The following is a 57,671-nucleotide window of genomic DNA, read 5'->3' on the forward strand; positions in this document are numbered from 1 at the left end:
TCGCGCGCGGTGGCCGCCATGGCCCCGGCGACCCGGCGGTCCCGCACGCCGGCCACCGCGGCGCCCGGGCCGTCCGCCCCGCCGTCCGGCTCGCGCACCACGATCTCGTGCGGGATCAGCACGATCGCCGTGGTTCCGCCGTACGGGGAGGGGCGCAGTGTGACGGTGATGCCGTGCCGGTGGGCGAGCCGGGCGACGACGAACATGCCGAGCCGCAGGTCGTCGGCGAGCGCCACCACGTCGAACTGCGGAGCCACCGCCAACTGGGCGTTGAAGGACGCGTAGTCCTCCTCCGACAGGCCGAGCCCGCGGTCCTCGATCTCGACCGCCAGACCCTTGGCCACCAGCGCCGCCCGCACCCCGACCGGGTTGGGCGCGGGGGAGTAGGAGGTCGCGTTGTCGATCAGCTCGGCCAGCAGGTGGATCACGTCGGCCACCGCGGGCGGGGCGAGGGCCACCTCCTCGTCGGCGTGCAGCTCCACCCGCTGGTACTCGGCGACCTCGCCGACGGCGCTGCGCAGGATGTCCACCAGCGACACGGGCTCGCGCCAGGTGCGCCGGGGCTGCTCACCGCTGATGATGACGAGGTTCTCCTCGTAGCGCCGCAACTGGCTGGCCGTGGAGTCCAGCTCGTACAGGCCCTTGAGGATCTCGGGGTCCGTGTGCTCGCGCTCCAGGGCGTCCAGCTTGCCGAGCTGCATGTTGACGAGGTTCTGGCTCTGCCGCGCGATGCCCAGGATGACCTTCTGGAAGCCGCGCCGGGTGTCGGCGAGTTCGACGGCGGTGTGCACGGCGGTGCGCTGGGCGGTGTTGAACGCCTGGGCGACCTGGCCGAGTTCGTCCTGCCCGTAGTCCAGCGGCGGGGTCGCCGACTCCACGTCGACCGTCTCGCCCCGCTCCAGCCGGGCCACCACGTCGGGCAGCCGCTCCTCGGCCAGGCTCAGGGTGGCCAGCCGCAGCCCGCGCAGCCGCCGGGAGAGCGAGCGGGTGATGCGCCAGGACATGACGATGCAGAGCACCAGCGCGATCAGCCCGCCCGCGCTGAGCACGCCGGCCTTGATCAGCAGGCCCCGGGCCTCCTCGGCGCTGCGGTCGAGGAGACCGTCCGTCTGCTGCCGCACGAGCTGGCCGTACTGGGTGGAGATCGACTCGAAGGCGGCGTTCCAGCGCTGCCGCGCGTCCGGCAGGTCGATCCGCTCGCCCCCGCCCGCCGAACGGGCCTCGAGCACCTGGTCCTCGACGTCCTGCAAGGACTTCCACTCGGAGCTGGCGAGGATGCGCTCGGTCTGCGTCTTCGCGCTCCCGGTCAACGAGGGAACGATCTGGTCCTGCACCAGCCAGCGGCGGGTGTGCACCAGTTGGGCGAAGTTCGTCCACTGCTCCTGGTTCATCCGGTCGGACGGCCAGGCCAGGGTGAGCCGGGCGTCCTCCTGGGAGGTCAGCTCGGCGGCGTGCTCCAGGGCGACCAGCGGACCCGCCCGGGACGTGAGATCCCCGTCGTCGACCTGGGAGAGTTCCTGGAAGGCGTGGATCTGCTCGTCGACGATCGAGGTGTACTGGTCGAGCGCCTGCTCGGGGGTGATGTCGCTGGGGTCGTCCACCTGGTTGCGGTAGTACTCCAGGCTGCCCACCGAACCGAGCACCGAGTACAGCCGGTCCGAGATCCGGTCGGGAGCGTTCTGGATCGCGTCCGACTGGCCCACGAGCTGGGCGACCGCCTCGTCCGTCTTCCTGCGCTGCGCGTCCAGTTCCGCCCGGTCGCCGTCCGGCTCGGCCAGCCAGGCGGCCGACAGGCTGCGCTCCTTCTGCAGGGCGAGGGCGGCCTCGGTGCCCATGGCGCCGGTGTCCCGGCTCAGCTCCGTCTGCGCGCGCAGCCGCAGCCCCTCCGAGAACATCTGGATCGTCGTGACGCCCCACACGGCCGCGAGGGTGACGCCGGGCACCAGGGCCAGGAGGATGAGGGACAGGCGTATGGAGCCGAGGCGGCGCCGGGCGCCCTTCCGCCGGGCCTTCCGCGTCTCCCGAGTCTTCCGTGTCTTGCGTGCAGACATCGTCGTCCTAGGCGATCAGTGGGGGAGAGGGGCGGAGGCGGGCGGACGCCGTCGGCCGCGGGACCCGGTCACCGGGTGCCGCCCGCGGCGAACTTCGCGACCGAGTCGGCGTTGGTCCGGGTCACGAACGCGGGGCCGGTCAGCACGGGGGCCACCCCGCCGCCGCTGACGTTGCCGTTGGTGCGGTACAGCCACAGCGCGTCCACCGCGAGGTAGCCCTGCAGGTACGGCTGCTGGTCCACCGCGAACTGGACGTCCCCGCGCTTGACCGCGGCGACCAGGTCGTTGTCGAGGTCGAAGGTGGCGACGTGGGCGGAGCTGCCCGCCTCGTCGACCGACTCGACGGCGGTGAGGGCGAACGCCGCGCCGTTCATGACGACTTCGTCGATGTCGGGGTCCTGCCGCAGCCGCGCCGTGACGGCGGCGCCGACCGCCTTCATGTCGGTGCCCTCGACGTAGAGCATCTCGGTCTCGCCCCGGAAGGTCTTCTTCACACCGGCGCAGCGGGCCTCCAGGGCGACGTTGCCGCGCTCGTGGATGACGCACATGGCGTGCTTGGCCTTGAGGTCGTTCAGCTTGTCGCCGACGGCCCGGCCCGCGACGCTCTCGTCCTGCCCGAAGTACTCCAGGAGCCCGGTGGCACGCCAGGCGTCGATACCGGAGTTGAGGCCGACCACGGGAATCCCGGCGGCCTTGGCCTCGGCGACCGCCGCCTTCATCGCCTGCGGCTTGGCCAGGGTCACGGCGATGCCGTCGGCCTTGTCGCGGACGGCGTCCCGCACCAGGTCGGCCTGGTCGGCGGTGTCGGCGTCCCCGGCGTAGGTCAGGTCGACGCCGTCCTTGGCGGCCGCCGCCTCGGCGCCCTTGCGCACCCGGTCCCAGAAGGCGTCGCCCTCACCGCCGTGGGTGACCATGACGAGCTTCATCCGGTCGCCGCCGGACCCGCCCGCGGCGTCCGCCGCCGAGCCGTCCTCGTCCCCGCCGAGGGCGGAGCAGCCGGCCACCAGCAGACAGACGGCCGCGGCGAGGGCCGCGGTGCGCAGGGGTCCGGGGGAGTGGATGGGCGGGGGAACTGTACTCATGGGGGCGGGGGCACCTCGCTGTGCGGCCGAGCAGGAGGAACGGAGCGAGCGGGCCCGGAGCCGCGGGTCAGTGCGCCAACCGGGTGAAACTCGCCTGGCCGGAGCAAACCGTGTGTGACCGCTGGTAGTCAAGTGACCAGCGAACTGCTGCGAGTTGTCGGTGCCGCATCGTGATGAACGGGACGGCGAAAGCGGGCCGAAGCGGAATGCCGGGCGGTATGCCCGACGGCGTGCGCGGCGGTGTGCGCGACGGGCACGCGCCGTGCAGGGGTCCACCGGGGTTGATCTGATGGACAGTTAGTCCGTGAGTTATCGTGTACGGGGGGTAAAGACAGGCGACACGGTCTGTTGAGTTCCAGCCCGGGAGAGTCCAGCCGATGGCGAGGCAGCTACGCGCCGAGCAGACCCGCGCGACGATCGTCGGTGCGGCGGCCGACCTGTTCGACCGGCACGGCTACGAGTCGACCAGCCTGAGCGAGATCGTCGCCCACGCCGGGGTCACCAAGGGCGCTCTGTACTTCCACTTCGCGGCGAAGGAAGACCTCGCGCACGCCATCATGGAGATACAGTCCCGCACCTCCCGCCGGCTGGCGAGCGACCTGGACGGGCGGGGCTACTCCTCGCTGGAGGCGCTGATGCGCCTCACGTTCGGCATGGCCCGGCTCTGCGAGGAGGGGCCGGTGCTGCGGGCCGGGCTGCGGCTCGCCACCGCCGGGGTACCGGTACGGCCGCCGTTGCCGCACCCCTTCACCGAGTGGCGGGAGATCGCCACGTCCCGGCTGCTGAACGCCGTACGTCAGTCCGACGTGCACCCGGACATCGACGTCGACTCCGTCGCCCACACCCTCGTCTGCTCCATCGTCGGCACCCGCGTCGTCAGCGGCACCCTCGAACCGGCCGGGCGCCAGCCCCGTCGCCTCGCCGAGATGTGGTACATCCTGATCCGCGGCATGGTCCCGGTGACCCGGCGCGCCCGCTACCTCACCCTCGCGGCCCGCCTGGAACGGGAGACGGCCACGGCCTGACCGGTACGGTGACGAGCATGCCCGACACCCCGTTCGTGCCCGCCCCCGTCATCGTCGCCGACGAGCCCGGCTCCTTCCCGCACGGCGTGCTGGCCGAGCGGCACCCCGCCATCGTGCGGCAGGTGCGGGACGCCTTCCCCCTCGATCCCGAACGGCGCCACGCGCTCGACGCGCTGCTCGCCGGCTGCGCCGACGGCGTGGTCGAGCCGCTGCCCGCCGACGCCGACCCCACCGGCCGGGACCGGGACCGCTGGGCGCGGTGGGGCATGGACGCGTACGCCGGCCGCTCCTGGTACGACGTGCCCTGGCTGTGGGCCGAGAGCCACTTCTACCGCCGGCTCCTCGACGCCGTCGGCTACTTCGGCCCCGGCGCCTGGCAGGGCGTCGACCCCTTCCGGCCCGCCAAGCTCGCCGAACTCGACGCGCCGGAGACGGACGAGGAACTGGCCGCGCTGGACGGCCTCGACCGCCTGCCCGCCGACGAACGGACCCGGGCCCTGCTGCACGGCTCGCTGTGGGGCAACCGCGCCGACCTCGGCTTCCGCCTCTCCGACCGGGGCCCGGACGACCGGGGCGAGGCGGAGGCCCTCGTCGCCGACGACAGCGACACCCTCTGGTCCCTGCTCCCGGCCCCCGGGACGGGCGCCCCGGACCGGGAACCGGCCACGCTGTGCCTCGTCGCCGACAACGCCGGCCGCGAACTCGTCCCCGACCTGCTCCTCGTCTCGCACCTCCTGGCCGAGGGCCGCGTCGACCGGGCCGTCCTGCACGTCAAGCCGTACCCGTACTACGTCTCCGACGCCACGCCCACCGACGTGCTCGACGCCCTGCGGCGGCTCGTGACGGCGGGCGGTGCCGCGGCGGCCCACGGCGAGCGCCTCTGGAGCGCCCTGAGCGACGGCCGCGTCACCGTCCGCGCCCACCCCTTCTCCTGCGCCCCGCTGCCGTACGCGGACATGCCCGACGACCTGCGCGGGGACTTCGCCGCGGCCACCGTCACCGTCCTCAAGGGCGACCTCAACTACCGGCGTCTGGTGGGCGACCGGTGGTGGCCGCCGACCACCTCCTTCGCGGACGTCACCGCGTACTTCCCCGGCCCCGTCGCCGCGCTGCGCACCCTCAAGTCCGACGTCGTCACCGGCCTCGACGCGAGGACCGAGGCCGCGCTGGAGGCGAGCGGCGAGCGGCGCTGGCGGACGAGCGGAACGCACGCGCTGATCCAGGTCGGATGCTGAGGGAGTGCCGAGGGAGTGCCCAGGGAGCGCTGAGGGAGGACCGCGGGCGAAGTTCCCGTATTCCGGGCTGATTCACGCGATGGTGTGATCATGTGCGGCCCGGCGGATGCGTCCGGAGGGGCCTGGGTAGTGCCCGGCCATGACGCGACAGCCCTTCCAACTCCCGCACTTCTACCTGCCGCATCCCGCGCGGCTCAACCCGCATCTCGACGAGGCCCGCGCCCACTCGACGACGTGGGCGCGCGAGATGGGCATGCTGGAGGGCTCCGGGGTCTGGGAGCAGTCCGACCTCGACGCCCACGACTACGGCCTGCTCTGCGCCTACACCCACCCCGACTGCGACGGGCCGGCGCTCTCCCTCATCACCGACTGGTACGTGTGGGTCTTCTTCTTCGACGACCACTTCCTGGAGAAGTTCAAACGCAGCCAGGACCGCCTGGCCGGCAAGGCCCACCTGGACCGGCTCCCCTTGTTCATGCCGCTCGACGACGCCACCGAGATGCCCGAGCCGGAGAACCCGGTGGAGGCCGGCCTCGCCGACCTGTGGACCCGCACGGTGCCCGCGATGTCGGCCGGCTGGCGCCGCCGCTTCGCCGTCGCCACCGAGCACCTGCTCAACGAGTCCATGTGGGAGCTGTCCAACATCAACGAGGGGCGCGTCGCCAACCCCGTCGAGTACATCGAGATGCGCCGCAAGGTCGGCGGCGCCCCCTGGTCCGCCGGGCTAGTGGAGTACGCGACCGCCGAGGTGCCCGCCGCCGTCGCCGGGACCAGGCCGCTGCGGGTGCTCATGGAGACGTTCTCCGACGCCGTGCACCTGCGCAACGACCTCTTCTCCTACCAGCGGGAGGTCGAGGACGAGGGTGAGCTGAGCAACGGGGTGCTGGTCCTGGAGACCTTCTTCGGCTGCACCACCCAGGAGGCCGCCGAGCTGGTCAACGACGTCCTCACCTCACGGCTGCACCAGTTCGAGCACACCGCGTTCACCGAGGTGCCCGCCGTCGCCCTGGAGAACGGCCTGACCCCGCCGGAGGCCGCCGCCGTCGCGGCGTACACGAAGGGCCTCCAGGACTGGCAGTCCGGCGGTCACGAATGGCACATGCGCTCCAGCCGCTACATGAACAAGGGCGAGCGTCCCCTGGCCGGCTGGCAGTCCCTGACCGGGCCCGGCACCTCCGCCGCGGACGTCGGCGCGCTGCTCGCCGCGGCGGTCGCCCAGCGGGCCCGCCCCTACACCAACGTGCCCTTCCAGAAGGTCGGCCCGTCCGTCATCCCCGACATCCGCATGCCCTACCCGCTGGCGCTGAGCCCCGCCCTGGAGGGCGCCCGGCGCCACCTGTCCGAGTGGTGCGCGCGGATGGGCATCCTCAGCGAGGGGGTCTGGGACGAGGACAAGCTCGCGAGCTGCGACCTCCCCCTGTGCGCGGCCGGCCTCGACCCGGACGCCACCCAGGACCAGTTGGACCTCGCCTCCGGCTGGCTGGCCTTCGGCACCTACGGCGACGACTACTACCCGCTCGTGTACGGCCACCGCCGGGACCTCGCCGCCGCCCGGCTGACCACCGCCCGCCTGTCGGCCTGCATGCCGCTCGACGGCGAGCCCGTCCCGCCGCCCGTCAACGCCATGGAACGCTCCCTGATCGACCTGTGGGTGCGCACCACGGCCGGGATGACACCGCAGGAGCGGCGCCCGCTGAGGGCGGCCGTCGACACGATGACCGAGGCCTGGGTGTGGGAGCTGTCCAACCAGATCCAGAACCGCGTCCCCGACCCGGTGGACTACCTGGAGATGCGGCGCGCCACCTTCGGCTCCGACCTCACCCTGGGCCTGTGCCGCGCCGGACACGGCCCGGCGGTGCCGCCCGAGGTCTACCGCAGCGGTCCGGTCCGCTCCCTGGAGAACGCGGCGATCGACTACGCGTGCCTGCTCAACGACGTCTTCTCGTACCAGAAGGAGATCGAGTACGAGGGCGAGATCCACAACGCCGTCCTCGTCGTGCAGAACTTCTTCGGCGTCGACTACCCGGCCGCCCTGGGCGTCGTGCAGGACCTGATGAACCAGCGCATGCGCCAGTTCGAGCACGTCGTCGCGCACGAACTCCCCGTCGTCTACGACGACTTCCAGCTGTCCGAGGAGGCGCGGACCATCATGCACGGCTATGTCACCGACCTGCAGAACTGGATGGCGGGGATCCTCAACTGGCACCGGAACGTCCCGCGCTACAAGGCCGAGTACCTGGCGAGCCGCACCCACGGCTTCCTCCCGGACCGGATCCCGGCCGCGCCCGTGCCCGCGCCGGTCGCCGTGCCGAGGAGCAGTCCCGCCCTGACGCCCTGACCGACGTTCAGTCTCACTCTTTCGTGGCTCGTCACGCGCCGGTGCGCCGGGTAGAGCACCTGCCGGAGGCGATCCATGGAACAGACAGCGTTGCGTCCCAAGCCGATGCCCGGCCGGGACCCGGGGCCCGGCACCGAGCCCGACACCGCCCGGCGTCCGCACCCCGGGCGCCGGCGCCGCCGGCGGCTCACCACCCTGCTGCTCGGCGTGCTCGCCGCGGCGGTCCTGGTCCTGGCGGGCGTGGGACTCGGCACGGTGGGCGCCACGGTGATCGGCATGAGCAAGCTGGCCGAGATGCAGCAGCAGGCCGGGGCGGCGGGAGCGGGAGAGGGCGCCGGGTCGGCGACGGGCACCCGGGCCGCCCCGGCGCACCCGTCGGCCGATTCCCCGGCCGGTCCGTCCCCCTCACCGGTGACGCCGGCCGGCGCGACCCTCGGTGTGGAGGCCGTGGACGACGAGAAGCCCGGGGCCCGGGTCGTCGGCGTCCACGTGCCGGGGCCCGGGTACGCGGCGGGCCTGGTGCGGGGCGACGTCCTGCTGGCGTTCGGCAGGACCCGCGTCGACTCGGCCGCCGACCTCGCGCGCGCAGTGGCCCGCGCCCGCCCCGGCAAGGAGGTCACGCTCACCGTGCGCCACCGGAGCGGCGGCTACCAGCAGCTGACGGCCGTACCGGGCGTCGTCACATGACGCCCTCGGCACCTGACACCGCCGGCACGCGACCGTGCCGTCACGGGACCGTGCCGTCACGCGACCGTACGGAAGTGGCTCGTGAGCCGTCCGGCGTCGTCCAGCACGTGGAAGGCGAGACCGACCGGCGCGTCCCGGTCCGCGATCTCCGCGCCCTCCCAGGGCAGCCGCAGCGTCCACGTCACCCCGGGGCCCACCACCAGCGGCCGCCCGGCGAACACGGTGGCGGCGGGTGTGTGGGCGTGACCGGTGATCAGCCCGGCGATCCGGGGCCTTCGCTCCAGCAGCGCGGCGAGGCGCTCGGGGTGGCGCAGCCGGTAGGAGTCGGGCAGGGGGTGGTGCAGGGCCGTGGGCGGGTGGTGGAGGGCGAGCAGGGCCGGCCGGTCGCCGTCGAGTCCGTCGAGCGACGCCTCGATCCAGTCGTACGTCTCCTCGTCCAGCTCTCCCTCGTCGCTGCCCGGGATGCTGGAGTCGCACATCAGGACCGCGCCGCCGTTGAAGACGTGCAGGGCGTTGACCGGGCCGTCGGCGGCCGGCCGGCCGAGCAGGGCCTTGCGGTAGGGCGCGCGGCTGTCGTGGTTGCCCGGACAGGTGAGCACGGGGAACGGCGCGGAGCCGTCGCGCAGTCCCAGGACGCGGGCGGCCTCCTCGTACTCCGCCTCCGTGCCGTGGTCCGCGATGTCCCCGGTGACCAGGAGCGCGTCCACCCGCCCCGGCAGCCGCCACAGCCGGTCGCGCACCCGCTCGGCGCGCTCGGTCGCCCGCGGGCTCCCGTCCAGGTGCAGATCGCTGATGTGCGCGAGTACGAGCACGGTGTCGGCCTCCTCCGGACGTCCGGACCGCGGACGTCCCCGTAGCTAATGCTTGGAAGGCATCCAATCATTAGTTGCCGGGATCGCTCCATGCCAATCGGCTCGCGTCGCCCCCGCCCGGGGGGCAGGATGCTGCCCGTGGTCCCTTCACCCTCGCGCCCTGGGAGGCCCGGATGACCGGCAGCAGGCCCGCTGCTTCCTTCACCGCCGACGACTACCGGACCCGGATGGAGCGCGCCGTGCGGGCGGCAGCCGACGCCGGGCTGGCCGGGCTGCTGGTGGCCCCGGGCCCCGACCTGGTGTGGCTCACCGGTTACGCGCCCACGGCGGACACCGAACGGCTCACCCTGCTGGTCCTCGCCCCGGGACGTGATCCCGTGCTCGTCGTCCCGGCCCTGGAGGCCCCCGACGCCGCGAAGGCGGCCGGCGCGCCCGCCCTGACGCTGCGGGACTGGACCGACGGCAAGGACCCCTACGCGGCCACCGCCGCCCTCCTCGACGGATCCGGACGCCTCGGCATCAGCGACAACGCCTGGGCCATGCACCTGCTGGCGCTCCAGCGCACCCTGCCCGGCACCTCCTACGCCTCCCTCACCGAGGCGCTGCCCATGCTCCGGGCCGTCAAGGACGCGGCGGAGCTGGAACTGCTGGCGGCGGCGGGCGCGGCCGCGGACGCCGCCTTCGAGGAGATCCGGCAGGTCCGCTTCGGCGGGCGCCGGGAGTCCGAGGTCGCCGCCGACCTGGCCGAGTCGCTGCGCCGCTCCGGGCACTCCCAGGTCGACTTCACCATCGTGGCCTCGGGCCCCAACGGCGCCAACCCGCACCACGAGGTCGGCGACCGCGTCATCGAGGACGGCGACATGGTCGTCCTCGACTTCGGCGGCCTCAAGGACGGCTACGGCTCGGACACCTCCCGCACCGTCCACGTGGGCGAACCCACCGACGAGGAGCGCCGGGTGCACGACCTGGTCCGCGAGGCGCAGGAGGCCGGCTTCCGGGCGGTGCGGCCCGGCGCCGCCTGCCAGGACGTCGACCGGGCCGCCCGCGCGGTCATCGCCGACGCCGGGTACGGCGAGTACTTCATCCACCGCACCGGGCACGGCATCGGCGTCACCACGCACGAACCGCCGTACATGATCGAGGGCGAGGAGCAGCCCCTGGTGCCCGGCATGTGCTTCTCCGTCGAGCCCGGTGTCTATCTGCCCGGCCGGTTCGGGGTACGCATCGAGGACATCGTCACCGTCACCGCGGACGGCGGCCGGCGGCTCAACGACACCACGCGGGAGATGGTCGTCGTCGAGTGACCGGTGACGGACGGACCCCGAACGCCCCGGCAGACCCGGAGGACGACGGCGCGACATGACCCAGGCACCGACACCCACCGCGGACACCGTCCGCCGACTGGTCCGCTCCCTGCTGGGCGGCAGCACGGAACCCGACGTCCGGCCGGTCGCCGAGGGCGCCGAACCCGACACGTGGTGGGTCGGCGCCCGGCACGTCCTGCGGCTCGCCCCGGACCGGGAGACCGCGGTGCGCGGACGCCGCGAACTGCGCCTGCGCGAGCTGGTGCGGCCGTACGTCCCGGTCGCGCTGCCGACGAGCGTGGCACACGGCGAGTGGGCCCCCGGCCTCACCTACACGCTGGACGCCAAGGTGGCCGGCGGGTCGGGTGAGGACCACGACGTGTCCGCCCTCGGCGAGGCGGACCTCGCGGCGGTGCTCACCGGCCTGCGCGAGGTGCCGGTCCGGCAGGCCGAGACGCTCGGTGTGCCGCGGGTGGCCCCGCGCGTCCTGGAGACCCTGCGGCAGTCCGCCGAGCGTGCCGCCCGCGTCCTCGCCGAGGCCGACGAGTTCGACGCCGCGCGGCCCGAGCGGCTCACCCGGGAGGCGACGGCCCAGCTCGGCGTCCAGCCGGGCGCTGCGGTCCTGGTGCACCACGGGCTGACCGGCGGACACCTGGTGGTCAGCGCCGACGGGCGGGTGCGCGGCGTCCTCGGCTGGAGCGACGCGGTCCTCGGCGACCCGGCCGAGGACATCGCCGGGCTCGCCCTCTCCGTGGGCTCACCGGCCGCCGTCCGCGCCGCCACCCTCGCCGGATACGGCGCCCGGCCCTGTCTGCGCGGCCTGTGGCTGGCCCGCTGCGACGCGGTCGTGGACCTCGCGGAGGCACTCGCCGACCGGTCCGGCGCGCCGCCGCCCCTGCCCCTGCTCAGGACCCGACTGCGACGCGCCTGGGAACCGATCCTCCTGGAACGCGTGACGGAACTGCGCGACGACGACCCGGACGAGCCCGCCTGAGCGGGCGCCGGGCGGCCGCGTGGAGGGTGCGCGCGGGCTTTGCCCGGGAGCCCTCCTCAGTCCTGCGCCAGCACCACGCTCGACTCGCCCGGTACCCGCAGTATTCCGTTCGCGCCCGGGCCCTCGACCGGTTCCCAGGCGGCGAGCACGCGCGCGGGGCGGTTGCCCAGGGGGATCGCCGCCGGTTCCGCGCCCAGGTTGACGGCCACCCGGATGTCACCGCGCCGGAAGGCCAGCCAGCGCCCCGTGCCGTCGTACGCCACCCTGGTGTCGGCGAGGTCCGGATCGGTCAGGTCCGGCTGCTCGGCGCGCAGGGCGATCAGCCGCCGGTACCAGTCCAGTACGCGCGCGTGCGGCTCGCGTTCCGGCTCCGTCCAGTCGAGGCAGGAGCGCTCGCGCGTCGCCGGGTCCTGCGGGTCGGGCACGTCCTCCTCCCGCCAGCCGTGCGCGGCGAACTCCCGCCGCCTGCCGCGCCGTACGGCCTCCGCGAGCTGCGGGTCGGTGTGGTCGGTGAAGAACTGCCACGGCGTGCCGGCCGCCCACTCCTCGCCCATGAACAGCATCGGCGTGAACGGCGCGGTCAGCGTCAGGGTCGCCGCGCAGGCGGCGAGCCCGGGGGAGACCAGGGACGCCAGGCGGTCTCCCTGGGCGCGGTTGCCGACCTGGTCGTGGGTCTGGCTGTAGCCGGTCAGCCGGTGCGCGGCGACCCGGCCGCGGTCCAGCGCACGGCCGTGCGAGCGGCCCCGGAAGCTGGAGTAGGTGCCGTCGTGGAAGTACCCCCGGGTCAGCGTCTTGGCGAGCGCCGCCAGCGGATCGCGCGCGAAGTCGGCGTAGTAGCCCTGCGACTCCCCGGTCAGCGCGGCGTGCAGCGCGTGGTGGAAGTCGTCGTTCCACTGCGCGTGCACGCCGAGACCGCCCTCCGCGCGCGGGGTGATGATCCGGGGGTCGTTCAGGTCGGACTCGGCGATCAGGAAGAGCGGCCGGTCCAGATCGGCCGCGAGGTCGTCCACGGCGGCCGACAACTGCTCCAGGAAGTGGCACGCGCGCGTGTCGGCCAGGGCGTGCACCGCGTCCAGGCGCAGCCCGTCGAGCCGGTAGTCCCGCAGCCACGCCAGCGCGCTGTCCACCAGAAAGGCCCGCACCTCGTCCGAACCGGGCGCGTCCAGGTTCACGGCGATGCCCCAGGGCGTGTGGTGGGTGTCGGTGAAGTACGGGCCGAAGGCGGGCAGGTAGTTGCCGGACGGGCCCAGGTGGTTGTGCACCACGTCCAGGACCACGCCGAGGCCGAGCGCGTGCGCCCGGTCGACGAACCGTTGCAGCGACTCGGGCCCGCCGTACGGCTCGTGCACCGCCCACAGCGAGACCCCCTCGTACCCCCAGCCGTGCCGCCCGGGGAAGGGGCACAGCGGCATCAACTCGACGTGGGTGACGCCCAGTCGCACCAGGTGTTCGAGGCGTGCGGCGGCGGCGTCGAGGGTGCCCTCGGGTGTGTACGTCCCCACGTGCAGCTCGTACAGGACCCCGCCGGGCAGCGGACGCCCCGTCCACGGGGCGCGCCACGCGTACCGGCCGTGGTCGACGACCGCGCTCAGCCCGTCGGGACCGTCCGGCTGGCGGCGCGAGCGCGGGTCCGGCAGCACCGGCCCGTCGTCCACCGCGAAGCCGTAGCGCGAACCGTCCCGCGCCTCCGCCTCACCGCACCACCACCCCCGCCGCTCCGGATCGCGCTCCAGCGCGCGCGTGGCGCCGTCGCACTGCAACGTCACTCGGCCGGCCTGCGGTGCCCACACCTCGAACTGCACGGACGGTTCCCCTTCGTCTGCTCACCGTGATGCGACCCGTCCATGGTCCTCCACCTCGGATCATTCCGCTGGGGATTGACCCGGACGCGCGGCCGAGATCGTTTCCCCGCCGGACGTGGACCGGTGAGCGCCCCCGCGGACGCCGCCCGCCCAGGCGTCGCGCGGCGCCGCCGTCTCCCCGCGGTACGCCCTGGCCGACGAACCGTCTGCTGGACACCCCGGCGCCGCTGACCCACAATCAGCTGCGTGACGTCGTCCTTCGAGTTCCCCGTGTACCCCGCGCGGTTGTCCGACGCGGAGCGCGACAAGGCGCTGAACGTCCTCCGGGACGGCGTCGCCATGGGGCGCCTGTCGCACGACACGTTCATCCGCCGGATGGAGCTGGCGCTCGTCGCCCGCCGTCTGGAGGAGCTGGCCGCGCTCACCGCCGACCTGCCCACCGAGAGCCGGCTGTCGCGGCTGGTTTTCGGCACCGTCGAGGCGGTGTCCGGGTTCGGCGTACGGCTCGGCCGGGCGTGGCGGGCCGAGCGGCTGCCCAAGCTGCTGCTGCCCCATCCCGGCGCCGGTCATCCCCTGGGCATAGGGCGCGACCCCGCCAGCGGGCTGCGGCTGAGCCACGAGACGGTCTCCCGGGTGCACGCGGAACTCAGCCTCCAGGGCGGCATGTGGGTGCTGCGTGACCTGGGCTCCACCAACGGCACCACGGTCAACGGGCGGCGGGTGATCGGCGCGGCCGTCGTCCGCGAGGGCGACCAGATCGGCTTCGGCGGGATGGCTTTCCGGCTGGCGGCGAACTGACGCGACCGGCCTCCTGCCCGGGCGCGGGGCCCGGGCGGTCCGACGCGGACCGGACGGATCCATGGCCCGCGCTTCACGCGGCGTCGCGGTCGGTTCCGTGGCGCAAACCCTTTGCTTTTCGCGGTGTTGACGTACCCCACAACTCGTGCCTGACTGTGTGTACACCGCGCACACCAGGTGAACCGACGCCCCGCTTCGTGGAGGTGTGCCCTGCCGCCCCTCCTGCGCTACCCGACCGCGGACGAGCTGGAGGCCCGGGCCGCCGCACTCGTAGCCCGGCATCCCCGGCACGCCAGGCTGCGCCGCGTCGGCACCTCCCGCGCGGGCAGCCCGCTGCTGCTGCTCTCCGTCGGCCACGGCGACCGCCACGTCCTCGTCGTCGCCGGACCGCACGCGAACGAGCCCGTGGGCGGCGCCACCGCCCTGCGGCTGGCCGAGCGGGCCGTCGCCGACCCCCGGCTCACCGAGGGCGCCGACGCCACCTGGAACCTGCTGCTGTGCGTCGACCCCGACGGGCTGCGCCGCAACGAGGGCTGGCTCACCGGCCCCTACACCCTGGGCCGCTACGCCCGGAACTTCTTCCGGCCCGGCTTCCTGGAGCAGCCCGAGTGGCTGCCCGACGGCCCGGACCGCGCCACGCTGCCCGAGACCCGCACCCTGCTCGCACTCCAGGACGAACTGCGGCCCTTCCTGCAGTGCTCCCTGCACGGCGTGGACGTCGGCGGCGGCTTCGTCGAGCTGACCCACGACCTGCCGGGCCTCGCCCAGCGCATCGCCCACACCGCGGCCCGGCTCGGCATACCCCGCGAACTCGGCGCCTACGACACCCTGTACTGGCCCGATCTGGGACCCGCCGTCTACCGCATCCCGCCGCCCCGCCGCGGCGACCTCACCGCGGCCATCACCGAGGCGGCCGTCGACTCGACGTGGTGCCACCCGCGGCGCCACGGCACCGTCACCGCGGTCGTCGAGGCGCCCATGTGGGCCGTGGCGGGCGTGGCGGACGCCTCACCCCCGGCCGACCGCGACGGGGTGCTGCGCGCCGTGAGCCGTACCCTGCGTCACGACACCCGGCGCCTGCACCGGGTCCTCGCCCGGCTCAGGCCCCATCTCGCCGATGTGCCGGAGGCGGCGCACCTGCTCGCACCGATCGACGACTACCTCCTGGTCTGCCCCCGGCTCGCCGACGCGTGGGACCCGGACACCGACGACGGGACGGGCCGCTCCCTGCCGCCGATGAACACCTCCCACCTGGTCGCGCTGCGGCTGGCCGGACGGCGCCTGTCGCTGCGGACCGCGGGACTGCTGCACCAGCTGGTCACCCGCACCGGGGGCGATCCGGCGGGCGTCCTGGCCGAGCTGGACCGGCTCGTCGACGAGGGCTGCGCCGACTACCGCGACGGCTGCGCGGCGCACTGGATACCGGTGGGGCGGCAGGTGGAGTACCAGACCCGGGTGGTTCTCGCGGCGTTCGAACTGGCCGGGCGGCGGGTCGGTGCCGGCTCCCGCTCGGGTGAGCCCGGCCTGGGTTCCGAGGCCGCGGTCCCGATGCACCGCGACTGACGCGCTCACCCCCGGTGTTCCCTCCGCCCTACGCGGTCTCCGCCGTCTCCACCCGCTCCAGCAGCGCCACCGGCGTGTCCGCGAAAAGATCCTCCACGCGCGCGTGCCCTGTGAATTCCCGTCCGGGCGCCAGCGTGTCGGTCCACCTGCCGGGCGGCAGCGGCAGCGTCGTGCCGCGCCAGCCTCCCGTCTCCGCCAGCCGCAGCGACAGCCGGGTCACGGCCGTCAGGGCCCGGCCGGAGCGGACGAACGCCACGCAGTGGGCCGCCGCCGGGCCCTCGGCGGCGAGCGGCTCGTACGTTCCCGCGTCGCCGAAGGTGCCGGGCCGCCGCGCCCGCAGCGCCAGCGCCGCCCGGGTCACCGCCGCCTTCTCCCCGGCGCCTCCGGCCCAGCCCTCGTCCCCGGCGGCGGGGAAGTCCACCGCGCGGCGGTTGTCCGGGTCCACCAGTGCCAGGTACTCGTGCTCGGTGCCCTGGTAGAGGTCCGGTACGCCCGGCATCGTCAGATGCACCAGGGCCGTGCCGAGGACGTTGGCCCGGACGTGCGGCGCGAGCGCGTCGCGGAGGGCGGCCACCCGTCCGCCCGGCGCGCCGCACGGCCCCGCCGCCACGAACCGCGCCACCGCTTCCTCGTACGCGGGCTCCTGCTCCGTCCAGCTGGTGTGCGTCCCCGCCTCGCGCACGTGCTTGAGCAGCGCCTCCCGCACGCGCTCCCCGTCCGCCGGGCCCAGACCGAACACCGTCTGCCAGGCCGCCCACGCCAGCTGCCCGTCCGGCGTGCCCTCGCCCGTGCCGGTGAGGTCCGCGACCTCCGTCAGCACGTCCGCCCACCGCGCGGGGCATTGGGTGAGCACCGCCAGCGCGGCGCGCACGTCGGCGCTGCGCTTGGTGTCGTGGGTCGAGACGACCGTGCCCGTGGCGGGCCAGTCGCGCTGCACGCGCGCGCAGTAGGCGTGGAACTCCGCCGGCGACACGGCCGGACGGCCGGGGTCGCCGCCCACCTCGGTCGCCGACAGCAGCGGCACGTAGCGGTAGAACGCCGTGTCCTCGACGGACTTGGCGCGCAGCGCCGACGCGGTCTGCGCGAACCGCGTCCGGAACTCCACGTGCTCGGGCCCGTCCCCGTACCGCCCCAGCACCAGGTCCCGGACGACGTCCACCGCGCCGGCCTCCTCGGGCACCGCGAAGGCGAGCCGGGCCTCGGCCGCAGCCTCCTCGGTGACGACCGTCGCCGCGTCCACCGAGGTGTACGGCCGGTACACCTCCAGCCGCACCAGCAGCTCCCGCAGCGCCGTCCGCAGCGCCCAGGGCGCCCGGTCGCGCAGCGCCGGGTCGGGCGCGGCCGCGCACAGGCGGTGCGCCACCCGGGTCAGCCGGTCCAGCTCGGTGGCCAGCTCGTGCGTGAGCACCCGGTACGCCGCGCGCCGCACCGTCGCCGCCCAGTCCCCGCCCAGGTCCGCCCGCGGGGCCGCGAACCGGCGGTACCGGTCGAGCAGTTGCCGGTACCCGGCGGGGTCCGTGAACAGCCCGTCGACGTGCCGCAGGGCGTCGTAGCCGGTCGTGCCGGCGACGGGCCAGGCGGCGGGCAGCCGCTCCCCGTCCGCGAGGATCTTCTCCACCACCGTCCACCGGCCGCCGCTCGCCCGGTGCAGCCGTTCCAGGTACGCGTCGGGGTCGGCGAGGCCGTCGGGATGGTCGACGCGCAGTCCGTCGACCACGCCCTCGTGCAGCAGCCGCAGGATCGTGCCGTGGGTGGCCTCGAACACCTCCGGGTCCTCCACCCGCACGCCGATCAGCTCCGAGATGCTGAAGAAGCGCCGGTAGTTCAGCTCGGTGCGGGCCAGCCGCCACCACACCGGGCGGTACCACTGCGCGTCCAGGAGCCGCGGCAGCGGCAGGTCCGCGGTGCCGTCCCGCAGCGGCAAGGCGTGCTCGTGGTAGCGCAGCACGTCGCCGTCGACCCGGAGGTCGGCCAGCACCTCGCCGAGCGGTGCGCCCAGCACCGGCAGCAGCAGCCGGCCGTCCTGCGCCTGCCAGTCGATGTCGAACCAGCGCGCGTAGGGCGACCGGGGCCCCTCGCGCAGTACCTCCCACAGGGCCCGGTTGTGGCGCGGCGACATCGCCATGTGGTTGGGCACGATGTCCACCACCAGGCCCAGACCGTGCTCCCGCGCGGTGCGCGACAGCGCCCGCAGCCCGTCCTCGCCGCCCAGTTCGGCGCGCACGCGCGCGTGGTCGACGACGTCGTAGCCGTGCGGCGAGCCCGGGACCGCCTCCAGGACGGGGGACAGGTGCAGGTGCGACACGCCGAGCGAGGCCAGGTACGGCACGGCCGCCGCCGCGGCCTTGAAGGGGAAGGACGGCTGCAGCTGGAGCCGGTAGGTGGCCGACGGAATGGAGGAGGGGGTGCTGGGGGAGGGGGAGGAGGGAGGGACGGCGGAGGCGGGAGAGGCCGGGGACGGCACCGGGTCGGGTCGCTCAGGTGTCATGGAAACCTACGTACCCGCCCCGCCGCCTTTCCTGTCACCGACCCCCTGCACGGGTGCAGGGCAGCCGCCTATACCGGCCGCTGCAACACCGTCAGGCTCCGGTCCACCAGGGTCAGCCGGTCCCCGGCCTGCACCTTCGGGCCCGTGTCCGCGGGCACGCCCGCCGCCAGGGCGGTGTCGACGACCACCTCCCACTGCCGGCCGTGGTCGACCGGCACCACGAAGTCCAGCGGCTTCGGCGCCGCGTTGAACATCAGCAGGAAGGAGTCGTCGGCGATGCGCTCCCCGCGCGGGTCCGGCTCGGAGATCGCGTTGCCGTTCAGGAACACCGTGAGCGCGGACGCCCGCGCCGAGTTCCAGTCCCGCTGGGTCATCTCCGCACCCTCCGGGGTGAACCAGGCGATGTCCGACAGCTCGTCGTGGGTGCCCTGCACCGGGCGCCCGTGGAAGAAGCGGCGCCGGCGCAGGACCGGGTGGTCCTTGCGCAGCCACACCATCGCGCGGGTGAACCGCAGCAGGTCGGGGTCGTCCTCGGGCCACGCCACCCACGCCAGCTCGTTGTCCTGGCAGTAGGCGTTGTTGTTGCCCCGCTGGGTGCGGGCGAACTCGTCCCCGTGGCTGATCATCGGGACGCCCTGGGAGAGCAGCAGGGTGGCGATGAAGTTGCGCATCTGCCGCGCCCGCAGCTCCAGCACCGCCGGGTCGTCGGTGTCGCCCTCGACACCGCAGTTCCAGGAGCGGTTGTGACTCTCGCCGTCCCGGTTGTCCTCGCCGTTGGCCTCGTTGTGCTTGTCGTTGTAGGACACCATGTCGTGCAGGGTGAAGCCGTCGTGGCAGGTCACGAAGTTGATCGAGGCCAGCGGGCGCCGCCCGTCGTCCTGGTAGAGGTCGGAGGAACCCGTCAGCCGGGACGCGAACTCCGCCAGCGTGCGCGGCTCGCCGCGCCACAGGTCCCGCACCGTGTCCCGGTACTTGCCGTTCCACTCGGTCCACAGCGGCGGGAAGTTGCCCACCTGGTAGCCGCCCTCACCGACGTCCCACGGCTCGGCGATCAGCTTCACCTGCGAGACCACCGGGTCCTGCTGCACCAGGTCGAAGAACGACGACAGCCGGTCCACCTCGTGGAACTGCCGGGCCAGGGTGGCCGCGAGGTCGAAGCGGAACCCGTCGACATGCATCTCGGTGACCCAGTAGCGCAGCGAGTCCATGATCATCTGGAGCACGTGCGGGGACCGCATGAGCAGCGAGTTCCCGGTCCCCGTGGTGTCCATGTAGTAGCGGGGATCGTCGGCCAGCCGGTAGTACGAGGGGTTGTCCAGCCCCTTGAAGGACAGCGTCGGACCCAGGTGGTTGCCCTCGGCCGTGTGGTTGTAGACCACGTCCAGGATCACCTCGATCCCGGCCTCGTGCAGCGCCTTGACCGCCGACTTGAACTCCAGCACCTGCTGGCCGCGGTCGCCCCAGGAGGCGTACGCGTTGTGCGGGGCGAAGAAGCCGACCGTGTTGTAGCCCCAGTAGTTGTTGAGGCCCATGTCCACCAGCCGGTGGTCGTTGACGAACTGGTGGACCGGCATCAGCTCCAGCGCGGTCACCCCGAGATCCGTGAGGTGCTCGATCAGCGCCGGGTGCGCGAGGGCCGCGTAGGTGCCGCGCAGTTCCTCCGGGAGGCCCGGGTGCCGCATGGTCAGGCCCTTGACGTGGGCCTCGTAGATCACCGTGTGGTGGTACTCCGTGCGGGGGCGCCGGTCGTCGCCCCAGTCGAAGTACGGGTTGACCACGACCGACGTCATCGTGTGCGGGGCCGAGTCGAGGTCGTTGCGCCGTTCGGGTTCGCCGAAGTGGTAGCCGTACACCTCCTCGCCCCACTGGACCGCCCCGCTGATCGCACGCGCGTACGGATCGAGGAGCAGCTTGGCGCTGTTGCAGCGCAGCCCGCGCTCCGGGGCGTACGGGCCGTGCACGCGGTATCCGTACCGCTGCCCCGGCATCACCCCCGGTACGAAGGCGTGCCGCACGAAGGCATCGCTCTCCCGCAGTTCGACCGCCGTCTCCGAGCCGTCGTCGTGCAGCAGACACAGCTCTACTCGCTCGGCGGCCTCCGTGAAGACCGCGAAGTTGGTGCCGGCGCCGTCGTACGTGGCACCCAGTGGATACGCCTCTCCAGGCCAGACCTGCATGAACACGACTCTTTCAGGTGTGGGGCGCCGGTGCGGACGCCTTGGCTCCGAGTCCCCGGAAGTCTCCCCGAAAGTGAGGCGACCACCTAGCACGTACGTCCTCCTACCCACCCATGGGACGTTCCCCCCGCATGATTCCCAGGAACGGTTGCGAAGCCACCGTTCCGGTACCCGCCCACGTCACCGGTATGAATCCCCTCACTCCTCGGTGTGAGTATGGGAGGAACACGCCTGCGGATCAAGGAGGTTGGCGAAACCGGCCCGTCCATCGGGCTGCACCGCGGACCGCTCCCGGAGTACCCTTCCTTGATCGTTGGGACGGGGTGTCCCCGGCAGTGTCCGGGGGAGCGGAAGGCGGTACTCGGGTGGGCTCGGGAGGGCTGGAGCTGCCTCCTGGTGACGACGGTCACCAGGGGAACTCCACGGACGTCCCGCCCGGTGCGGTGTCCCTGGCGCGGCCCATGAACGCGGGCGCGATCGGTCCGGAGCTGGACTGGGACGCCGCGGCCTGGCACGAGGTGCGCACGCGTGCGCAGCGGGCGGGCCGGGCCTACATCTGGCTGAATCTCGTCGAGCAGCGGCTGCGCGCCGTCGTCGCCGCCGTCCTGCGGCCGGTCTACGAACCGGTCCACGGCGACGACTGGGTGGTCGCCGCCGCCGGACCCGCGGGCCAGGAGTGGGTGCAGCGCGCCGTCGCGGTACGGGAGGTCAGCCGCCGCAAGGGCTATCTGCTCGACCCGGCCGACGACAACGTCCTCAGCTTCCTCACCCTGCCCCAGCTGCGCGAGCTGATGGTGCAGCACTGGCCCTGCTTCGAGCCCTACGTGGACGAGCGCCGCGACGTCGAACTCGCCCTGGACGAGCTGGAGGTCACCCGCAACGTCGTCTCCCGCAACCGGGCCCTGTCCGAGGCGGTCCTGAACCAGGCCGAACGGGCCTCCGCACGGCTGCTCGAAGTGCTCGGCGCGGGCAGCGACGTGCCGTCCGCGCGCCGGCTCCCGGTGGACGCCGTGGAGGACCTGGTCGGGGACCGCTACGCCGACGTGGTCGCCGTGCACTCGGACCGGGTGCGGCTGCTGCGCCAGTTCCCCGCCGAGGACCTGTTCGGCAGCGCCCGCCGCGTGGACGCCCTCGGTATCGGCCTCAACCTGCTGGTGCAGAACTTCTCCGGCCGCCGCCTGCTGCGGATGGCCGAGGCGGGCGGCCGGGTGCGGCTGCTCTTCCTGAACCCGGCCTCCAGCGCCATCAAGCGCCGCGAGCGCGAACTGGGCATCAAGCGGGGCGAGCTGAGCCGCGCCGTGGAGATGAACATCCTGCACATGCGCCGCGTGCGGGCCCGGCTGCGGGACCCGGGCGCCTTCGAGATCCAGGTCTTCGACGAGACGCCCCGCTTCACGGCCTACCTCGTCGACGGGGACGGCGCCGACGGCGTCGCGGTCGTCCAGTCCTACCTGCGCCGCACGCGGGGCATGGAGGCACCGGTCCTCGTCCTGCGCAACGGGCGCAACGGCGGAAAGGTCGTGAAGTCGGACCGGCTGGAAGAAGGCGGACTCTTCCCCACCTACCGTGAGGAGTTCGAGCTGATGTGGGCGGATTCGCGCCCGGTGTCGTGAACATCGCCACCCCGGGGCCGGAGCGGGGATAAGCGGAATGCGATCCTCTGATTGTCAGTGGCCCGTGGGAAGGTGGAGACCACTGGGGGAAAGCACCACCAAGAAGGGGGACCGCCCATGGGCTGGCACCGGGAGCTGCTGATCGGCTTCGACCTGGAGACGACGGGCACCGATCCGCACGAGGCGCGCATCGTCACGGGGGCCGTGATCGAGGTCAGGGACTCCGAGCCGCTCGGCCGGCGGGAGTGGCTGGCCGACCCCGGAGTGGAGATCCCGGCGGACGCGGTCGCGGTGCACGGCATCAGCAACGAACGCGCGGCCAACGAGGGCCGCCCCGCCGACCGGGTCGCGGACGCCATCGCCGACGTCCTCGCGGACCACTGGAAGGCCGGCGTCCCGGTCGTCGCCTACAACGCGGCCTTCGACCTCACCCTGCTCTCCGCCGAGCTGCGGCGCCACGGACTGCCGTCCCTGCGCGAGCGCCTGGGCGGCCTGGACCCCGCCCCGGTCATCGACCCGTACACCATCGACCGCTCCGTCGACCGCTACCGCCGGGGCAAGCGCAATCTGGAGGCGGTCTGCCGGGAGTACGGCGTCCCGCTCGACGCCGCCCACGACGCCGCGGCCGACGCCCTCGCCGCCGCCCGGCTGGCCTGTGCGATAGCCGGCCGCCACCCCAAGGTCGCGGCCCTCGGCCCGGCGGACCTGCACCGCCGCCAGATCGAGTGGTACGCCGAGTGGGCGGCGGACTTCCAGGGCTTCCTGCGCCGCAAGGGCGATGCCACGGCCGTCGTCGACGGGGCCTGGCCGCTGCGCGAGTTGGCCGGGGAACCGGCCGACGGGCGGGTCTGACCCGGACCCGTCGAACGGCCGGCGGGCCGGACGGCGAGCGTCAGAAGGGGTACCAGCGCACCTCGGGGTCGCCGTCCCGCAGCGACGCCACCCTGCGTTCGAACTCGGCCAGTGCCTTGGGATTGCTCGGCGCGTGCTGGGCCACCCAGGCGCAGCTGGCGGTCTCCCGGGCCCCGCGCAGCACCGCGCAGCCGTCCCACTCGCGCACGTCCCAGCCGTAGGTCGCGGTGAAGGCGTCGTACGCCTCGGCGGGCAGCCCGTAGCGGTCCCGGCTCAGCGCCATCACCACGAGGTCGTGCTCGCGCAGGTCGGCGGAGAAGGTCTCCAGGTCGATCAGGACCGGTCCGTCCGGACCGACGTGCACGTTGCGGGGCAGCGCGTCCCCGTGGATGGGGCCCGGCGTCAGGTGCGGGGTCAGCGCGGCGGCGGCCGCGGCGAAGCCGTCCCGGCGCGCCCGCAGAAACGCGGCGTCCTCGGGATCGATCACGTCGCCCGCGAGGCGCAGCCAGCGTTCCACACCGCCCAGCAGCTCGCGGGGCGGCAGCTCGAAGGAGGAGGGGAGAGGCAGTTCGTGGACGAGCCGGAGCAGCGCCGCCACGTCCCGGGGCTCGGTGGGCCGCACCGGTTCGGGCAGCCGGCGCCACACGGTCACCGGGTGCCCGTCGACGGACAGCGCCGTCGGCTCGGCCGCCCGCACCGCCGGCACGCCCGCCTCCTCCAGCCAGAGCGCGACGGCCAGTTCCCGGCGCGCCCGCCCGAGGAGTTCGGCGTCGCGGCCGACCTTGACCGCCAGGCCCCCGGCGGCGAACACCGCGTTCTCGCCGAGCGCCAGCAGCCGCGCCGCCGACGCCGGGCCGGGCAGCACACCCGCCGCGGCCAGCACCTCCCGCGCCCGTGCCTCGTCCATCGTCCCGCGCCTCCGTGTCGTACAGGTTCCCGCCGTCCGTCGGCCAGTGTCCCATTCGCACAGGTGGGAGCATGTCCCGGGCCCTTGACGGGACGCGGTCACTTCACGACCATGACCAGGCCCGTCCGAGCCGCGCAAAGGGGTTGATTACGTGACATCGGTGACCGAGCCGAGAAGGCCGGCGCGCCGTGCGCCCGTCCGGGACGCCCCACGGGGCGCGCCGGACCACGGCGCCTGGTTCCTGGTACTGCCCGCGCTGATCCCCATCCTGGTCCTCAGCGTGGGGCCGCTGCTCTACGGCATCCTGCTGGCGTTCACCGACGCCCAGTCCGGCCGCACGGAGCCCACCCGGTGGATCGGCATCCTGAACTTCCAGGACCTGCTGCACGACACGCTGTTCTGGGAGTCGTTCCGGATCGGCCTGGTGTGGGCCGCCGGGGTGACCGTGCCGCAGTTCCTGCTCGCCCTCGGTCTCGCCCTGCTGCTCAACCAGAACCTCCGGATGCGCTGGCTGGCCCGGGCGCTGGCGATCATCCCCTGGGCGATGCCCGAGGTCGTCGTCGGCATCATGTGGCGGCTGGTCTACAACACGGACGCGGGCATCCTCAACGAGACCCTGCGCGACCTCGGTCTCGGCGGCGGCCACGACTGGCTCAGCGGCCTCGGCACCGCCCTGCCCGCCGTCATCGTCGTCGGCGTCTGGGCCGGCATGCCGCAGACCACGGTCGCCCTGCTCGCCGGACTGCAGAACACCCCGCGCGAGCTGCACGAGGCGGCCGCGGTGGACGGCGCGGGAGCCTGGCGCCGCTTCCGCACGGTCACCTGGCCCGCCCTCAGGCCCGTCGCGCTCGCCATCACCGCGCTCAACCTGATCTGGAACTTCAACTCCTTCGCCCTGGTCTACGTGCTGACCAACGGCGGCCCCGGCGGACGCACCCGGCTGCCCATGCTCTTCGCCTACGAAGAGGCCTTCCGCTACGGCCAGTTCGGCTACGCGGCGGCGATGGGCTGCGTCATGGTCGCCGTGATCTCGATCCTGCTGGCCGTCTTCCTCGCCGGCCGGCTCCGCGGCGCAGCCCAGGGAGGTGACGAGGCGTGAGGACCTCGACCGCGGCCCGCACGGGCCAGTACGCCGCACTGCTCGGCTACCTGGTCTTCCTGGCCTTCCCGTTCCTCTGGCTGATCTCCATCGCGTTCAAGCCGCCGCGCGAGCTGGCCAGCCTGCACCCCACCTGGATCCCGAAGGACCCCACCCTCGACAACTTCCGGCAGGCATTCGACGAGCAGCCGCTGCTGCACGCCGGGCTCAACTCCCTGCTCGCCGCGCTCGGCGCCGCCGTGGTCGCGGTGCTGATCGCGACGCCGATGGCGTACGTCATGGCCCGCCGCCGCGGCCGGCTCACCAAGGCGGCCACCGGATGGGTCGTGGTCAGCCAGGCCTTCCCCTTCGTCCTGCTGATCATCCCGCTGTTCCTGGTCCTGAAGAACCTCGGCCTGATCAACTCCGTTCCCGGCCTGGTGATGGTGTACGTCGTGTGGTCGCTGCCGTTCGCGCTGTGGATGCTCGCCGGCTACGTCCGCGCCGTGCCGCGCGAGCTGGAGGAGGCGGCCGCGGTCGACGGCGCGGGGCGGCTGCGGACCCTGGTCTCGGTGACCGCGCCGCTGCTCGCGCCGGGGATCGTGGCGACGGCCCTGTTCGCGTTCATCACCGCGTGGAACGAGTTCTTCTTCGCGCTGGTCCTGCTGAAGACACCGGAGAAACAGACCCTGCCCGTGATCCTCACCCACTTCATCGGCGCCGAGGGCGTCGCCGACCTCGGACCGCTCGCCGCGGCCGCCTTCCTCGCGACCCTGCCCTCGCTGGTGGTCTTCGCGCTCATCCAGCGGCGGATCACGGGCGGCATGCTCGCCGGGGCGGTGAAGAGCTGATGCGGGCGCGTACGAGGACCGTGACCCTGTTCCTGTCCGTGATCCTGCTGCTCGCGGGCTGCTCGGACGGCGGCGACGGGACGGACGACGGCCGGATCACCCTGCGCTTCCAGTCCCTGGCCTGGCAGGACGAGTCGGTGCAGGCCAACAAGGAACTGGTGCGGGAGTGGAACGCCGCCCACCCGGACGTGCGCGTCGAGTACGTCCAGGGCAGCTGGGACAGCGTCCACGACCAGTTGCTCACCTCCTTCGAGGGCGGCGAGGCGCCCGACATCATCCACGACGCCTCCGACGACCTCGCCGACTTCGCCTACGGCGGCTACCTCGCCGACCTCACCGAACTGCTGCCCACCCGGCTGAAGTCGGACATACCGCGGCACAGCTGGGAGACGGTCACCTTCGGCGACGGCGTCTACGGCGTGCCCTTCCTCCAGGAGCCGCGGGTGCTGATCGCCAACACGACCCTGCTCAGGAAGTCCGGCGTCCGGATTCCCACGCCCGAACACCCCTGGACCTGGACGGAGTTCCGGCAGGTGACGAAGGAGCTGAGCGGCGACGGCACGTACGGGGTGGCCTGGCCGCTGAAGGAGCCCGTCTCCGCCACGCTCAACCTCTCCCTGTCCACCGGCGGCAAGCTGTTCCACCGGGGCGCCGACGGCAGGGTGACCGTCCGTTTCGAGGACGGCGACCAGGTGGTCCCCCGCACCGTCCACGACCAGGTCGGCACCGACCGCAGCGCCTCGCCCACCACCCTGGGCAGCGGCGGCTCCGACACCCTGCCCGGCTTCTTCGCGGGCACGTACGCGATGGTGCCGCTCGGCTTCTCCTACCGCCAGCAGATCGAGCAGCAGGCACCCGAGGGCTTCGACTGGCAGGTGCTGCCCGCCCCGGCCGGTGCCGACGGGCTCGCCCAGGGGGTCAGCCCGCAGACCCTGTCCATCGCCGAGGACAGCCCGCACAAGGAGGAAGCCGCCGCGTTCGTCGACTTCCTCCTCCAGCCGGACAACATGGTGCGCCTCGCACTCGGCGACTGGATGCTGCCCACCGGCGAGCAGGCCCTGAAGGATCCCGCCCTGCACACGGCCGAACACGGCTGGGCCACCGGCACCGCGCTCGCCGCCCGGCTGCGCTCGGCGCCCGCGCAGTCCGTGCGGGGCTACGCCGAGTGGAAGGACAAGGTGGCGACGCCGGCGTTCCAGGAGTACTACAGCGGGGCGATCGGCATGGACGAACTGCGCCACCGACTGGAGGAGGACGGCAACCTCGTACTCGCCCGCTACCAGCGCTGACGGCCGCCCGCGCGAAAACCCGTTGCCCGGCGGGCCCGCGCCCGCCTAACGTCCCCTCCGTGGCAGCTTTCAACGCGATCTTCGACTCCGGTCTCGGCCGGGGCTGCACGTACTCCATCAGGATGCGTCGTGGCCCCGGAGCCCTGACCGGCCCGGGGTCCTCCCGCCGCTGACGCACTCGACGCGTCCGGCACGCCCGACGCGCGCGCGGCGGGGCTGAGCCTCCGCATTCCCTTCTGCCTTCGTCTTCCGGTCAGGGCCTTCGGCTGCCCTTTTCCCCTCCTGTCACGGAAGACAAGGACCGCAGGCCATGGCCCGCCCCACCCAGCGTGCCCGCACGCTCTCGCAGCACTTCCTCGCCGACCGCGCCACCGCCGAGCGCGTGGCGCGCCTCGCCGCCCCCGACCGGGGGCGCCCGCCCCTCCTGCTCGAAGTGGGCGCGGGCAACGGCGCCCTCACCGCGCCGCTCGCCCGCCGCAGCCGCGAGCTGCGCGCCTACGAGATCGACCCCCGGCTCCTCCCCGGGCTCCGCGCCCGTTTCGCGCGCAGCCCCCACGTCCACGTCGTCGCCGGTGACTTCCTCACCGCCCGGCCCCCGCGCACCCCGTTCGCCGTCGCCGGGAACGTGCCCTTCTCGCGCACCGCCGACATCGTCGACTGGTGCCTGTCCGCGCCCGGCCTCACCGACGCCACCCTCATCACCCAGCTCGAGTACGCCCGCAAACGCACCGGTGACTACGGCCGCTGGACCCTGCTCACGGTCCTGACCTGGCCGCGCCACGAGTGGCGGCTGGTGGGCCGGGTGGGCCGCCGCCTCTTCCGGCCGGCGCCGCGCGTCGACGCCGGCATCCTCCGGATCGAACGCCGCCCCACTCCGCTGCTCACCGGCGCCGCCGCCCGCCGCGACTGGGCGGACCTGGTCGAGCTGGGCTTCTCGGGCGTCGGCGGCTCGCTGCACGCCTCCCTGCGCCGCGCCCACCCCCGGCGCCGGGTGGACGCGGCGTTCCGGGCCGCGCGGCTCGCTCCCGGTGTCCTCGTCGGCGAGGTCGCGCCCGACCGGTGGCTGCGGCTGCACGAGGAGCTGACGGCATGAAGTGAAATCATTTGCACGAGACGTCTCGTCTCGCATACGGTCGGGGCATGACCAGTCGCCCCGCGCACATCGCCATGTTCTCCATCGCCCTGCACGGCCACGTGAACCCCAGCCTGGAGGTGATCCGCGAGCTCGTCGCGCGAGGGCACCGGGTGACCTACGCGATCCCGCCGCTCCTCGCGGACAAGGTCGCCGAGGCGGGCGCCGAACCCAAGCTCTGGAACAGCACGCTGCCCGGCCCCGACGCCGACCCGGAGGCGTGGGGGAGCACCCTGCTGGACAACGTGGAGCCCTTCCTCGCCGACGCGATCCAGTCGCTCCCGCAGCTCGCCGAGGCGTACGAGGGGGACGAGCCGGACCTGGTCCTGCACGACATCGCCTCCTACGCCGCCCGCGTCCTGGGCCGCCGCTGGGACGTGCCCGTGATCTCCCTGTCACCCTGCATGGTCGCCTGGGAGGGGTACGAGCAGGAGGTCGGCGAGCCGATGTGGGAGGAGCCGCTGAAGACCGAGCGCGGACAGGCGTACTACGCCCGCTTCCACGCCTGGCTGGAGGAGAACGGGATCACCGACCACCCCGACCCGTTCATCGGCCGCCCCGACCGCTCCCTGGTGCTGATCCCCAAGGCGCTCCAGCCCCACGCCGACCGGGTGGACGAGACGACGTACACCTTCGTCGGCGCCTGCCAGGGGGACCGCACCACCGAGGGCGACTGGACCCGTCCCGAGGGCGCCGAGAAGGTCGTCCTCGTCTCCCTCGGGTCCGCCTTCACCAAGCAGCCCGCGTTCTACCGGGAGTGCGTCCGGGCCTTCGGCGAGCTGCCCGGCTGGCACACCGTGCTCCAGGTGGGCCGGCACGTCGACCCGGCCGAGCTGGGCGACGTACCGGACACCGTGGACGTACGCACGTGGGTACCGCAGTTGGCGATCCTCCAGCAGGCCGACCTGTTCGTCACGCACGCGGGCGCGGGCGGCAGCCAGGAGGGCCTGGCGACCGCCACGCCGATGATCGCCGTACCGCAGGCCGCGGACCAGTTCGGCAACGCCGACATGCTCCAGGGCCTCGGCGTCGCCCGCACGCTGCCGACCGAGGAGGCCACCGCCGAGGCGCTGCGCACCGCCGCCCTCGCCCTGGTCGACGACCCGGAGGTGGCGGCGCGCCTGAAGGAGATCCAGGCGCGGATGGCCCAGGAGGGCGGCACCCGGCGGGCCGCCGACCTCATCGAGGCCGCACTGGCCGCCGCGCGGGACTGATGCCCCACCGCACACCGCACACCGCAGGGCCTGCCGGTTCCGGGGGAACCGGCAGGCCCTGCGGGCCGTGGTGGCGCGCCGGTCAGACCCCGACCGGCTCACCCCGCTCCCCGCGCTCGCCCTCGCCGTCCCGCACCGGCGCCGCGATCGCCTCGGGCGACTCGTCGTGGGTCAGGTCCGGCAGCCGGTGCAGCCACTTCGGCAGGTACCAGTTGCGCTCACCGAGCAGGGACATCACGGCCGGCAGCAGCACGCCCCGGATGATCGTCGCGTCGATCAGCACCGCCGCCGCCAGGCCCACGCCCATCTGCTTCATCGACTGCATGGACAGCGTGCCGAAGATGGCGAACACCGCGACCATGATGACGGCGGCGCTGGTGACGACCCCCGCCGTGGTGACCACGCCGTGCTGGATCGCGTCCCGGGTGGAGCGACCGCGCAGCCGCGCCTCGCGGATCCGGGAGACCACGAACACGTGGTAGTCCATCGACAGGCCGAACAGGATCACGAAGAGGAACAGCGGCAGCCACGTGATGATGGCGCCCACGCCCTCGGCGCCGACCAGCGAGGCACCCCAGCCGTGCTGGAAGACGGCGACCAGGATGCCGTACGCCGCCCCCACCGACAGCAGGTTGAGCACGATCGAGGTGACGGCGATGGTCAGCGAGCGGAAGGACAGCAGCATCAGCAGGAAGGCGAAGACCACGACGAAGGCGAAGACCGGCAGGACCGATCCGACGAGCTGGTCGTTGAAGTCCTTGCTGCCGGCCACCTGCCCGGTGATCGGGGCCTCCACGCCGTCCACCTCGCCCAGCGTCGCGGGCCGCACGTCGTCCCGCAGCTTGTCCAGGCTCTCGCCCGCCTTGTCCTGGTCCGAGCCGCCGACCAGCGGGACGTACACCAGCGCGACGTTCTGCCCGTCGTGCACGGTGATGTCCACCGGCCCGCGCGAGGCACCCGAACTGATCGCCCGCTCCCGGAAGTCGGCGAGCGCGGCCCGCACCTCGGGCGCGTTGATGTCGTCGGCCCTCACGACCACCTCGGCCGGGTCGGAACCGCCGGGGAAGGCCTCGTTGACCCGGTTGTAGGTCTGCACGATGGGCAGCGAGTCGCCGAACTCCTGGTCCAGCGTGAGGTTCTGCGTCTTCATGCCGAGGGCGGGCGCGGCCACGGCCAGCAGCGCGCCGACGGCGACCCCGGCGGCCAGCAGCGGCTTGGCCAGGACGCGCTTCAGCACGGCCGTCCAGAACCGGCTGCCCTCACCCGTGCCACCGCCCGGCCGGCGCCGGCGCAGGAACGGGAGGCGGCCCTTCTCCACCCGCTCGCCCAGCAGGGACAGCAGCGCCGGCAGCACCGTCACCGAGCCGACCATGGCGACCGCGACCACCATCAGCGAGGCCAGCCCCATCGCCTCGAACTCGGCGATGCCGGTGAACAGCATGCCCGCCATCGCCACGCACACCGTGACACCGGAGACCACGATCGCCCGGCCACTGGTGGCGGCGGCGATCCTGAGCGCCGTCTGCGCGTCCCGTCCGGCGGCGCGCTCCTCGCGCTCCCGGCGCAGGTAGAACAGGCAGTAGTCGACGCCGACGGCCAGACCGACCAGCAGCATCACGGAGTTCGCGGTCTCGCTCATCGGCTGGAAGTGGCTGACCAGGCTCATCAGACCCATCGTCGCGATGATCGCGGTGATCGCCAGGGCCACCGGGACCAGCGCCGCCACCAGCGCGCCGAACGCGACCAGCAGGATGCCGAGGGCCACCGGCACCGCCGAGTACTCGGCCTTCTGGAAGTCGTCGCCGAACGCGTCGTCGAACGTCTTCATCATGCTGGCGCCGCCGATCTCCTCGATCCGCAGCGACTCGTGCTCCTTCTGGACCCCCTCGACCGCCTCCAGCACTGGCTCGACCCGCTCGCCCGCGGTGTCCGCGTCGCCGCGCATGTCGAACTGCACCAGCGCGCTGCGGCCGTCCTTCGAGATCGTCTTCGCGTCGTACGGCGAGGTGACGCCCGTGACCTTCCCGGTCCCCTCCACCGCCGCGACGACCGCGCCGACCGCGTCCCGGAACTCGGCGTCCGTGGCCTTCAGACCGCCGGACTTCGCCTGGATCAGGACCGTCTCACCGGCCGGCTCGTCGATCCCCGCGTCCTCGACGATCTTGGCGGCGGTGTGCGTCTCGCCGCCCATCTGGTCGCTGTCCTTGACGTCGACCCGGCCGGCCGCCGAACCGAGCCCCATCGCCAGGACGACGAACAGCACCCAGATCCCGACGGCGGCCCAACGGTGCCGGGCACTCCAGCCGCCCGCCCGGGCGGCTATGCCCCGCACCCGTGTCTCTCGGTTCCGCATGACCGGCCTGCCCCCTCGTGAGCGGTGCCGGCCCCCTGCCGCCACCTTGCGTTTCGAAGGTATGGCCCGCGTAAGGCCGTCGCGTCGTGCTCCTCGGTGACGTGCGACGGCCCCGCTCTCATCCCTCCGTATCGCCGCACTCACCGCTGAGGAGGACACCGGTCCCTTACATCTACCGGGGACACCGGGCGGCGGGGCCCTACTGAAAAGTTGTTGATTAAGTCACAGGTGCGTGTAGCGGTTGAACCCCGCGCACCGCATCGGCGAGAGTGGCGCGCACGTCCGCCCGGCGCGGACCCGGCCGTCGTGCCCACCCCCACGGGGCGCGACGGCCGTTCTATGGTGTGCGGATGACGACGATGTACGCGGCGCTGCTGCGCGGGATCAACGTGGGCGGCAGCCGGAAGGTCCCGATGGCCGACCTGCGCGCGCTGCTGACCTCCCTCGGCCACGACGCCGTACGCACCCATCTGCAGAGCGGGCAGGCCGTCTTCGCCTCGGCCCATGGCGACGAGGACTCCCTGGCCGCGGAGTTGGCGGAGGCGATCGGGAAGCGGTTCGGCTTCCCGGTGGACGTGATCGTGCGCGACCACGCCTACCTCAGGGGGATCGTCGAGGCGTGCCCATTTCCGGCCGCCGAGCTGGAGGGCAGGCAGTTGCACGTCACCTACTTCTCCGCGCCGGTCCACGAGGCCCGTTTCGCGGCGATCGACGCACCGGCCTTCCGTCCCGAGGAGTTCCGCCTCGGCGACCGCGCCCTGTACCTTTACGCGCCGGACGGCCTGGGCCGCTCCAAGCTCGCCGAGGCCCTCGCCAAGCCCCGGGTCAACAAGGGTGTGATCGCCACCAGCCGCAACTGGAACACGGTCACCAAGCTGGTGGAGCTGACGGGTTCCTGACGGGCCCTCGCCCTCGGATCCTTCGGACCAGACCCAGACCCAGACCCAGACCCGGACCCGGACCCGGACCCGGATCCCGCGGGCCCCTCAGGCCCCGACCGCCAGCGCCACCGGCACCCGCGCCGCCTCGTACCGCTCCAGCAGGACCCGCGCCACCTCCGGCGCGGGGCCCAGCACGTCCGCCAGTACGTCCGCCCCGGCCGCGCCCCGCGCGATACGGTCCGGCAGGAACCCGGGCGCCAGGACGTACGGGGCGACGGCGACCCGCGCACAGCCCAGCTCGCGCAGCCGCCGTACCGCGTCCTCGGTGCGCGGAAGGGATGCGGAGGCGAACGCAGGCCGCACGGCGCACCAACCGGTGTGCCGCCACTCCCGCGCGATTTCAGCGATCACTGCGATCGCCTCCGGGTCGGAGGACCCCGCCGAGGCCAGCACGACCCCGGTCGAGGACTTGTCGGCGGGCGTCAGGCCCGCCTCGTACAGGCGCCGCTCCAGCGCCGACAGCAGCAGCGGCGAGGGACCGAGCACCTCGGCCTGCCGGATCCGCAGCCGCGGCGGTGCCGCCGCCAGGACCGCGGGGATGTCCGCCTTGGCGTGGAAGGCGCGGGTCAGCAGCAGCGGGAGGGCCACCACGTCCCGCACGCCCTCCGTCTCCAGGGACTCCAGCACCCCCTGCACCGAGGGGACGTTGAAGTCCAGGAAACCGGTCTCCACCCGCACGTCCGGGCGCAGCGCCCTGACCCGGCGGACCAGGGCGTGCACGGTCGCGGCGTGCCGCGGGTCGCGGCTGCCGTGGGCGACGACCAGGAGTACGGGGCGGACCGGCGCGGACATGGCGTACCTCAGCCCTTCACCAGCAGACCGCGGCTGCGCAGCACCCAGCGCTCCAGCGGGCTGAAGATCAGCAGGTCGATGGCGATGCCGACGATCAGGATGAGCAGGATGGCCTCGAAGACCATCGCCATGTCGCTGGCGTTGCGGCCGTTCTCCAGCAACTGCCCGAGGCCCACCCCGAGGTCGGGGAAGGAGGCGATGATCTCGGCGGCCATCAGCGAGCGCCAGGAGAACGCCCAGCCCTGCTTGAGTCCCGCGACATAGCCGGGCAGCGCGGCCGGCAGCACGATGTGCCAGGTGCCCTTCAGCCCCGTCGCGCCCAGCGTGCGGCCCGCGCGCAGGAAGATCGGGGAGACCTGGTCGACGCCGGACACCAGGCCGTTGGCGATGGAGGGCACCGCGCCCAGCAGGATGACGGCGTACATCATCGAGTTGTTCAGGCCCAGCCAGATCACGGCCGGCGGCACCCAGGCCACCGACGGCAGCGACTGGAGGCCGGACAGGATCGGGCCGATCGCCGCGCGCACGAACTTCACCCGTGCCACCAGCAGCCCCAGCGGGGTGCCGATGACCAGCGCGAAGCAGAAGCCGAGCAGGCCGCGCGAGACGCTGGTCCAGATGTAGCCGAGCAGTTCGCCCTGGAGCCAGGCCTGGTGGACCACGTCCCACACGTCGGACGGGGCGGGCAGCTTGGTCGGGTCGTCGACGATCTCGAAGGAGACCAGTGCCTGCCACACCGCGAGGACCAGCAGCACCGCGACGGTGGGCGGCAGGATCTTCTCGACGAAGGTCTGCCGCAGCGGTGTGCGGCCCTGCTGCACCGACTCCAGTGCGTCCAGGCCCGCCTCCAGACCGGCGAGATCGCCGCCGTCCTTCGCGGCCTGGTCCCCGGCGGGACGCGTCGTGTCAGTGCTGGCCATGTCGGCGGATCTCCCCACGCAGTTCTTCGGTGATCTCGACGGACAGCTCCGCCACGGCGGTGTCCTCGATACGGCGCGGCTGCGGGATGCCGACCGTCCACTGGCGCGCCACGCGCCCGGGGCGGGAGGACAGCAGCACCACCCGCTCGGCCAGCCGTACGGCCTCGCGGACGTTGTGCGTCACGAACAGGACGGACAGCTTCGTCTCGCGCCAGATGCGGGTCAGCTCGTCGTGCAGCACGTCCCGCGTGATGGCGTCCAGCGCCGCGAACGGCTCGTCCATCAGCAGCAGCTTGCTCTCCTGGGCGAGCGCCCGGGCCATCGCGACCCGCTGGCGCATACCGCCCGACAGCTCGTGCACCCGCTTGCCGTACGCGCCCTTCAGACGGACGAGTTCGAGCAGTTCCTCCGCCTTGTCGCGGCGCTCGGTCTTGGGCACGCCCCGCAGCCTGAGGGCGAGTTCGATGTTCTTGCCCGCGGTCAGCCACGGGAACAGGGCGTGCTCCTGGAACATCAGGGCCGGCCGTCCGTCCGTGCTGATGCCGCCCGCGCTGGGCTTGTCCAGGCCCGCCACCAGGTTCAGCAGCGTGGACTTGCCGCAGCCGGAGGCGCCCAGAAGGGTGACGAACTCGCCGGGCGCGACATCGAGGGTGATGTCGTCCAGGACGAGCTGCTGCCCGGCGGGGCCCGCGAAGGACTTCGAGACGTGCTCGATCCGGGCGGCGTACGCGGCCGGCTCGGTGCCGTCGGCGGCCTTGGCGAGGGTCGTGGTCGTGGCCATGGTCGTCACCTCCTGGGTGGTCGGATCCGGGCTTTACTCGACGCCGAGACCGGCGTCGTCGACCGCGGGCCTGCCCTTGGCCTTGAGGACCTTGTTGAGCAGCGTGAGGTCGTAGATGCCGTTCAGGTCGGGCTCGTCCAGCAGACCGGCCTTCACGGCGTGCTCCGCCTGGGCGTCCAGGGTGGAGGCCAGCGGGTCGTCGGTGAGCTTGATCGACTCCCAGGCCGGGTCCAGCACGTCGGCGGGCAGCGCCTTGCCGGAGTCCTTCTTCAGCTGGGCGTTCGCCGCGGTCTTCGCCTCGTCCGGGTGGGCGGTGATCCACTCGTTGGTGTCGACCGACGCCTTGAGCACCGCCTCCACGGCCTTCGGGTGCTCCTTGAGGAACTTCTGCGACACGATGATGTTCGTGATCACGAACTTCTTGCCGGGCCACAGCGTCGACTCGTCCAGGAGCACCTTGCCGCCCTCGGCCACCAGCTTGGAGGCGGTGGGCTCGGGCACCCAGGCGCCGTCCAGGGAACCGGACCTGTAGGCGTCCGGGGTGACCTTGTTGTCGCTGCGGACGACCGTCACGTCGCCCTTGCCGCTCTGGGCGTCGACCTTCCAGCCCTGCTCGGCGATCCAGTTGAGGAACGCCACGTCCTGCGTGTTGCCCAGCTGCGGGGTGGCGATGCGCTTGCCCTTGACGTCCTTCAGGGACTTGATCTTGTCCGGGTTCACCACCAGCTTCACGCCGCCCGAGGCCGAACCGCCGATGATGCGCAGGTTCTTGCCGTCGGACTTGGCGTAGCCGTTGACCGCCGGGGACGGGCCGATCCAGCCGATGTCGACGGAGCCGGAGTTCAGCGCCTCGATCTCGGACGGCCCCGCGTTGAAGACCGCGTACTTGGCCTCGGTGGCGCCCAGCGCCTTCTGGAAGAAGCCCTTCTGGTTGGCGACCAGGGGCGTGGCGTGCGTGATGTTGCCGAAGTACCCGATCCGGACGGAGTCGAGACCGTCGATCTTCTCGGCACCCTCGGCGACCTTGGCGGTGTCGTCGTCCTCCGCCTGCGAGCCGTAGCCGCAGGCGGCCAGGGTGAGCAGGGGAAGGGCGGCTATGACCGCCAGCGTGCGGCGCAGGGCGGAGGTGGCAGGCACGGGAGGTGTTCCTCTCGTTGGTCCGGCACGCACGCCTGTCGGTTGGTCCGAGATGTCAGGTCGTGGCCGGGAGGTCGGCAGGTCTTCGGCTGTGGGGGGCGAGGGCGCGCGAGCGGTGCGCGTACGTCACCGCGCACATCGCGCGACCCCGCCCTGCCCGCTGCCGAGGGTGCCGCTGCCGACGCGGCCGCCCTCCTTGGCGAACGTGGAGTAGAAGTCGGGGGAACCCATGGTCAGAAGTCCCACCCGTCGTCGTCGGCCGGGTCCTTGACGGGCTCCGGCGCGGCGAAGGACTCCCCGGCCATGCCGGCCGTGAGCGTGGTGCCGTCGCTGGGGTCGATCAGGATGAACGAGCCGGTGCGCCGCGAGTCGGCGTAGGAGTCGGCGGGCAGCGGCTCGGCGGTGCGGATCTTCACGCGGCCGATGTCGTTGGCGACGAGCTGCCCGGGGTGCGGGTGCAGGGACAGGTCGTCCAGGGTGAGCCGGGCCGGGATGTCCTTGACGATCGCCTTGACGGTGCGGGTGCCGTGCTTGAGCAGCACCCGGTGGCCCACGGTGAGCGGCGCGTCGGCGACGTGGCAGACGGTGGCCTCGACGTCCTGGCTGGTGGCCGGGGCGTCCTCGCGGGGCACGATCAGGTCGCCGCGGGAGACGTCGATGTCGTCCTCCAGCAGGAGCGTCACCGACTGCGGCGTCCAGGCGGCCTCGACCGGCTCGCCGAGCAGATCGATGCCGGACACCTTCGAGGTGCGGCCGGAGGGCAGCACGGTGACCTCGTCGCCGACGCGGAAGGTCCCGGCGGCGATCTGGCCCGCGTAGCCGCGGTAGTCGGGGTGCTCGGCGGTCCGCGGCCGGATCACGTACTGCACGGGCAGCCGGGCGTGGCAGTGCGCCAGGTCGTGGCTGACCGGCACGGTCTCCAGGTGCTCCAGCACCGTCGGGCCGCCGTACCAGTCCATGACCGCGGAGGCCTCCACCACGTTGTCGCCCGCCAGGGCCGAGATGGGGATCGCGGTCACCTCCGGGACACCCAGCTCGGTGGCGTACGCCGTGAACTCCTCGGCGATCTCCGCGAACACGGACTCCCGGTAGTCGACCAGGTCCATCTTGTTGACGGCGAGGACGACGTGCGGGACGCGCAGCAGGGCGGCGATCGCGGCGTGCCGGCGGGTCTGCTCGACCACGCCGTTGCGGGCGTCGACGAGGACCACCGTCAGCTCGGCCGTGGAGGCGCCGGTGACCATGTTCCGCGTGTACTGCACGTGCCCGGGGGTGTCGGCCAGGATGAACCGGCGGCGCGGGGTGGCGAAGTAGCGGTAGGCCACGTCGATGGTGATGCCCTGCTCGCGCTCGGCCCTGAGGCCGTCGGTGAGCAGCGCGAGGTCCGGGGCGTCCTGGCCGCGGCTCGCGGAGGCGCGCTCGACGGCCTCCAGCTGGTCGGTGAGGACCGACTTGGAGTCGTGCAGGAGCCGGCCGACCAGCGTGGACTTGCCGTCGTCGACCGAGCCGGCGGTGGCGAACCGCAGCAGGGTGGTCTCCGACAGCTGCCAGACCGCCAGCGCCTCGGCGGACTCGGCCGGCTGGGCGGGCTCGATGGGTTCGGTGGTGCTGGTCATGGTTAGAAGTACCCCTCGCGCTTGCGGTCTTCCATCGCGGCCTCGGACATCTTGTCGTCGGCACGCGTGGCGCCGCGCTCGGTGAGGCGGGAGACGGCGATCTCGGCGATCACCTTCTCGATGACGTCGGCGTCCGAGTCGACGGCTCCGGTGCAGGACATGTCGCCGACGGTGCGGTAGCGGACCTTGCGCTTCTCGACCGTCTCGCCGTCCTTCGGGCCGCCCCACTCGCCCGCGGTCAGCCACATGCCGCCGCGGCCGAAGACCTCGCGCTCGTGGGCGTAGTAGATGGCCGGCAGCTCGATGCCCTCGCGGGCGATGTACTGCCACACGTCCAGCTCGGTCCAGTTGGACAGCGGGAAGACGCGGACGTGCTCGCCGGGAGCGTGCCGGCCGTTGTACAGGTTCCACAGCTCGGGGCGCTGGCGGCGCGGGTCCCACTGGGAGAACTCGTCGCGCAGCGAGAACACCCGCTCCTTGGCGCGGGCCTTCTCCTCGTCCCGGCGCCCGCCGCCGAAGACGGCGTCGAACTTCTCCGCCTGGATCTTCTCGGTCAGCGGCAGCGTCTGCAACGGGTTGCGGGTGCCGTCCGGCCGCTCCTTGAGCACGCCCCGGTCGATGTAGTCCTGCACGGAGGCCACGTGCAGGCGCAGCCCGTGCTCGGCGACCGTGCGGTCGCGGTACTCCAGGACCTCGGGGAAGTTGTGCCCGGTGTCCACGTGCAGCAGGGAGAACGGCACCGCCGCCGGGGCGAACGCCTTCAGCGCCAGGTGCAGCATCAGGATCGAGTCCTTGCCGCCGGAGAAGAGGATCACCGGCCGCTCGAACTCGCCCGCCACCTCGCGGAAGATGTGCACCGCCTCGGACTCGAGGGCGTCCAGGTGGGAGAGGGCGTACGGGCTGCCCGCACCCTCCTCCACCGCGGCCGCGGACGTCACGGACGTCGTCATGCCAGTCCCCTTTCGGTGAGCAGGGCGTGGACCGCCGCGGCGGACTCCTGAACGGTCTGGTCCTGCGACTCGACGCGCAGGTCGGGCTTGACGGGCTCCTCGTACGGGTCGTCCACCCCGGTGAGCCCCGTCAGCTCACCCGCGGCCTGCTTGGCGTACAGGCCCTTCACGTCGCGCACCGAGCACACCTCGACGGGCGTGGCCACGTGCACCTCGACGTACGCGGTGCCGTTCGCCTCGTGACGCTCGCGCACCGCGTCCCGGCTGTCCGCGTACGGCGCGATCACCGGGACCAGCGCCGTGACGCCGTTGCGGGCGAGCAGTTCGGCGACGAAGCCGATGCGCTGCACGTTGGTGTGCCGGTCCGCCCGGTCGAAGCCGAGGCCCGCCGAGAGGAACTCGCGGATCTCGTCGCCGTCGAGCAGCTCGACGCGCCGGCCCCCCTCACGCAGGCGGTCGGCCAGCGCGCGGGCGATGGTGGTCTTGCCGGCGCTGGGCAGCCCCGTGAGCCAGACGGTGGCTCCGGTCGTCACGTGGTTCTCCCTGGATGTCGATGGTCCGGTGGTCGTCGGTCCGGTGGTGGTCGTCATGTCAGCCGTGCAGTCCGCACTCGGTCTTGGAGCGGCCCGCCCAGCGTCCGGCGCGGGCGCCCTCGCCCTCCAGCACACGACGGGTGCAGGGCGCGCAGCCCACGGAGGCATAGCCGTCCGTCAGCAGCGGGTTGGTGAGGACGCCGTGCTCGGTGACGTACGTTTGCACGTCTTCCTGTGACCACTTGGCGATGGGCGAGATCTTCACCTTGCCCCGCTTCTCGTCCCAGCCGACGACCGGTGTGTTCGCCCGGGTCTCCGACTCGTCGCGGCGCAGCCCGGTCGCCCAGGCCTGGTAGCCCTTGAGGCCCTCCTCCAGCGGCTTCACCTTGCGCAGCGCGCAGCACAGGTCGGGGTCGCGGTCGTGCAGCCGCGGTCCGTACTCGGCGTCCTGCTCGGCGACGGTCTGGCGCGGGGTGAGCGTGATGACGTTCACGTCCATCACCGCCTCGACCGCGTCGCGGGTGCCGATGGTCTCCGGGAAGTGGTAGCCGGTGTCGAGGAACACCACGTCCACGCCGGGCAGGGCGCGGGAGGCGAGATGGGCGACGACCGCGTCCTCCATGGACGAGGTCACGCAGAACCGGCCGCCGAAGGTCCCGGCCGCCCACTGGAGGATCTCCAGCGCGGTGGCGTCCTCCAGTTCACGGCCCGCCCGCTCGGCGAGCGCCTTGAGTTCCGCGGTCGTACGTTCTTCCTGAACCGCCGTCATATCGGTTCCCCTCCCGTGGAGTTGGGCTGAAGACCCCGGGCGAGCAGCCCGAGGAACCTCAACTGGAATGCGCGGTTGCACGCCCCGCATTCCCAGGCGCCGTGGCCCTGCTCACCCGGACGCAGGTCCTCGTCGCCGCAGTAGGGGCAGTAGAAGGGCGCGGCGCGCTCGCTCACGACAGGGCCTCCTCGGAGGCCCGGGCCGCCCAGGCGGCGAAGCGCTCGCCGTCCTCGCGCTCGGCCTGGAAGCGCTTGAGGACGCGCTCCACGTAGTCCGGCAGCTCCTGGGCGGTGACCTTCAGGCCGCGCACCTTGCGCCCGAAGCCGGCCTCCAGGCCGAGGGCGCCGCCCAGGTGCACCTGGTAGCCCTCGACCTGCTCGCCGTGCTCGTCGAGCATGAGCTGGCCCTTGAGGCCGATGTCCGCGGTCTGGATGCGGGCGCAGGCGTTCGGGCAGCCGTTGAGGTTGATGGTGAGGGGCTCGTCGAAGTCCGGGAGGCGGCGCTCCAGCTCGTCGATGAGCGAGGCGCCGCGCGCCTTGGTCTCGACGATGGCGAGCTTGCAGAACTCGATGCCGGTGCAGGCCATGGTGCCCCGCCGGAAGGTGGAGGGCCTGGCGGTGAGGTCCAGCGCCTCCAGGGACTCGACCAGCGAGTCGACCTGCGCCTCCTCGACGTCGAGGACGATCATCTTCTGCTCGACCGTGGTGCGCACCCGGCCCGAGCCGTGCGCCTCGGCCAGGTCGGCGACCTTGGTCAGGATCGTGCCGTCGACGCGGCCCACGCGCGGGGCGAAGCCGACGTAGTAGCGGCCGTCCTTCTGCCGGTGCACGCCGATGTGGTCGCGCCAGCGGCTGGTGGGCTCGGCGGGCGCGGGGCCGTCGGTCAGCTTCCGCTTCAGGTACTCGTCCTCAAGGACCTGGCGGAACTTCTCCGCGCCCCAGTCGGCGACCAGGAACTTCAGGCGGGCGCGGTTGCGCAGCCGCCGGTAGCCGTAGTCGCGGAAGATGGAGATGACGCCCTCGTAGACGTCGGGCACGTCGTCGATCGGCACCCAGGCGTTCAGCCGCACGCCCAGCTTGGGGTTGGTGGACAGGCCGCCGCCGACCCACAGGTCGAAGCCCGGTCCGTGCTCGGGGTGCTCGACGCCGACGAAGGCCACGTCGTTGATCTCGTGCACCACGTCGAGGACCGGCGACCCGGAGATCGCGGTCTTGAACTTGCGGGGGAGGTTCGAGTACGCCGGATTGTTCAGGACCCGGCGCTTCATCTCCTCCAGCGCCGGCGTGCCGTCGATGATCTCGTCCTCGGCGATGCCCGCCACCGGGGAGCCGATCATCACGCGGGGCGTGTCGCCGCAGGCGGTCACCGTGGACAGGCCGACGCTCTCCAGGCGGTTCCAGATCTCCGGGACGTCCTCGATGCGGATCCAGTGGTACTGGACGTTCTGCCGGTCGGTGATGTCGGCCGTGCCGCGCGCGAACTCCTGCGAGATCTCACCGACGACGCGCAGCTGAGCGGTGGTCAGCGCGCCGCCGTCGATGCGGACGCGGAGCATGAAGTAGCGGTCGTCCAGCTCCTCCGGCTCCAGGATCGCCGTCTTGCCGCCGTCGATGCCCTGGCGACGCTGGGTGTACAGCCCCCACCAGCGCATACGGCCGCGCAGATCACCGGGGTCGATCGAGTCGAAGCCGCGCTTGGAGTAGATCGTCTCAATACGTGTCCGAACGTTGAGACCGTCGTCGTCCTTCTTGGTCTGCTCGTTGCCGTTGAGCGGGGTGAAGTGTCCGGCCGCCCACTGGCCCTCGCCGCGGTGACGGCTCACCTTGCGGCGCGGGGTCGCGGCAGCGGGCTTCGGCGGGGTGGCGGCCATGGTTGACACACGTCCTTTTAAGCAGGCGGAAAGCGGCTCTGACCTGCGCGCATGGCGCATGGCCTACGTAGGGCATACGTGAGACACGCGTGCGCGTCATTGCGCGGGAGCGAGGGGGAACGCGGGGAATCCGGAGGTGCTGGAGGGTGCTCTCAGCGGCCCGGACAGATGGCGCTGGACATGCGGCCGAGGTCGACGTGCCGCCGACTCACCAAGGCAATCCCAGTTCCAGGCATGACGGAAGCGTGGCACGGCGATCTGTGACTGGTCCAGCTTAATCCAAAATGTGGACACCCTTGTCTCGTACAGCGAGACAAGGGTGTCCTTGGTCACACGTGCGGTGACCCGGCCGGTCAGTCGGCCGAAAACAGACGTGTCGGCACAGGTCAGACGGGGAAAGCCCCCGGCCACGGCCCCGGTGTGGCCACGTCCGCCTCCTCCTCCACCTTGGTGTCGAAGAGACGGAAGCCGCGACGCTGGTAGTTGTCCATGGCGAACTCGCCGTCCTTGCTGCAGGTGTGCAGCCACACCCGCTTGGTGGTGGCCAGCCCCGGCCAGCGCTCCGCCAGGTCCCAGGCGCGGGCGGTGCCGTACGAGAGGAGGTGGCCGCCGATCCGCCGGCCGCGGAAGGCCGGGATCAGGCCGAAGTACTCGATCTCCACGACCCCGTCGTCGCCGGGCGTCAGCTCCACGTATCCGGCGGGCGTACCGCGGTCGTGGGCGACCCAGGTCTCCACGCCCGGCCGCTCCAGGTGCTCCCGCCACCGTGCGTGGCTCCAGCCGAGCCGGTCCGTCCAGCGGATGTCGCCGCCGACCGAGGCGTACAGGAAGCGGCTGAACTCGGGGGAGGGCACCTCGGCGCGGACGATCCGGACGTCCCCCTCCGGCGCGGCGGCCGGCAGCAGATCGGTGGGCGCCGTCTGCTCCAGGGACCACGTGGTCACGGCGATGTTGGTCATGCCGGTCAGGGAATCATCCGCTCCGCGGATCTGTCGATCCCCGCCGGTGCGGCCGGCCGGGGCGGTCAGTCGAGCGCGTCCTCGATCGACGCCAGCGGCAGCGCGAACAGCATGCGGCCCGACTGGGACCAGACCTCGCCGGTCCGCGCCCAGTACGACATCGAACCCGCCCGGCCGCTCCAGCACTGCTGCGACCGGTCCGCCCCGCACTCGGCGGCCTGGGCACCCTCGGTGTCCTGGCGCCACAGGGTCCCGCGTCCGTCCTGTCCGCCGGCCGCGCGCCCCACGTACCACTCGGAGCGGGTCGCGCCGGGCGGCCGGTGCGACAGCACGCCCCCGACCTCGGCCGCCCCGGTCCGGTACGCCTCGACCGCGTTCACCCGGCCGGAGGAGTCGGTGATGGGCAGCCCGGTGCGGTCGGGGTCCGTGGCCGTGCGCAGCGCGTAGCGCCACAGCCGGGTGGGCCGGTCGCCGTCCGCGGCCACGTGCTCGGTGGCCACCAGGCTGTCGGGGGCCGTGCCGCGGTCCAGGGAGATCGCGCCGGGGCGGGCCGCGGTGTCGGTGTCGGGGAGCCGGTACGAGGCGATGGCGGGCAGCACGTACCGGTGGCCGCCCGCCGCCCAGCCGCCGGGCACGCGCCCCACGGCGTCCGCCGCGGTGGTGGCGCGCTGGACCCGCTCCACGTCGTACACGTACAGCGCGTCGCGGTCCCCGGCGGCGGTGGTGACCAGCAGCTTGTCCTGGTACCAGACCATGCCGGTGACGGGGGAGGCGAGCCCGCGGTAGTCGTGGCCGCCGTCGACCGGGACGGCGAGCAGCGCCGAGGTGTAGCCGAGCCGGCCGGGGTCGTCGGCGTCGACGAACGAGACCCGGGCGAGGCCCCCCTGGGGGGTGCCGTCGTCGCGGGACCAGGCGGAGAGGATGACGCGGTGGGTGCCCCAGCGGCCGTCCTCGTCGGCGTCCCCGGAGGTGGTGACCGCGCCGGGGCGCCAGCCGTCGGTGTCCGCCTCGTCCCAGCAGTAGGCGCGGGTGGCGGCGGGGGAGACCGGCAGTGCCTCGCGCTCCCCGGCCGTGCACTCGGCGGTGTCGCGCAGGGTGTGGTCGGCGGATTCGAGGACGGTGTCGACGCCCACCGGGTCGCCCATCGCGGCGGAGAGCCGGTCGAGCCAGGTCGTCGGCACCCGGTGCTCGGTCAGGCGCAGCGCGTCGGTCTCGGCGGCGGAGGTGAGGGGCTTGAGGGCGCCGGGGTCGTCGGCGACCGTGGCCTGCGAGGCGCTGATCAGTGTGGCGGCACCGGTCAGCGCGAGGGCCGCACCGGTCAGGGCCGCGCGCAGCGCCCTGCCCCGTCTGCGCCGGCGGTGTCTGCCGCGCTGCTTCATAGAACCTCCACGGACCCCGGACCAACTGCGCTCCACGGTGGTCGCGTTGACCGAGGAGCGGATGGGGCGGTCCACCAAGGATGCTACGGCAGCCGGACCCCCGGCGGACGCAGACGATGCAAATATGCGAAAACAACCCGCCTTTACGGCCATCCGGGCCGGGCGCGTCCCCGGCCCGCCACGGGCGGCGGGCGCCGTGGGGGTGCGGGCGGACACCCGTTGCGCGGCGCACGGCAGACGGCCGTGGAGTCGACGGCGAGGGGAGCGGCGGCCCGGAGGCCCGGCCCCACCAGCGCCTCGACCACCGCACCCGGTGGGCCTCGCCGCCCGTCCCCGCCCGCCGTCGCGGGCATGTCCCCGCCGGCCGTCGCGGCCGCCGGTCGTCCGGGCGCGGCCGCCGTCACGGCACGCCCCTCGACGCCCGGCCCTCCGCCACCGTCGGTGCCGTGGAGTGGGGGAGGAGGTCGCGGGGGTCGGCCGGGAGGAGGAGTTCGATCTCCGCGTCCTCGCAGAAACGATACGGCCGGTGTTCCAGGTAGGCCCCGAGATACCTCCGCACCCGCGACATCTCGGCCCGTACCGTCACCGTGCGGGCCCGGTCGCCGAACATGTCCTCGGCCAGCGCGGCGGCACTGCGGCCACCCCGGTGCACCGCCAGCAGGTACAGCAACTCCGCGTGCCGCGGACTCAGTTCCCGCGCCCAGTCCTCCGCGCCGCCCAGCACCCGGACCGACCAGCGGCGCGGCTGCCCGAGGTCCAGCACGATCCGGGTGGCACCCTGCGGCACCGGCCCGGCCGCGGCCCGCACCAGCCACCCCTCGGCCAGCGGCTCCACCGTGCACGCCCCGAACGGCGGCAGCCACCGCGCCCCCGCCTCCGGCGACTTGGGCAGCACCACCCGCTCCACGTACGGCATCCCCGTCACCGCCGCCGTCCAGCCGTCCCGGTCCGCCACCAGCGCCCGCCCGCCGAGCCGGGCCAGCACCGGCGCCGCCACCGCCCGCAACCGCTCCAGCGACCGCGTGTGCAGCTCTCGCAGCCGGGCCTCGGCCAGCTTGGCCACCGAGTCCACCCACGCCAGCGTCGCCGGGTGCATCGTCTCCAGCGGCCCGCTCACGTCGACCACGCCGAGCAGCCGCCCGCTGCGCGGGTCGGTGATCGGCGCCCCGGCACAGGTCCAGGTCGCCTGGGACCGCACGAAGTGCTCGGAGGCGAAGACCTGTACGGGCCGCCGGGTGACCGCCGGTGTCCCCACGCCGTTGGTGCCGACCACCTCCTCCCGCCAGTCCGCCCCGAGTTCGAAGCCGAGCCCGTCGGCCCGGCGCAGCACCCGCGCGCTGCCCTCCCGCCACAGCACCCGGCCGTCCTCGTCCGCGATCACCATGATGTGGTGGGCCACGTCCGCGACCGACAGCAACGCCTCCCGCAGCACCGGCAGCACATGCCGCAGCTCGGAGGCCTCGCGCCGCCGGCGGATCTCCTCCGGGGCCAGCAGCCCGGAGCGGAAGTCGTGCTCCGGGTCGACGCCGCTGCGCAGCATCCGGTCCCAGGACTGCTCGATCACCGGCCGCGGCGCCACCGGGGCCCGCTCGCCCGAGAGTCTCGCGGACCGGACCTCACTGAGCATCCGGGCCGCACGCGCCGTGTCGGCGGCGGCGAACTGCGTCACGTCCATGGGCGAGAGCGCCACGGGACCTCGTCCTTCCGGAAGGCGGATATTCGTCTCATAGTGACCGGTTGCCCGCGCCCGGCGGGCACAGTCCGCGCACAGTCGACCGCAAGTTGCAACCCCCTGCAACCCTGGTGGACGGCCTCGCGGGTGTCCAAACTTGAACCACGCCGTCCCGAGCGGCGTACGCGGCCTGAACGGGCCCGTGTGGCGGGGGTGGTGCCGTGTCGGCGCAGCACCACCCCCGCGCCGCGCGGCCGGAATCAGACCACGGGCCGCGCCCGCTCCACCACCGCCGCCAGATCCAGCGTCGGCGGCAGCGTGCCGAAGGCCGCGCCCCCGTCGCCGCCCAGCCGCGAGGCGCAGAACGCGTCGGCGACCTCCGGCGGCGCGTACCGCACCAGCAGCGCGCCCTGCAGCACCAGCGCCAGCCGCTCCGCCAGCAGCCGGGCCCGCCCCTCGGCGGCCGCCAGGTCGGCCAGGTCCGTCAGCAGGTCCCGGATCGCCGCGTCCAGCCGGTGATCGGCCCCGCGCGCCGCGCCCACCTCCGTCAGATAGGCGTCCAGCGCCGCCGGTTCGCGCCCCAGTGCCCGCAGCACGTCCAGCGCCTGCACGTTCCCGGCGCCCTCCCAGACCGAGTTCAGCGGCGACTCGCGCACCAGCCGGGGCAGCCCGGACTCCTCGACGTACCCGTTGCCGCCCAGGCACTCGGCCGCCTCCACCGCCACCGGCGCACAACGCTTGGTCACCCAGTACTTGGCCGCCGGCACCGCGAGGCGCAGCAGCGCCCGCTCCCGCTCGTCGCCCTCGCCCGCCGCGTCACAGGCCGCCGCCAGCCGCAGTCCGAGCGTCGTGGCCGCCTCCGACTCGAGCGCCAGGTCCGCGAGGACGTTGCGCATCAGCGGCTTGTCGACCAGCTTCCCGCCGAACGCCTCCCGGTACGCGCAGTGGTGCACCGCCTGTGCCACCGCCTGCCGCATCAGGCCCGCCGAGCCCAGCACGCAGTCCAGCCGGGTCGCCGCCACCATGTCGAGGACGGTGGCCACCCCGCGCCCCTCCGCGCCGACCCGGCGCGCCCAGGTCCCGGCGAACTCGACCTCGGCGGAGGCGTTGGACCGGTTGCCCAGCTTGTCCTTCAGCCGCTGGATCAGGAACACGTTGCGGGTGCCGTCCGCCAGCACGCGCGGCACCAGGAAGCAGGTCAGCCCCCCGGGGGCCCGCGCCAGCACCAGGAAGCCGTCCGACATCGGCGCCGAGCAGAACCACTTGTGCCCGGTCAGCTCGTACGCCCCGTCCTCGGCCAGCGGCCGAGCCGACGTGGTGTTCGCCCGTACGTCGCTGCCGCCCTGCTTCTCCGTCATGCCCATCCCGAACAGCACCCCGGCCTTCAGGTGGGCCGGCCGCAGCTCCCGGTCGTAGACCCGGGAGGTCAGCCGGGGCTCCCACTCGGCGGCCAGCTCCGGGTCGGCGCGCAGGGCCGGCACCGCCGCGTGGGTCATCGACAGCGGACAGCAGTTGCCCGCCTCCACCTGGGTCCACATCAGGAACGCCGCCGCGCGCCGCACGTGCCCGCCCGGCCGCGACCAGGCGTCGGTCAGGCCCGCCGAGACGCCCTTGCCGAGCAGCCGGTGCCAGGCCGGGTGGAAGTCGACCTCGTCGACGCGGTGGCCGTAGCGGTCGTGGGTGCGCAGGACCGGCGGGTGGCCGTTGGCCTGTGCGCCCCACTCCTGGGTCTGGAGGGACCCGCAGCTCCGGCCGAGCCCCGACAGCTCGGCGAGCGCCTCCTGGGACGGCCCCGCCGTCAGATGCCGCTCGACCGCCTCCGTCAGGACCCGGTCGGAGGTGAAGACGTCGTAGCCGGTCAGCGGCGGCGCCTGATTCGTCACGGTGTGGGTACTGCCTGCCATGACCGTGAACCTACCCTGCCGCGGGGGCCCGGCGGGCCGGGACGGGAGCGGCGGGCGTCCGCGGATGAGTGGCACCCCCGGCGCCGGATACCTTTAGGGCGTGCAGCCAGCAAGTGACTCCCCCGAACGGCCCTCGGGCCGGCTCCACCGTGCCCGGGTTCTGTACCGGAACGTCTCCAAACGCAGGACCGCCTGGCTGCTGCTCAAGGACACGGTCAACTCGTGCATGGAGTACCGCATCCTCGGCCTGGCCGCCGAGGCCGCGTTCTTCACCCTGCTCTCGGTGCCGCCCCTGCTGCTGAGCCTGCTCGGACTGCTCGGCTACGTCGACTCCTGGATCGGCGCCGACACCACCGAGAGCCTGCGCGACAACATCCTGGACGCCTCCCGCGCGGTGCTCTCCGAGAAGGGCGTCAAGCAGATCACCGAGCCGATCCTGGACGACGTGATGAAGGGCGGCCGGCCCGACGTCATCTCCATCGGCTTCCTGTTCGCCCTGTGGTCGGGCTCCCGCGCGGTGAACGTCTTCATCGACACCATCACCGTGATGTACGGCCTCGACGGCGTCCGGGGCATCGTCAGGACCCGCCTGATGGCCTTCCTGCTGTTCATCGTGGCCCTGCTGATCGGATCGATCGCGCTGCCGCTGATGGTGGCGGGACCGGACGCCGTGGTGCGGATCGTGCCCTGGTCGACGACGGTCGTCCAGGTGCTGTACTGGCCGGTCGTGATCATCCTGTCGGTGGCCTTCCTGACCACGCTGTACCACGTGTCGGTGCCCGTGCGCTCCCCGTGGATCGAGGACGTCCCCGGCGCGCTGGTCGCGCTCGCCATGTGGGTGCTGGGCAGCTTCCTGCTGCGCATCTACCTCACCAGCACCGTCGAGGGGCCGACCATCTACGGCTCGCTCGCCGCGCCCGTCGCCGTGCTGCTGTGGATCGGTGTGTCCGCGTTCGCGGTGCTCGTCGGGGCCGCGGTCAACGCGGCCATCGACCGGGTGTGGCCGGCCGCCGCGACCGCCGCGGCCCGCGAGGCCAACGAGCGGCTGCGCCAGGCCCAGGTCGCCGAGTACGTGGCCCGCACCGCCGCGAACGGCGAGGGCGACCCCGACATGCCCTCCGAGTTCCCCGAGCGCTGGTCCCGCTTCCTGCCCCCCGAGGACGTCACGGCCCGCCTGCGCACCCACCCGAAGAGCCCGCCCCCCGCCAACCACCACGACGAAGGCCACGGCCACGACAAGCCGGAGGCCTCCTAGGGCGCCGCCCCGGGCCGGGTTCGGCGGGCGGTCAGCTCGTGGTGGGCCCGGGCCGCCGCGCCCAGCGGCACGGCGTCGCTCCCCAGGGCCGCCCGGAGCAGTTTGACGGGATGGCCGCTGATCGGCGGTTCGGCGGCGAGCGGCCCCTGGATCAGTGGTTCGAGCAGCGTCCAGGCGCCGCTGACGCCACCCCCGATCACGACCGTGCCGATGTCGACGAGGCCGGCGGTCATCACGATCGCGCGAGCGACCCCCGCGCCCGCCGCCGCGTACACGGCGCGCGCGTCGGCGTCCCCGTCCCGGGCCGCCTCCGCCACCTCGCGGGCGGACAGCTCCCGCCCGGTGCGCTCGCCGTAGCGGGCCCGCAGCGAACGGGCCGAGGCCAGCGTCTCCAGGTGGCCGCGGCCGCCGCAGGTGCACGGCAGGTCGCCGAAGCCGGGAATGTGGCCGATCTCGCCGGCCGCGCCGTGGGCGCCGGTGCGCAGTGCTCCCCCCGTCCACAACGCCCCGCCGACGCCGGTGCCCAGGGTCATGCCCAGCACGTCCTCCTCGCCCGCCGCGGCACCGCAGGCGATCTCGCCGCGCACGAACGCGTTGACGTCGTTGTCGAGGAAGGCCGGGACGCCCAGCGCGCTGCTCAGAGCGGCGGTCACGGGGAAGCCGGCCCAGTCGGTGAACGAGTCGCTCGCCACCAGGACGTGACCGGAGGCGGCGTCGACCACTCCGGCGGCGCCCACCCCGACGGCGGCCAGCCGGCCGGGTGTGCGGGCCCGTACGACGGCGAGCGCGTCGAGTGTCGCGGCGATCATCGCCCGGCCGCCGGAACGGGCCGGGGTGACCGTGTCCGCGCGGTCGAGCACCCTCAGTTCCCCGTCGCAGAGCACCACCTGGGTGGTGGTGCCGCCGATGTCCACCCCGGCGAAGACCGGGGCGTCGGGACCGCTCATCCCTGCTCCTCCGTCCGCCCGGCGGCGAGGGTCGCCAGTCGCTGTGCCCGGCGGCCGCGCTGGACGACCGGGTCGGGCACGGGTACCGCCGCCAGCAGGCGCCGGGTGTAGTCGGTCTCCGGGTGCAGCAGGGTGGCCGACGTGAGCCCCTGCTCCTCGGTCCGCCCCGCCCGCATCACGACCACCCGGCGCGCGAACTGCTGCACGACGGCCAGGTCGTGGGAGACGAAGAGGCAGGCGAAGCCCAGCTCCTCCTGGAGTTCGCCGATCACTTCCAGGACCGCCTGCTGCACGCTCACGTCCAGGGCACTGGTGGGTTCGTCCGCCACCAGCAGGCGCGGTTCGAGGACCAGGGCGCGGGCCAGGCTCACGCGCTGGCGCTGGCCGCCGGACAGTTCGCGCGGCGTGCGCCGGGCGACCTCCCGCGGCAGCCGCACCCGGTCGAGGACGGCGGCGACCAGGGACTCCCGCTCCCTGCCGGACAGTCCTCCGCGGTGGATCCGCAGCGGTTCCGCGACACACTCGCCGACCGTCATCCGGGCGTCGAGCGAGGCGACCGGGTCCTGGAGGACGACGCCGATGCCGGCCCGCAGCGCGCGCCGGGCCCGCGCCCGGGTGCGGGCCAGGTCGGCTCCGAACAGGGTGACGGAGCCGGTCGTGGGGGCGATCAGGCCGAGTGCCACCCGGGAGGCGGTGGACTTGCCGGAGCCCGACTCTCCCACCAGACCGAGGGTCTCCCCGGGGTGGACGGCGAAGGAGACGCCCTTGAGGGCGTGCACCGCCCGCTTCCCGCGGCCGAAGACCACCGAGACGTCCCTCAGTTCCACCGCCGGCTCCCCGGCGGGCGCGGCCTCGGGCTCGTCCGCCCGCCGCTCGCCGGACGCGGCGGCTTCGGCGACGGACAGCCGCGGTACGGCGGACAGCAGCCGCTTGGTGTAGTCGTGCGAGGGGCGCAGCAGTACGTCCTCGACGGGCCCGGTCTCCACGATGGCGCCCTGGTACATCACCGCGACCCGGTCGGCGAAGTCCGCGACGACCCCCATGTTGTGGGTGACCAGCAGGACACCCGTGCCGGTCTGGGCCGCGAGCCGCCGCAGCAGGTCGAGGATCTCGGCCTGCACGGTGACGTCGAGCGCGGTGGTGGGCTCGTCGGCGATCAGCAGCGCCGGTTCGTTGGCGATGGCCATGGCGATGACGACGCGCTGGCGCTGGCCGCCGGAGAGCTGGAACGGGTAGGCGCGGGCCCGCTGCTCGGGCTCGGGGATGCCGACGCGGCGCAGCAGCTCGACGGCGCGCGCGGCGGCGTCCGCCGCGGACACCCGCCGGTGGTTGCGGATCACCTCGGCGATCTGCTTGCCGACCCGGGTGAGCGGGTCGAGCGCGGTGGCCGGTTCCTGGAACACCATGGAGACGGTCGATCCGCGCAGCCCGGACAGCCGCTCCTCGTCGGCGCCGACGATGTCGGTGCCGTCCACGACGGCCCTTCCGGTGGCGCGGGCGTTGCCGGACAGCAGCCCCATGGCCGCCAGCGCGACGGTGGACTTGCCCGAGCCCGACTCGCCGACCAGGGCGAGCGTCTCGCCGGGCGCGACGTGCAGGGAAACCCCGCGCACGGCCCGCACCGGGCCGGTCTCCGTGGTGAAGACGACGCCCAGGTCGTCGAGGTCGAGGATGTGGTCCCCGGCGGCGGCAGCGGCCGGTCGTCGAACGGCGCTCACGCGCGCCCCCTCACGTCGAATGCGTCCCGGAGTCCGTCTCCGATCGCGTTGAACGCCCACACCACCAGGATGATGGCGAGGCCGGGCGGCACGATCAGCCACCAGTAGCCCGAGTAGGCGGCGGTCATGCCCGTGGAGAGCATCCCGCCCCAGTCGGTGGCCGGGGGCTGGACGCCCAGGCCGAGGTAGGAGACGTAGGCCACCAGCAGGATCGCGTCGGCGATCTGGAAGGTGGCCGCCACGATGATGGTCGACACCGAGTTCGGCAGGATGTGCCGGGTGATGGCGCGCGTGTGACCGCCGCCGATCGCGCGCAGGGTGAGGACGAAGTCCCGGTTCTTCAGCGTCAGGGTCTCCGCCCGCACCAGCCGTGAGGGCACGAGCCAGGAGATGAGGCCGAGGATGACGACGAGACCGGTCAGGTCGGGGGTGGTGATCGCGGAGACCACCAGCAGGATGAACAGGGCGGGGATGGCGATGCCCGCGTCCACCACGCGCATCATGACCGCGTCGATCCAGCCGCCCGCGTAGCCGGCCGCGGCGCCCCACAGGGTGCCGATGACCGTGGCGAGGACACCGGCCGACAGCCCGACGATCAGGGAGACCTTGCCGCCGTACATCAGCCGGCCCAGCTCGTCGTGGCCGACCGCGTCGGTGCCGAGCCAGTGGGCGCCGCCGGGCGACTGGTTGACCTGCTGGAGCAGGGTGTGGGTCTGGTCGGTGGAGTAGATCAGCGGGCCCACGAAGCAGAACAGCACGAAGAAGACCACGACACCGAGCCCCACCACGGCGAGGCGGTTGCGCAGGAAGCGGCGGACCGCGAGCCGGGTGCCGGAGGCGGCGCGCTCGGGCTTCGCGGCGAGCCCGTCCAGGGAGGTGAGGGTGCTCATGACCGACCTGCCTTCACTCGGGGGTCGATGACGCGCTGGAGGATGTCGGCCAGCAGGGTGCCGGTCACCGTGGCGATCGAGATGACCAGGACGCATCCCAGCAGCACGGGATAGTCGGAGGACTGGGCGGCGGTCCAGAACAGCAGGCCCATGCCGGGGTAGTTGAAGAGCTGCTCCACCACCAGCGCGCCGCCGAAGAGGACCGGCACGTAGTAGCCGAGCATGGCCACCACGGGGGTCAGCGAGTTGCGGAAGACGTGCCGCGTCAGGACGGCCCGGGGACGGGAGCCGCCGGCCCGCGCCGTGCGCACGTAGTCCTCGGTGAGGTTCTCCAGCGTGGCCGCGCGCATGTAGCGGCTGAAGACGGCGACCATTGTGGCCGCGCCCGCCACCACCGGCAGCACCAGGCCCTGCGGCTGGGACAGGACGGCGCCGACGCTGTTGCCCTGGGGTGCCTGGGCCGGGAACCAGGGCAGCACCTGGCTGAAGACGAGGACCAGGATCAGACCGAGGAAGTACACGGGGGTGGAGTAGGCGACGAAGCTGAGCGTGGTGATGACGTAGTCGACCGGCTTGTTGCGGCGGACGGCCTGCCACACGCCGAGCGGCACCGCGGCCAGCAGGCCGACGACCGCCGACAGGACGGTCAGCAGCAGCGTCTTCGGCAGCCGTTCGGTGATCAGTTGGGAGACGGGCTCGTTGAGGGTGTACGACATGCCGAAGTCGCCGTGGATCAGCTGGTTCAGGTAGTACACGTACTGAACCGGGAGCGGCTTGTCGAGCCCCTGCTCGTGGTTGAAGGCGGCTATCTGCGAGGCCGTGGCCTGGGGGCCGAGGATGCCGCGGGCGGGACCCCCGGGCAGGGCGTGCAGCAGGCAGAACACCACGACGGTCACGAGGAGGACCACCGCCAGCGCCTGCAGGACACGCCTGATCAGGAAGGAGTATGTGCTCATGGGTTTCCGGGTGACTGGGTGGGGACGGGGCAGCTGCGGGTGAGGGGGGCCGGGCGCGGGCTCACTCGGTCCACGCCCACATGGCGGGGTGGAAGTTGGCGAGGGAGTCCTGGGCGAACCCGCCGAGTCCGTCCCTGATCACGGAGACCTGGTAGTCGGGCTCGGGGAGCCAGATCACGGGCAGGTCCTCGGCGAGGGCCTTGCTGTAGTCGAGCATCGCGTCGGGGGACGAGGAGGTGGTGGTCCGGTCGATCAGCTCGTCCACCTCGGGGTTGGAGTAGCTGCCGAAGTTGGAGCCGCCGCCGCTCGCGAACAGCGCGTCACCGCTCGGGTAGGCGGGGAAGTACCAACTGCCCGCGCTGCCGAAGAAGGAGAGCTGCCACGTGCAGGCGGGGTCGTCCGCCTCGCACTGCCCGGTCTGCGAGAGGACCGAGTTGACCGGTGCGGTCTTGATGTCGAAGTCGATGCCGGTCTCCTCGAAGGAGGACTGCAGGGCGCTCATCATGTTGTCCGTCTCCGTGGAGCCGGACTGGGACAGCACCCGCATCCTGAACTCGGTGCCCTCCTCGACGCCTTCGCCGCAGTGCCCCGCGCCCGCGCCCGGCGAGGTGCACACCATGGTGCCGTCCTGCTCCCTCCAGCCGTGGTCGGTCAGCAGCTTGCGCGCCTCGGCGGTGGAGTACGGGTACGGCTCGGCCTTCTGCTCGTCCGAGAGGAAGCCGGACGCCTGCCCCTGCGGGACGGGGCCGTAGGTGGGTACGGCGGTGCCGCTGTAGAGCACCTTGGCCAGGGTCTTCTGGTCGACGGACATCTGGACGGCCTGCCGCGCGTACGACTGCCGGAAGACCGCGCCCATCTCCGGGTTGTTGAAGTTGTACGGCATGTAGGTGACGGCCCAGCCGGACCACCGCTCGACGTGGTAGCCGAGGTCGGTGAAGGACTTCTTGATCCCCAGGTCGGAGGCCTTGATGTAGCCGTAGTCGACCGTGCCGGCCCGCAGCGCGTTCTCCTCGGCGGCCACGGTGGTGAAGGACAGCAGGTTGATCTGCCGGACGTGGGCCGCGCCCCCGCCGTCGTACTTCTCGTTCTCGATCAGCTCGACCCGGCCGGAGGTGGAGAAGGACTTCAGCGTGTACGGCCCGCTGACCGTCTTCCACAGCGGGTCGCTCGCGTAATGGGAGATCTTCTTGCCGGCGTCGATCAGGTACGTCCAGACCTTCTTGGCGCCGGCCGGGCTGCGGTCGAGGTCGGAGACGTCCCCCGCGTCGCTGGTCTTGTCCCACGCGTGCTGGGGCATCACGCGGATCATGCTCAGCTCGTTGGCGAGCATCCACTGCCGGTTGTAGGCGCGGTCGAAGTCGAGCGTGAAGTGCCGGTCGTCGAGGGTCCTGAAGGACGACCAGACGTCCGGGGCCTTGCCCGGACTGTAGCTGGCCCACGACTTCTTGTTCTGTCTGACCAGGTTGAACCAGAACTCGACGTCCCGGGAGGTGATCGGCTCGCCGTCGCTCCAGTGGCGGTCGCCGAGGGAGATGGTGACGCTCTTGTTGTCCGCGGCGAACTTCGCGTCCGTCGCCAGCGAGTTGTCCTTGTTCCAGCCGATCTCGCCGGCGGACCCGTCGTAGGCGATCAGCGGCTCCCACAGCACCTGGGATATCGAGGCGTTGTTGGTGTTGAGGTGTCCCGGCGTCCCGATCGGCACGATCCAGTTCGGGGTGAAGTTCGCCGGGAGGGCGTAGTTGATCTCGTTCTTCGAGCCGGAGGGGGCGGAGACACCGCCCGTGCAGCCGCTGAGCAGCACGCCCACGGCCGCGCAAGCGCCGACGACGAGCGCCCGGCGTCGGCGTGGCGCTGTGCGAGCAGGGGACATGTATCTCCTCCAGGTGAGTGGCGTGGAGGTCAGCTAACGCCTGCCTCGGCGCAGGTACAAACAAAGTTGCGTAACAACTAAGTATCTCCGTTTCTGAAGAAAGTCCGGGTGTCGCTGGATCCGCGATTTCCTGCGTGGATCGCCATTCACGGAACGCCTTTCGAGGCGTACTGTCTGCATCGGACCGACCATGGGGAAGTAAGCACGTACATGAATGAAATAAGTACGCGGGGCCGGAAGGCAGCAGGCACCTCGGCGCTGGCGGCACGGGCCCTCGAACTGATCGCCTCCGGCCGGGCGACCTCCCGGGCGCAGCTCGCCGAGCTGCTCGACGCCGCGGCCTCCAGCGTCTCGGTGGCCGTGGCACAGCTCGTGGAACACGGCCTCGTCGCCGAGGAGGGAACCCAGTCCTCCACCGGCGGACGCCCGCGCAAGGTGCTCAGGCTCGGCGGCCAGGACGAGTTCGCCGTCGCCGCCGACCTGGGCGGCAGGCACGCCCGCGTCGGCGTGGTCCTGCCGGGCGGCGAACTGCGCGACGTCTCCACCGTGCCGCTGGTGATCGCCGACGGCCCGCAGGCGGCGCTCTCCCGGCTTGCCGCCACCCTGGACGAGCTGGTCGAACACCACGGCAGGTCACGGCTGCGCGGTGTCGGCCTCTCGCTGCCCGGTCCGGTCGACACCGCCACGGGACGCGTCGTGCAGCCCTCCCGCATGCCGGGGTGGAACCGTTTCCCCGTCGAGTCCTGGCTCCGGGAGCGCTTCGCGGTCCCGGCCGTCGCCGACAACGACGCCAACTGCATGGCCGTCGGCGAGCACACCGCCCGCAAGGGACGCCACCAACAGGTGATCATGGTGAAGACGGGCACCGCGATCGGTGCCGCCGCCCTCGTCGACGGCCGGCTCTACCGCGGCGGCACGGGCGCGGCCGGGGAGATCACCCACATCCGCATCGCCCGCGGCGACGGCGTGCCCTGCTCCTGCGGCAACACCGACTGCCTGGAGACGGTCGCCTCGGGCGCCGCCCTGGTCCGGGTGCTGCGGGAGGAGGGCGTCGACGTCTCCACCGCCGAGGACGTGGTGCGGCTGGCCACCGACGCGCACCCGGAGGCCAACCGGGCGGTGCGCAGGGCCGGGGACTACCTCGGCCAGGTGCTCGCCGCCAACGTCAATTTCTTCAACCCGGACGCCGTCTACCTGGGCGGCATCCTCTCCACCGTCGAGCCGTTCGTCGCCGCCGTCCGCAGCCAGCTCTACGAGAGCTGCCATCCGCTGGTCACCGAGCACCTCGCCATCGAGCGCGCCGTCCTCGGCGCCGACGCCGGTCTCCTGGGCGCCGGACAGTTCGCCCTCCAGCGGGCGCTGGCCCAGGCCCTGCGCCGGGTCGGCGGAGCGGAGCTGGACCCGGACCGGTTCCAGACCCCCACCACCTGAACCCACACGCCGCACCTCCCGCACCACCGCACGAACGAGGAGCCATGTCGCACCCCAGCACCCCCACGGGCACTCCCACCAGCACCCCCGCCCGCCGCCCCGTCATCGCCATCGCCGGGCTCGGCATCGAGTCGTCCACCTTCTCGCCCGCCCGCACCCAGGCCCCCGCCTTCCACCCCTCCCGCGGCCAGGAGGTACTGGACCGCTACCCCTTCCTCGCCGACGGACGGGAACTGCGCGAGGCGGCCGACTGGCACGGCGCCCTCGTCGGCAAGTCCCTGCCCGGCGGCACGGTCACCGCCGCGGCCTGGGAGGAACTGACCGGGGAACTCCTCACCCGGCTCGCCGCACTGCCCGCGCTGGACGGCCTCTGGTTCGACATCCACGGCGCCATGACCGTCGAGGGCATCGACGACGCCGAGGCCCTGCTGCTGGAGAAGGTGCGCGCGGTCGTCGGCGACGGCGTGATCGTCTCCACCTCCATGGACCTGCACGGCAACGTCTCCCGCGCCCTCGTCCACCGCAGCGACCTGATCACGTGCTACCGGATGGCCCCGCACGAGGACCACATGGAGACCAAGGAGCGCGCCGTACGGAACCTGCTGACGCACCTCGCCTCCGGCGCCCCCCGCCCGCTGAAGGCGTGGGTGCCGGTCCCCGTCCTGCTGGCCGGCGAGCAGACCTCCACCCGGATCGAGCCCGCGAAGAGCGTGTACGGAGCCGTTCCCGAGGTCGA

47 protein-coding genes (1 of these 47 running past the window's edge) are annotated in these 57,671 nt (G+C 72.9%); 19 read left to right on the forward strand and 28 right to left on the reverse strand.

The window, feature by feature from the left end:
- Positions 1–2,051: sensor histidine kinase (locus tag BZZ08_RS23935; RefSeq protein WP_104634318.1), on the reverse strand; the 2,051-nt coding region annotated here is incomplete at its 3' end.
- Positions 2,052–2,119: 68 nt separating this feature from the next.
- Positions 2,120–3,133, reverse strand: a complete 1,014-nt coding sequence (locus BZZ08_RS23940) for a substrate-binding domain-containing protein (protein ID WP_104634319.1) — start codon at positions 3,131–3,133, stop codon at positions 2,120–2,122.
- Positions 3,134–3,510: 377 nt separating this feature from the next.
- Here BZZ08_RS23940 and BZZ08_RS23945 point away from each other — a divergent pair, with 377 nt between their 5' ends.
- The 4 genes from BZZ08_RS23945 (at position 3,511) to BZZ08_RS23960 (ending at position 8,418) form a co-directional block, all read left to right on the forward strand.
- On the forward strand, positions 3,511–4,158 hold the full coding sequence (locus tag BZZ08_RS23945; RefSeq protein ID WP_104634320.1) for a ScbR family autoregulator-binding transcription factor: 648 nt from the start codon (positions 3,511–3,513) through the stop codon (positions 4,156–4,158).
- Between the two features lie 17 nt (positions 4,159–4,175).
- Entirely contained in the window at positions 4,176–5,393 is a 1,218-nt protein-coding gene (locus BZZ08_RS23950; protein WP_104634321.1) for a damage-control phosphatase ARMT1 family protein, read from the forward strand.
- A gap of 139 nt (positions 5,394–5,532) precedes the next feature.
- Positions 5,533–7,731: a germacradienol/geosmin synthase Cyc2 gene (gene cyc2 / locus BZZ08_RS23955; RefSeq protein ID WP_104634322.1), complete on the forward strand. Its 2,199-nt coding sequence runs from the start codon at positions 5,533–5,535 to the stop codon at positions 7,729–7,731.
- A gap of 75 nt (positions 7,732–7,806) precedes the next feature.
- On the forward strand, positions 7,807–8,418 hold the full coding sequence (locus BZZ08_RS23960) for a PDZ domain-containing protein (protein ID WP_198601664.1): 612 nt from the start codon (positions 7,807–7,809) through the stop codon (positions 8,416–8,418).
- 56 nt (positions 8,419–8,474) lie between these two features.
- Here BZZ08_RS23960 and BZZ08_RS23965 read toward each other — a convergent pair whose 3' ends face one another.
- On the reverse strand, positions 8,475–9,230 hold the full coding sequence (locus tag BZZ08_RS23965; protein ID WP_104634324.1) for a phosphodiesterase: 756 nt from the start codon (positions 9,228–9,230) through the stop codon (positions 8,475–8,477).
- 173 nt (positions 9,231–9,403) lie between these two features.
- On the opposite strand from BZZ08_RS23965, the gene BZZ08_RS23970 reads away from it, so the two are divergent.
- Together BZZ08_RS23970 and BZZ08_RS23975 are read left to right on the forward strand one after the other, a co-directional pair.
- A complete protein-coding gene (locus BZZ08_RS23970; protein ID WP_104634325.1) occupies positions 9,404–10,534 on the forward strand; it encodes an aminopeptidase P family protein in 1,131 nt (376 codons plus the stop codon).
- 55 nt (positions 10,535–10,589) lie between these two features.
- The gene (locus tag BZZ08_RS23975; RefSeq protein WP_104634326.1) at positions 10,590–11,528 is read left to right on the forward strand and encodes an aminoglycoside phosphotransferase family protein; all 939 of its coding nucleotides are present in this window, start codon (positions 10,590–10,592) and stop codon (positions 11,526–11,528) included.
- 56 nt (positions 11,529–11,584) lie between these two features.
- On the opposite strand, the gene treZ is transcribed toward BZZ08_RS23975, so the two are convergent.
- Positions 11,585–13,330, reverse strand: a complete 1,746-nt coding sequence (gene treZ / locus BZZ08_RS23980) for a malto-oligosyltrehalose trehalohydrolase (protein ID WP_104634327.1) — start codon at positions 13,328–13,330, stop codon at positions 11,585–11,587.
- A gap of 246 nt (positions 13,331–13,576) precedes the next feature.
- Between treZ and BZZ08_RS23985 the strand changes: the two genes are divergently transcribed.
- Both BZZ08_RS23985 and BZZ08_RS23990 read left to right on the forward strand, forming a co-directional pair.
- Complete coding sequence (locus BZZ08_RS23985) at positions 13,577–14,128, forward strand: DUF1707 and FHA domain-containing protein (protein WP_104634328.1); 552 nt, start codon at positions 13,577–13,579, stop codon at positions 14,126–14,128.
- A 222-nt stretch (positions 14,129–14,350) separates the two neighbouring features.
- A complete protein-coding gene (locus BZZ08_RS23990; RefSeq protein WP_104634361.1) occupies positions 14,351–15,691 on the forward strand; it encodes a M14 family zinc carboxypeptidase in 1,341 nt (446 codons plus the stop codon).
- Positions 15,692–15,719: 28 nt separating this feature from the next.
- On the opposite strand, the gene treY is transcribed toward BZZ08_RS23990, so the two are convergent.
- Both treY and glgX read right to left on the reverse strand, forming a co-directional pair.
- Positions 15,720–18,179, reverse strand: coding sequence for a malto-oligosyltrehalose synthase (gene treY, locus BZZ08_RS23995; RefSeq protein ID WP_104634329.1), 2,460 nt, complete (start codon positions 18,177–18,179; stop codon positions 15,720–15,722).
- Between the two features lie 68 nt (positions 18,180–18,247).
- Complete coding sequence (gene glgX, locus BZZ08_RS24000) at positions 18,248–20,356, reverse strand: glycogen debranching protein GlgX (protein WP_104634362.1); 2,109 nt, start codon at positions 20,354–20,356, stop codon at positions 18,248–18,250.
- Between the two features lie 365 nt (positions 20,357–20,721).
- Between glgX and BZZ08_RS24005 the strand changes: the two genes are divergently transcribed.
- Both BZZ08_RS24005 and BZZ08_RS24010 read left to right on the forward strand, forming a co-directional pair.
- Positions 20,722–21,969, forward strand: coding sequence for an SAV2148 family HEPN domain-containing protein (locus tag BZZ08_RS24005; RefSeq protein WP_104634330.1), 1,248 nt, complete (start codon positions 20,722–20,724; stop codon positions 21,967–21,969).
- Positions 21,970–22,086: 117 nt separating this feature from the next.
- The gene (locus BZZ08_RS24010; RefSeq protein ID WP_104634331.1) at positions 22,087–22,821 is read left to right on the forward strand and encodes a 3'-5' exonuclease; all 735 of its coding nucleotides are present in this window, start codon (positions 22,087–22,089) and stop codon (positions 22,819–22,821) included.
- Positions 22,822–22,861: 40 nt separating this feature from the next.
- Here the strand turns inward: BZZ08_RS24010 and BZZ08_RS24015 are convergent, their stop codons facing one another.
- Positions 22,862–23,728 (reverse strand): phosphotransferase enzyme family protein, encoded by an 867-nt coding sequence (locus BZZ08_RS24015; protein ID WP_104634332.1) that lies wholly within the window; start codon positions 23,726–23,728, stop codon positions 22,862–22,864.
- Positions 23,729–23,879: 151 nt separating this feature from the next.
- On the opposite strand from BZZ08_RS24015, the gene BZZ08_RS24020 reads away from it, so the two are divergent.
- The 5 genes from BZZ08_RS24020 to BZZ08_RS24040 all read left to right on the forward strand — a co-directional run bounded on the left by BZZ08_RS24020 (position 23,880) and on the right by BZZ08_RS24040 (position 29,292).
- A complete protein-coding gene (locus BZZ08_RS24020) occupies positions 23,880–24,827 on the forward strand; it encodes a carbohydrate ABC transporter permease (RefSeq protein WP_104634333.1) in 948 nt (315 codons plus the stop codon).
- Positions 24,824–25,657, forward strand: coding sequence for a carbohydrate ABC transporter permease (locus BZZ08_RS24025; protein WP_104634334.1), 834 nt, complete (start codon positions 24,824–24,826; stop codon positions 25,655–25,657). Before BZZ08_RS24020 ends, BZZ08_RS24025 begins: the two co-directional genes overlap by 4 nt.
- Positions 25,657–26,946, forward strand: a complete 1,290-nt coding sequence (locus BZZ08_RS24030) for an ABC transporter substrate-binding protein (RefSeq protein WP_198601665.1) — start codon at positions 25,657–25,659, stop codon at positions 26,944–26,946. The genes BZZ08_RS24025 and BZZ08_RS24030 overlap by 1 nt, the downstream gene beginning before the upstream one ends.
- 310 nt (positions 26,947–27,256) lie before the next feature.
- Positions 27,257–28,039, forward strand: coding sequence for a 23S rRNA (adenine(2058)-N(6))-methyltransferase Erm(O) (gene erm(O) / locus BZZ08_RS24035; RefSeq protein WP_104634335.1), 783 nt, complete (start codon positions 27,257–27,259; stop codon positions 28,037–28,039).
- Positions 28,040–28,086: 47 nt separating this feature from the next.
- Positions 28,087–29,292: a glycosyltransferase gene (locus tag BZZ08_RS24040; protein ID WP_104634336.1), complete on the forward strand. Its 1,206-nt coding sequence runs from the start codon at positions 28,087–28,089 to the stop codon at positions 29,290–29,292.
- Positions 29,293–29,374: 82 nt separating this feature from the next.
- On the opposite strand, the gene BZZ08_RS24045 is transcribed toward BZZ08_RS24040, so the two are convergent.
- Complete coding sequence (locus tag BZZ08_RS24045; protein WP_104634337.1) at positions 29,375–31,645, reverse strand: MMPL family transporter; 2,271 nt, start codon at positions 31,643–31,645, stop codon at positions 29,375–29,377.
- A gap of 350 nt (positions 31,646–31,995) precedes the next feature.
- Here BZZ08_RS24045 and BZZ08_RS24050 point away from each other — a divergent pair, with 350 nt between their 5' ends.
- Complete coding sequence (locus BZZ08_RS24050) at positions 31,996–32,544, forward strand: DUF1697 domain-containing protein (RefSeq protein ID WP_104634338.1); 549 nt, start codon at positions 31,996–31,998, stop codon at positions 32,542–32,544.
- A gap of 87 nt (positions 32,545–32,631) precedes the next feature.
- Here BZZ08_RS24050 and BZZ08_RS24055 read toward each other — a convergent pair whose 3' ends face one another.
- The 15 genes from BZZ08_RS24055 to BZZ08_RS24125 form a co-directional block, all read right to left on the reverse strand.
- The gene (locus tag BZZ08_RS24055) at positions 32,632–33,378 is read right to left on the reverse strand and encodes a sirohydrochlorin chelatase (protein ID WP_104634339.1); all 747 of its coding nucleotides are present in this window, start codon (positions 33,376–33,378) and stop codon (positions 32,632–32,634) included.
- 8 nt (positions 33,379–33,386) lie between these two features.
- A complete protein-coding gene (locus BZZ08_RS24060; protein ID WP_104634340.1) occupies positions 33,387–34,298 on the reverse strand; it encodes an ABC transporter permease in 912 nt (303 codons plus the stop codon).
- Positions 34,285–35,079 carry an ABC transporter ATP-binding protein gene (locus BZZ08_RS24065; protein WP_104634341.1) on the reverse strand — a complete coding sequence of 265 codons (795 nt, stop codon included), beginning with the start codon at positions 35,077–35,079 and terminating at the stop codon, positions 34,285–34,287. The genes BZZ08_RS24060 and BZZ08_RS24065 overlap by 14 nt, the downstream gene beginning before the upstream one ends.
- Before the next feature lie 33 nt (positions 35,080–35,112).
- On the reverse strand, positions 35,113–36,216 hold the full coding sequence (locus BZZ08_RS24070; protein ID WP_104634342.1) for an aliphatic sulfonate ABC transporter substrate-binding protein: 1,104 nt from the start codon (positions 36,214–36,216) through the stop codon (positions 35,113–35,115).
- A 233-nt stretch (positions 36,217–36,449) separates the two neighbouring features.
- Positions 36,450–37,832 (reverse strand): sulfate adenylyltransferase subunit 1, encoded by a 1,383-nt coding sequence (locus BZZ08_RS24080; RefSeq protein ID WP_104634343.1) that lies wholly within the window; start codon positions 37,830–37,832, stop codon positions 36,450–36,452.
- Positions 37,833–37,834: 2 nt separating this feature from the next.
- Positions 37,835–38,782: a sulfate adenylyltransferase subunit CysD gene (gene cysD / locus BZZ08_RS24085; protein ID WP_198601666.1), complete on the reverse strand. Its 948-nt coding sequence runs from the start codon at positions 38,780–38,782 to the stop codon at positions 37,835–37,837.
- Positions 38,779–39,372 (reverse strand): adenylyl-sulfate kinase, encoded by a 594-nt coding sequence (cysC, locus tag BZZ08_RS24090; RefSeq protein WP_198601667.1) that lies wholly within the window; start codon positions 39,370–39,372, stop codon positions 38,779–38,781. The genes cysD and cysC overlap by 4 nt, the downstream gene beginning before the upstream one ends.
- A 1-nt stretch (position 39,373) precedes the next feature.
- Positions 39,374–40,084 (reverse strand): phosphoadenylyl-sulfate reductase, encoded by a 711-nt coding sequence (locus BZZ08_RS24095; RefSeq protein ID WP_104634345.1) that lies wholly within the window; start codon positions 40,082–40,084, stop codon positions 39,374–39,376.
- Entirely contained in the window at positions 40,081–40,260 is a 180-nt protein-coding gene (locus tag BZZ08_RS24100) for a hypothetical protein (RefSeq protein ID WP_104634346.1), read from the reverse strand. Before BZZ08_RS24100 ends, BZZ08_RS24095 begins: the two co-directional genes overlap by 4 nt.
- Positions 40,257–41,954, reverse strand: coding sequence for a sulfite reductase SirA (gene sirA / locus BZZ08_RS24105; protein ID WP_104634347.1), 1,698 nt, complete (start codon positions 41,952–41,954; stop codon positions 40,257–40,259). Before sirA ends, BZZ08_RS24100 begins: the two co-directional genes overlap by 4 nt.
- A 152-nt stretch (positions 41,955–42,106) precedes the next feature.
- The gene (locus BZZ08_RS39960) at positions 42,107–42,190 is read right to left on the reverse strand and encodes a putative leader peptide (protein ID WP_309475039.1); all 84 of its coding nucleotides are present in this window, start codon (positions 42,188–42,190) and stop codon (positions 42,107–42,109) included.
- A gap of 150 nt (positions 42,191–42,340) precedes the next feature.
- Complete coding sequence (locus BZZ08_RS24110) at positions 42,341–42,913, reverse strand: GNAT family N-acetyltransferase (protein WP_104634348.1); 573 nt, start codon at positions 42,911–42,913, stop codon at positions 42,341–42,343.
- A 65-nt stretch (positions 42,914–42,978) separates the two neighbouring features.
- Positions 42,979–44,292 (reverse strand): hypothetical protein, encoded by a 1,314-nt coding sequence (locus tag BZZ08_RS24115; RefSeq protein ID WP_104634349.1) that lies wholly within the window; start codon positions 44,290–44,292, stop codon positions 42,979–42,981.
- 400 nt (positions 44,293–44,692) lie between these two features.
- Complete coding sequence (locus tag BZZ08_RS24120) at positions 44,693–45,982, reverse strand: helix-turn-helix domain-containing protein (RefSeq protein WP_104634350.1); 1,290 nt, start codon at positions 45,980–45,982, stop codon at positions 44,693–44,695.
- A gap of 242 nt (positions 45,983–46,224) precedes the next feature.
- Positions 46,225–47,868, reverse strand: a complete 1,644-nt coding sequence (locus tag BZZ08_RS24125; RefSeq protein WP_104634351.1) for an acyl-CoA dehydrogenase family protein — start codon at positions 47,866–47,868, stop codon at positions 46,225–46,227.
- Between the two features lie 100 nt (positions 47,869–47,968).
- Between BZZ08_RS24125 and BZZ08_RS24130 the strand changes: the two genes are divergently transcribed.
- Positions 47,969–49,123 carry a YihY/virulence factor BrkB family protein gene (locus tag BZZ08_RS24130; protein WP_198601668.1) on the forward strand — a complete coding sequence of 385 codons (1,155 nt, stop codon included), beginning with the start codon at positions 47,969–47,971 and terminating at the stop codon, positions 49,121–49,123.
- Here the strand turns inward: BZZ08_RS24130 and BZZ08_RS24135 are convergent.
- From BZZ08_RS24135 to BZZ08_RS24155, 5 genes are all read right to left on the reverse strand, one after another.
- On the reverse strand, positions 49,120–50,070 hold the full coding sequence (locus BZZ08_RS24135) for an ROK family protein (RefSeq protein ID WP_104634352.1): 951 nt from the start codon (positions 50,068–50,070) through the stop codon (positions 49,120–49,122). The two genes, BZZ08_RS24130 and BZZ08_RS24135, sit on opposite strands and share 4 nt — an antisense overlap.
- Positions 50,067–51,788 carry a dipeptide ABC transporter ATP-binding protein gene (locus BZZ08_RS24140; protein ID WP_104634353.1) on the reverse strand — a complete coding sequence of 574 codons (1,722 nt, stop codon included), beginning with the start codon at positions 51,786–51,788 and terminating at the stop codon, positions 50,067–50,069. The genes BZZ08_RS24135 and BZZ08_RS24140 overlap by 4 nt, the downstream gene beginning before the upstream one ends.
- Positions 51,785–52,678, reverse strand: coding sequence for an ABC transporter permease (locus tag BZZ08_RS24145; RefSeq protein WP_104634354.1), 894 nt, complete (start codon positions 52,676–52,678; stop codon positions 51,785–51,787). The genes BZZ08_RS24140 and BZZ08_RS24145 overlap by 4 nt, the downstream gene beginning before the upstream one ends.
- Positions 52,675–53,634 (reverse strand): ABC transporter permease, encoded by a 960-nt coding sequence (locus tag BZZ08_RS24150; RefSeq protein ID WP_104634355.1) that lies wholly within the window; start codon positions 53,632–53,634, stop codon positions 52,675–52,677. Before BZZ08_RS24150 ends, BZZ08_RS24145 begins: the two co-directional genes overlap by 4 nt.
- Before the next feature lie 61 nt (positions 53,635–53,695).
- Positions 53,696–55,504: a peptide ABC transporter substrate-binding protein gene (locus tag BZZ08_RS24155; protein WP_104634356.1), complete on the reverse strand. Its 1,809-nt coding sequence runs from the start codon at positions 55,502–55,504 to the stop codon at positions 53,696–53,698.
- Positions 55,505–55,714: 210 nt separating this feature from the next.
- Between BZZ08_RS24155 and BZZ08_RS24160 the strand changes: the two genes are divergently transcribed.
- Together BZZ08_RS24160 and BZZ08_RS24165 are read left to right on the forward strand one after the other, a co-directional pair.
- Positions 55,715–56,935 carry an ROK family protein gene (locus tag BZZ08_RS24160; protein ID WP_104634357.1) on the forward strand — a complete coding sequence of 407 codons (1,221 nt, stop codon included), beginning with the start codon at positions 55,715–55,717 and terminating at the stop codon, positions 56,933–56,935.
- Positions 56,936–56,979: 44 nt separating this feature from the next.
- On the forward strand, positions 56,980–57,671 hold the 5' end (the start) of the coding sequence (locus BZZ08_RS24165) for a M81 family metallopeptidase (protein ID WP_104634358.1). The gene runs 856 nt beyond the window's last position; the window shows 692 of its 1,548 coding nt (coding positions 1–692); its start codon is at positions 56,980–56,982; the stop codon falls past the right edge of the window.

The organism is Streptomyces sp. MH60 (assembly GCF_002939385.1).
Classification (GTDB): Bacteria; Actinomycetota; Actinomycetes; order Streptomycetales; family Streptomycetaceae; genus Streptomyces.

What these genes read in the sequence shown, in the direction of transcription:
- BZZ08_RS24135 (WP_104634352.1), bottom strand. Translation starts at nt 50,070, where the DNA reads ATGAGCGGTCCCGACGCCCCGGTCTTCGCCGGGGTGGACATCGGCGGC.
- BZZ08_RS24080 (WP_104634343.1), bottom strand. Translation starts at nt 37,832, where the DNA reads ATGACCAGCACCACCGAACCCATCGAGCCCGCCCAGCCGGCCGAGTCC.
- BZZ08_RS24150 (WP_104634355.1), bottom strand. Translation starts at nt 53,634, where the DNA reads ATGAGCACATACTCCTTCCTGATCAGGCGTGTCCTGCAGGCGCTGGCG.
- BZZ08_RS24040 (WP_104634336.1), top strand. Translation starts at nt 28,087, where the DNA reads ATGACCAGTCGCCCCGCGCACATCGCCATGTTCTCCATCGCCCTGCAC.
- BZZ08_RS23950 (WP_104634321.1), top strand. Translation starts at nt 4,176, where the DNA reads ATGCCCGACACCCCGTTCGTGCCCGCCCCCGTCATCGTCGCCGACGAG.
- BZZ08_RS24050 (WP_104634338.1), top strand. Translation starts at nt 31,996, where the DNA reads ATGACGACGATGTACGCGGCGCTGCTGCGCGGGATCAACGTGGGCGGC.
- BZZ08_RS24155 (WP_104634356.1), bottom strand. Translation starts at nt 55,504, where the DNA reads ATGTCCCCTGCTCGCACAGCGCCACGCCGACGCCGGGCGCTCGTCGTC.
- BZZ08_RS23970 (WP_104634325.1), top strand. Translation starts at nt 9,404, where the DNA reads ATGACCGGCAGCAGGCCCGCTGCTTCCTTCACCGCCGACGACTACCGG.
- BZZ08_RS24055 (WP_104634339.1), bottom strand. Translation starts at nt 33,378, where the DNA reads ATGTCCGCGCCGGTCCGCCCCGTACTCCTGGTCGTCGCCCACGGCAGC.
- BZZ08_RS24160 (WP_104634357.1), top strand. Translation starts at nt 55,715, where the DNA reads ATGAATGAAATAAGTACGCGGGGCCGGAAGGCAGCAGGCACCTCGGCG.
- BZZ08_RS24010 (WP_104634331.1), top strand. Translation starts at nt 22,087, where the DNA reads ATGGGCTGGCACCGGGAGCTGCTGATCGGCTTCGACCTGGAGACGACG.
- BZZ08_RS24145 (WP_104634354.1), bottom strand. Translation starts at nt 52,678, where the DNA reads ATGAGCACCCTCACCTCCCTGGACGGGCTCGCCGCGAAGCCCGAGCGC.
- BZZ08_RS23960 (WP_198601664.1), top strand. Translation starts at nt 7,807, where the DNA reads ATGGAACAGACAGCGTTGCGTCCCAAGCCGATGCCCGGCCGGGACCCG.
- BZZ08_RS39960 (WP_309475039.1), bottom strand. Translation starts at nt 42,190, where the DNA reads ATGCCTGGAACTGGGATTGCCTTGGTGAGTCGGCGGCACGTCGACCTC.
- sirA (WP_104634347.1), bottom strand. Translation starts at nt 41,954, where the DNA reads ATGGCCGCCACCCCGCCGAAGCCCGCTGCCGCGACCCCGCGCCGCAAG.
- cyc2 (WP_104634322.1), top strand. Translation starts at nt 5,533, where the DNA reads ATGACGCGACAGCCCTTCCAACTCCCGCACTTCTACCTGCCGCATCCC.
- BZZ08_RS24015 (WP_104634332.1), bottom strand. Translation starts at nt 23,728, where the DNA reads ATGGACGAGGCACGGGCGCGGGAGGTGCTGGCCGCGGCGGGTGTGCTG.
- BZZ08_RS24110 (WP_104634348.1), bottom strand. Translation starts at nt 42,913, where the DNA reads ATGACCAACATCGCCGTGACCACGTGGTCCCTGGAGCAGACGGCGCCC.
- cysC (WP_198601667.1), bottom strand. Translation starts at nt 39,372, where the DNA reads ATGACGACCACCACCGGACCGACGACCACCGGACCATCGACATCCAGG.
- BZZ08_RS24045 (WP_104634337.1), bottom strand. Translation starts at nt 31,645, where the DNA reads ATGCGGAACCGAGAGACACGGGTGCGGGGCATAGCCGCCCGGGCGGGC.
- BZZ08_RS24095 (WP_104634345.1), bottom strand. Translation starts at nt 40,084, where the DNA reads ATGACGGCGGTTCAGGAAGAACGTACGACCGCGGAACTCAAGGCGCTC.
- BZZ08_RS24060 (WP_104634340.1), bottom strand. Translation starts at nt 34,298, where the DNA reads ATGGCCAGCACTGACACGACGCGTCCCGCCGGGGACCAGGCCGCGAAG.
- BZZ08_RS24115 (WP_104634349.1), bottom strand. Translation starts at nt 44,292, where the DNA reads ATGAAGCAGCGCGGCAGACACCGCCGGCGCAGACGGGGCAGGGCGCTG.
- BZZ08_RS23975 (WP_104634326.1), top strand. Translation starts at nt 10,590, where the DNA reads ATGACCCAGGCACCGACACCCACCGCGGACACCGTCCGCCGACTGGTC.
- BZZ08_RS24065 (WP_104634341.1), bottom strand. Translation starts at nt 35,079, where the DNA reads ATGGCCACGACCACGACCCTCGCCAAGGCCGCCGACGGCACCGAGCCG.
- cysD (WP_198601666.1), bottom strand. Translation starts at nt 38,782, where the DNA reads ATGACGACGTCCGTGACGTCCGCGGCCGCGGTGGAGGAGGGTGCGGGC.
- BZZ08_RS24125 (WP_104634351.1), bottom strand. Translation starts at nt 47,868, where the DNA reads ATGGCAGGCAGTACCCACACCGTGACGAATCAGGCGCCGCCGCTGACC.
- glgX (WP_104634362.1), bottom strand. Translation starts at nt 20,356, where the DNA reads ATGCAGGTCTGGCCTGGAGAGGCGTATCCACTGGGTGCCACGTACGAC.
- BZZ08_RS23940 (WP_104634319.1), bottom strand. Translation starts at nt 3,133, where the DNA reads ATGAGTACAGTTCCCCCGCCCATCCACTCCCCCGGACCCCTGCGCACC.
- BZZ08_RS24030 (WP_198601665.1), top strand. Translation starts at nt 25,657, where the DNA reads ATGCGGGCGCGTACGAGGACCGTGACCCTGTTCCTGTCCGTGATCCTG.
- treY (WP_104634329.1), bottom strand. Translation starts at nt 18,179, where the DNA reads ATGACACCTGAGCGACCCGACCCGGTGCCGTCCCCGGCCTCTCCCGCC.
- BZZ08_RS23945 (WP_104634320.1), top strand. Translation starts at nt 3,511, where the DNA reads ATGGCGAGGCAGCTACGCGCCGAGCAGACCCGCGCGACGATCGTCGGT.